The organism is Rossellomorea oryzaecorticis, assembly GCF_045897515.1.
GTDB classification, from domain to species: Bacteria; Bacillota; Bacilli; order Bacillales; family Bacillaceae_B; genus Rossellomorea; species Rossellomorea enclensis.
The window spans coordinates 401634-447900 of sequence record NZ_JBJOSA010000001.1 but is presented as its reverse complement, the minus strand read 5'-3'; the positions used below and the strand labels follow the sequence as shown (position 1 = coordinate 447900).

At 48.0% G+C, this 46267-nt stretch carries 39 protein-coding genes, 1 rRNA gene and 1 riboswitch (1 of these 41 running past the window's edge); of the genes, 36 read left to right on the top strand and 4 right to left on the bottom strand.

Going from position 1 to position 46267, the window contains the following annotated elements:
* Positions 1–176 precede the first annotated feature (176 nt).
* Positions 177–293: ribosomal RNA gene (gene rrf, locus ACKA06_RS02170) — 5S ribosomal RNA — on the top strand.
* Positions 294–885: 592 nt separating this feature from the next.
* Here the strand turns inward: rrf and ACKA06_RS02165 are convergent.
* Positions 886–1758: a TetR/AcrR family transcriptional regulator gene (locus ACKA06_RS02165; RefSeq protein WP_411158946.1), complete on the bottom strand. Its 873-nt coding sequence runs from the start codon at positions 1756–1758 to the stop codon at positions 886–888.
* Positions 1759–1918: 160 nt separating this feature from the next.
* On the opposite strand from ACKA06_RS02165, the gene ACKA06_RS02160 reads away from it, so the two are divergent.
* From ACKA06_RS02160 to purD, 15 genes are all read left to right on the top strand, one after another.
* Positions 1919–3424: a DHA2 family efflux MFS transporter permease subunit gene (locus ACKA06_RS02160; protein ID WP_058299127.1), complete on the top strand. Its 1506-nt coding sequence runs from the start codon at positions 1919–1921 to the stop codon at positions 3422–3424.
* An 875-nt stretch (positions 3425–4299) separates the two neighbouring features.
* Positions 4300–4830: a DUF2179 domain-containing protein gene (locus ACKA06_RS02155; RefSeq protein ID WP_162266036.1), complete on the top strand. Its 531-nt coding sequence runs from the start codon at positions 4300–4302 to the stop codon at positions 4828–4830.
* Positions 4827–5027 (top strand): NETI motif-containing protein, encoded by a 201-nt coding sequence (locus tag ACKA06_RS02150; protein ID WP_032085438.1) that lies wholly within the window; start codon positions 4827–4829, stop codon positions 5025–5027. The genes ACKA06_RS02155 and ACKA06_RS02150 overlap by 4 nt, the downstream gene beginning before the upstream one ends.
* Before the next feature lie 87 nt (positions 5028–5114).
* Positions 5115–5216: riboswitch (purine riboswitch) on the top strand.
* 147 nt (positions 5217–5363) lie between these two features.
* Positions 5364–5843 carry a 5-(carboxyamino)imidazole ribonucleotide mutase gene (gene purE / locus ACKA06_RS02145; RefSeq protein ID WP_032085439.1) on the top strand — a complete coding sequence of 160 codons (480 nt, stop codon included), beginning with the start codon at positions 5364–5366 and terminating at the stop codon, positions 5841–5843.
* On the top strand, positions 5830–6990 hold the full coding sequence (gene purK / locus ACKA06_RS02140; RefSeq protein WP_032085440.1) for a 5-(carboxyamino)imidazole ribonucleotide synthase: 1161 nt from the start codon (positions 5830–5832) through the stop codon (positions 6988–6990). The genes purE and purK overlap by 14 nt, the downstream gene beginning before the upstream one ends.
* Entirely contained in the window at positions 6987–8285 is a 1299-nt protein-coding gene (gene purB, locus ACKA06_RS02135; RefSeq protein ID WP_411158945.1) for an adenylosuccinate lyase, read from the top strand. Before purK ends, purB begins: the two co-directional genes overlap by 4 nt.
* Positions 8286–8391: 106 nt before the next feature.
* Positions 8392–9117, top strand: coding sequence for a phosphoribosylaminoimidazolesuccinocarboxamide synthase (gene purC, locus ACKA06_RS02130; RefSeq protein ID WP_411158944.1), 726 nt, complete (start codon positions 8392–8394; stop codon positions 9115–9117).
* Entirely contained in the window at positions 9105–9359 is a 255-nt protein-coding gene (purS, locus tag ACKA06_RS02125) for a phosphoribosylformylglycinamidine synthase subunit PurS (protein WP_032085443.1), read from the top strand. The genes purC and purS overlap by 13 nt, the downstream gene beginning before the upstream one ends.
* Positions 9356–10042, top strand: a complete 687-nt coding sequence (gene purQ, locus ACKA06_RS02120; RefSeq protein ID WP_032085444.1) for a phosphoribosylformylglycinamidine synthase subunit PurQ — start codon at positions 9356–9358, stop codon at positions 10040–10042. The genes purS and purQ overlap by 4 nt, the downstream gene beginning before the upstream one ends.
* A complete protein-coding gene (purL, locus tag ACKA06_RS02115; protein ID WP_411158943.1) occupies positions 10026–12260 on the top strand; it encodes a phosphoribosylformylglycinamidine synthase subunit PurL in 2235 nt (744 codons plus the stop codon). The genes purQ and purL overlap by 17 nt, the downstream gene beginning before the upstream one ends.
* Entirely contained in the window at positions 12236–13657 is a 1422-nt protein-coding gene (gene purF / locus ACKA06_RS02110; RefSeq protein WP_032085813.1) for an amidophosphoribosyltransferase, read from the top strand. Before purL ends, purF begins: the two co-directional genes overlap by 25 nt.
* Before the next feature lie 12 nt (positions 13658–13669).
* Positions 13670–14716, top strand: a complete 1047-nt coding sequence (purM, locus tag ACKA06_RS02105; RefSeq protein ID WP_198259338.1) for a phosphoribosylformylglycinamidine cyclo-ligase — start codon at positions 13670–13672, stop codon at positions 14714–14716.
* Between the two features lie 13 nt (positions 14717–14729).
* Positions 14730–15305 (top strand): phosphoribosylglycinamide formyltransferase, encoded by a 576-nt coding sequence (purN, locus tag ACKA06_RS02100; protein ID WP_198259339.1) that lies wholly within the window; start codon positions 14730–14732, stop codon positions 15303–15305.
* Positions 15306–15411: 106 nt separating this feature from the next.
* The gene (gene purH / locus ACKA06_RS02095; protein ID WP_214872758.1) at positions 15412–16947 is read left to right on the top strand and encodes a bifunctional phosphoribosylaminoimidazolecarboxamide formyltransferase/IMP cyclohydrolase; all 1536 of its coding nucleotides are present in this window, start codon (positions 15412–15414) and stop codon (positions 16945–16947) included.
* 497 nt (positions 16948–17444) lie between these two features.
* Positions 17445–18716 (top strand): phosphoribosylamine--glycine ligase, encoded by a 1272-nt coding sequence (purD, locus tag ACKA06_RS02090; RefSeq protein ID WP_411158942.1) that lies wholly within the window; start codon positions 17445–17447, stop codon positions 18714–18716.
* Here the strand turns inward: purD and ACKA06_RS02085 are convergent.
* Together ACKA06_RS02085 and ACKA06_RS02080 are read right to left on the bottom strand one after the other, a co-directional pair.
* The gene (locus ACKA06_RS02085) at positions 18694–18783 is read right to left on the bottom strand and encodes an EYxxD motif small membrane protein (protein WP_336433374.1); all 90 of its coding nucleotides are present in this window, start codon (positions 18781–18783) and stop codon (positions 18694–18696) included. The two genes, purD and ACKA06_RS02085, sit on opposite strands and share 23 nt — an antisense overlap.
* A gap of 110 nt (positions 18784–18893) precedes the next feature.
* On the bottom strand, positions 18894–19382 hold the full coding sequence (locus ACKA06_RS02080; protein WP_214872767.1) for a YgaP family membrane protein: 489 nt from the start codon (positions 19380–19382) through the stop codon (positions 18894–18896).
* 214 nt (positions 19383–19596) lie between these two features.
* On the opposite strand from ACKA06_RS02080, the gene ACKA06_RS02075 reads away from it, so the two are divergent.
* From ACKA06_RS02075 to ACKA06_RS01990, 18 genes are all read left to right on the top strand, one after another.
* Positions 19597–21336 (top strand): adenine deaminase C-terminal domain-containing protein, encoded by a 1740-nt coding sequence (locus ACKA06_RS02075; RefSeq protein WP_411158941.1) that lies wholly within the window; start codon positions 19597–19599, stop codon positions 21334–21336.
* Positions 21337–21378: 42 nt separating this feature from the next.
* Positions 21379–22413 (top strand): DUF3048 domain-containing protein, encoded by a 1035-nt coding sequence (locus ACKA06_RS02070; RefSeq protein WP_411158940.1) that lies wholly within the window; start codon positions 21379–21381, stop codon positions 22411–22413.
* Between the two features lie 21 nt (positions 22414–22434).
* Positions 22435–22737, top strand: a complete 303-nt coding sequence (locus tag ACKA06_RS02065) for a YerC/YecD family TrpR-related protein (protein WP_032085452.1) — start codon at positions 22435–22437, stop codon at positions 22735–22737.
* Positions 22738–23332: 595 nt separating this feature from the next.
* Positions 23333–24019 (top strand): heptaprenylglyceryl phosphate synthase, encoded by a 687-nt coding sequence (gene pcrB, locus ACKA06_RS02060; protein WP_058299112.1) that lies wholly within the window; start codon positions 23333–23335, stop codon positions 24017–24019.
* An 83-nt stretch (positions 24020–24102) separates the two neighbouring features.
* A complete protein-coding gene (pcrA, locus tag ACKA06_RS02055) occupies positions 24103–26340 on the top strand; it encodes a DNA helicase PcrA (protein ID WP_198259346.1) in 2238 nt (745 codons plus the stop codon).
* A gap of 358 nt (positions 26341–26698) precedes the next feature.
* Positions 26699–28705, top strand: coding sequence for an NAD-dependent DNA ligase LigA (ligA, locus tag ACKA06_RS02050; RefSeq protein WP_197669970.1), 2007 nt, complete (start codon positions 26699–26701; stop codon positions 28703–28705).
* 15 nt (positions 28706–28720) lie between these two features.
* A complete protein-coding gene (locus ACKA06_RS02045) occupies positions 28721–29875 on the top strand; it encodes a CamS family sex pheromone protein (protein ID WP_032085456.1) in 1155 nt (384 codons plus the stop codon).
* Between the two features lie 298 nt (positions 29876–30173).
* A complete protein-coding gene (locus ACKA06_RS02040; RefSeq protein ID WP_052011227.1) occupies positions 30174–30440 on the top strand; it encodes a DUF3949 domain-containing protein in 267 nt (88 codons plus the stop codon).
* 309 nt (positions 30441–30749) lie between these two features.
* Positions 30750–32033 (top strand): isocitrate lyase, encoded by a 1284-nt coding sequence (gene aceA, locus ACKA06_RS02035; protein WP_411158939.1) that lies wholly within the window; start codon positions 30750–30752, stop codon positions 32031–32033.
* A 351-nt stretch (positions 32034–32384) separates the two neighbouring features.
* Positions 32385–33419, top strand: coding sequence for an N-acetyl-gamma-glutamyl-phosphate reductase (gene argC, locus ACKA06_RS02030; protein ID WP_411158938.1), 1035 nt, complete (start codon positions 32385–32387; stop codon positions 33417–33419).
* 186 nt (positions 33420–33605) lie between these two features.
* Positions 33606–34838 (top strand): bifunctional ornithine acetyltransferase/N-acetylglutamate synthase, encoded by a 1233-nt coding sequence (argJ, locus tag ACKA06_RS02025; RefSeq protein WP_411158937.1) that lies wholly within the window; start codon positions 33606–33608, stop codon positions 34836–34838.
* Positions 34801–35607 carry an acetylglutamate kinase gene (gene argB, locus ACKA06_RS02020; protein ID WP_411158936.1) on the top strand — a complete coding sequence of 269 codons (807 nt, stop codon included), beginning with the start codon at positions 34801–34803 and terminating at the stop codon, positions 35605–35607. The genes argJ and argB overlap by 38 nt, the downstream gene beginning before the upstream one ends.
* Entirely contained in the window at positions 35604–36764 is a 1161-nt protein-coding gene (locus tag ACKA06_RS02015) for an acetylornithine transaminase (RefSeq protein WP_411158935.1), read from the top strand. Before argB ends, ACKA06_RS02015 begins: the two co-directional genes overlap by 4 nt.
* A 70-nt stretch (positions 36765–36834) precedes the next feature.
* Positions 36835–37899 (top strand): carbamoyl phosphate synthase small subunit, encoded by a 1065-nt coding sequence (locus ACKA06_RS02010; protein WP_411158934.1) that lies wholly within the window; start codon positions 36835–36837, stop codon positions 37897–37899.
* Positions 37892–40975 carry a carbamoyl phosphate synthase large subunit gene (locus ACKA06_RS02005; protein ID WP_411158933.1) on the top strand — a complete coding sequence of 1028 codons (3084 nt, stop codon included), beginning with the start codon at positions 37892–37894 and terminating at the stop codon, positions 40973–40975. Before ACKA06_RS02010 ends, ACKA06_RS02005 begins: the two co-directional genes overlap by 8 nt.
* A 2-nt stretch (positions 40976–40977) precedes the next feature.
* On the top strand, positions 40978–41934 hold the full coding sequence (gene argF, locus ACKA06_RS02000; RefSeq protein WP_411158932.1) for an ornithine carbamoyltransferase: 957 nt from the start codon (positions 40978–40980) through the stop codon (positions 41932–41934).
* Between the two features lie 101 nt (positions 41935–42035).
* Complete coding sequence (locus ACKA06_RS01995) at positions 42036–43280, top strand: hypothetical protein (RefSeq protein WP_411158931.1); 1245 nt, start codon at positions 42036–42038, stop codon at positions 43278–43280.
* A gap of 555 nt (positions 43281–43835) precedes the next feature.
* Positions 43836–44279: a YueI family protein gene (locus tag ACKA06_RS01990; RefSeq protein ID WP_411158930.1), complete on the top strand. Its 444-nt coding sequence runs from the start codon at positions 43836–43838 to the stop codon at positions 44277–44279.
* Here the strand turns inward: ACKA06_RS01990 and ACKA06_RS01985 are convergent.
* Complete coding sequence (locus ACKA06_RS01985; protein WP_032085465.1) at positions 44276–45334, bottom strand: AbrB family transcriptional regulator; 1059 nt, start codon at positions 45332–45334, stop codon at positions 44276–44278. The genes ACKA06_RS01990 and ACKA06_RS01985 overlap by 4 nt on opposite strands.
* 252 nt (positions 45335–45586) lie before the next feature.
* Between ACKA06_RS01985 and gatC the strand changes: the two genes are divergently transcribed.
* Entirely contained in the window at positions 45587–45877 is a 291-nt protein-coding gene (gatC, locus tag ACKA06_RS01980; RefSeq protein ID WP_032085466.1) for an Asp-tRNA(Asn)/Glu-tRNA(Gln) amidotransferase subunit GatC, read from the top strand.
* 12 nt (positions 45878–45889) lie between these two features.
* A protein-coding gene (gene gatA / locus ACKA06_RS01975) for an Asp-tRNA(Asn)/Glu-tRNA(Gln) amidotransferase subunit GatA (RefSeq protein ID WP_032085467.1) crosses the window boundary here: on the top strand, positions 45890–46267 show its beginning. The gene runs 1083 nt beyond the window's last position; the window shows 378 of its 1461 coding nt (coding positions 1–378); it begins with the start codon at positions 45890–45892; its stop codon lies beyond the right edge, outside the window.

The window sequence follows — 46267 nt, the reverse complement described above, 5'->3', positions numbered from 1 at the left end:
ACCAGGTAGATAGGTCAGAGGTGGAAGCATGGCGACATGTGGAGCTGACTGATACTAATCGATCGAGGACTTAACCACAAAGAGTCATTTTTAAATGAACAACACGGCAATACCGGTATTCTTGACATCAATCCTTTATCTAGTTTTGAAGGAACAAACCTTCAATTGAATATTCGTCTGGTGATTATGGCGAAGAGGTCACACCCGTTCCCATGCCGAACACGGAAGTTAAGCTCTTCAGCGCCGATGGTAGTTGGGGGATCTCCCCCTGTGAGAGTAGGACATCGCCAGGCAAATAGAAAAAAGGGCAGCTCTTAGGAGTTGTTCTTTTTTTGTGTGGGGTGAAACGATGATGGTATAGCAGTGGATTGGATAATGGTTAACCAAAAACGTCTTCACATCTTTTTATTAAAACTATCAAATTTCCTTCTTTAAAGCCCGTTATTTGTCTATTTTAATAAAAAACCTTGTCTTGGGTTAAAAAAGCAAGTCATGTTTTCTGAAAAAACGTGTCTATTTTATATAAATATCACGAAATTGAGTATTGGGTTGATGGCTGAATCCTAGATATTATCGAAAATCGACTTTTTATTATCGGAATCAACGAATGTATTATCGGAAATCGAACTTTTATTAGCGAAACAGAAACTCCTTTTTTCAAATGCATTGAGATATAATCGAATCCGTCTTCTTATTAACGCAAACCTGCATTTATTATCAAATTGAAGCCTTTATCATTCACATCACTATCAACAATCCCTATATCAACTGAATGTATCTTTCCCTAAACAAGTCTTGTAATAAAAAAATCCCACGTCCAATCTCTTTAAATAAAAATGCCCCCAAAAAGTAACCTTTTCGGAGGCATCCATCAATATAAAGTCATCAAACCGACTTCAAATAATACCAAATCATATTCGTAAACTTATGCACATGGGACTCTTCATCCGTGTCATTGAATAATTGCTGGAATGGTTTCAGCAGGGGCTTAAGGACGACTTTACGGATCCGGTCCTGCTGCACTTCATTTATGATAGCGTCGAATAAGTCCTGCTGCTCATCGTTAAAACGACAATGTTTCTGAAGGCGTTCACCATGCTCCACTATATCCGATTTCGTAACAGTTCGTTTATCAATATTGGATTGCAAAAGATCGATTGCTGAGTGATCCAACATGGCTGTATCATGTTTCAACATATATGGAATGATCAATTCAATATATGACAGCACTACATCCACCAGCTTCTCAACTGACGAAGAGCTGTTTGTCACCCGCATCGTAAACAATTCATATTGAAGCATTCCATAAAACAGGACCGTCCCCTCAAAGGCAACTTCCCTTATTTCATCACCCATGACTTCGATGAAACGGTTGGACAGCCATTCCATCTCGATCATCCTGTGCTGCATGACCAGTTTTTTAAGATCAGCTTCGTTGGATGAAAGGATTGCTTCGAAAAGTACATTTAAATTGCGTTCTTTATTTAATCTGATCAGGATGGTGATCTGCTCTGCCAGGACGTTCCGGTCCTTTGCATCTTTTCCAATCTGCATGGCGACCCTTTGCTGACTGGCGTCATAGCGCAGGTACTCCAAAATATCAGCGATACAATCGTTTTTGGACGTGAAGTAATTATAGAACGTCCCTTTTGAAATATTGGCTTTATCTATGATTTCCTGGATTGAAGTCTGTTGGAAACCTTTCTCTATAAATAATGATAATGCGATATCTGCGACTTTTCTTTTTCGATTATTCATACGTGCCTCCAGTCTTCCCTCTATAGATTAGTATAGTTTTCTTAGACTGGAAAGACAATATTTTTATACTAACGGTATAAAAGTGTTGATTTATTTGAACTATGGGTATAAAATAGTTCGAGTAGCAAAATAAAATACTAAAAGAAAAAGGGATGAGGGTATGGACTCAGCAATTCAAAATAAAAAACCGCCTTATTTAATGTTGGCGATACTTTTCATTGGAGCTTTCGTCGCATTTTTAAATAACTCATTATTAAATGTAGCACTGCCATCCATCATGGTTGACTTGGAAATAGCAGATTATTCAACTGTTCAGTGGCTTGCTACGGGGTATATGCTTGTGAGCGGGGTGTTGATACCGGCTTCAGCGTTTTTAATCACTCGTTTCTCGAACCGTAACCTGGTCATTACTTCTCTGGCCATCTTCACTCTGGGTACTGCACTGGCAGCTTTTGCACCAAACTTTGGTTTGCTTCTTACAGGCCGTATGGTTCAGGCTGCAGGTTCCTCTGTAATGGGGCCACTATTGATGAACGTTATGCTCGTCAGCTTTCCCCGTGAAAAGCGCGGGGCGGCGATGGGAGTCTTCGGACTGGTCATGATCACAGCCCCTGCAATCGGACCGACATTGTCCGGTTACATCGTGGAACATCACGACTGGCGTCTGCTGTTTGAAATGATCCTGCCATTGGCTGTCATGAGCTTGTTACTGGCCGTATGGAAATTCAGAAATATCATGGATCAAAATAAAGAAGCTTCACTTGATATGATGTCGCTCATTCTTTCTGTCATCGGATTTGGAGGATTGTTATACGGGTGCTCCACTGCAAGTTCAGACGGATGGACGGATGGCATTGTGTTAACGACTCTTATTGTCGGTGGCATCGCCTTGGCTGCTTTCATTATCCGTCAGTTCAAGATTGATGAGCCGTTATTGGATCTTCATGTTTATAAGTATCCGATGTTCGCACTTGCATCCGTGATCGCGATCGTCAATGCGGTTGCCATGTTCTCAGGAATGATTTTGACACCTGCATATGTTCAGAGTGTCCGCGGTATTTCCCCGCTGGATTCAGGTCTGATGATGCTTCCGGGTGCGATCATCATGGGAATCATGTCTCCGATCACTGGTAAGTTGTTTGATAAATTCGGTCCTCGTGTGCTTTCGCTTACCGGACTTACGATCACTGCAGTATCCACGTATATGCTGGCACACTTGCAGATCGATACGACTTATACTCATATCATCATGATTTACACACTGCGTCTGTTTGGGATGTCCATGGTGATGATGCCGATCATGACGAATGGTTTGAATCAGCTTCCTAACCGTTTGAATCCGCACGGAACAGCGGTGAATAATACGGCACAGCAAGTATCCGGTTCAATCGGTACGGCGATCCTGATCACCATCATGAATACAGTTGCCAAGACTGAGGCAGAGAGCTTGATGAGCGGTGTAGATCCGGCGACTGTGACAGAACAGTCGACTGCCCTGTTGACACAGCAATCCCTGCTAGCAGGGATTCAATATTCCTTCTACGTTGCCCTTGGAATCAACCTTGTAGCCCTCGTATTGGCCCTGTTCGTCAGACGCGTCGATACAAGCGAAGAAGCAGTAAGCAAAATCGAAGGCAAAAAAGTAACAAAACCGGCAGCAATCTAAAACGGTCAAAAGGTTCAATGACGTGCACTTCCGCACAGTCATTGAACCTTTTTTGTTGAAAAATATTATTTGAAATGCTTTTCGTCCTGAATTGAGGGATTAAGAAGGTCTAATAATAAGCTTCAATCCCTTTATCCAGAATTGAAAGTGTGTAAATTTATCTATATTCAAAACCGGTTCCAGCGATTGATTGGAGTGCAAAACGTAGACTCCTGCGGGAAAAGCGTGTTAGGTGAGACCTGTCTAGCTCCAAGGCTTAGAGGCACATGTCATAAGTCAACTCGCCCAAGAAGACAAAGAACGCCTTCGTGGACGATTCGCCTTATGCCACCCGCCTCTGACCAAAGCCTTTCCGCTTTTCTAACCCGCAGGCTTGCCGAGGAGGCTCACCAACCGCCCGCGGAAAGCGAAGTTTTGCATGGAAATCATTAGCGGTAATGTAAGGAATCAAATAAATTGAAACAAAATTGCTTCTCGTATTAGGGTTGCCATTCGGGCACCGGGATATAGCCAAAAAAAAGACAAAAGCCTCAGCATGGCTTTTGTCAACAAATGAAGAAATTTAGAATGAATCTTATAAAATAAGATTACACAAGAAGGAAGTGATTAGCTATGTTAAGCACTAATATTCTTAAGCAATTCCTATACTAACGCGGCTAAAGGTGAAAGCAATTAAAAAAAGATTAGAATTTGATGAGAAATCCCTTTCCGCTGATTTATATTCGAAAAAATTCGCTTTTGCTAAATATTGTCATACGGAACTTCGCGTTTATTTTCCTTCCAGCGGTTCATATTCCGCGTTATTTCTAGTAAAATAGGAAAATGATTTGAGCATCCTATGGGAGGGACGAAAGTTGTTAGAGAATAGTGTGATGATGGTGCTGATCATCTTAGTGATAAATATTGTGTACGTGTCGTTTTTTACGATACGGATGATCCTGACGCTGAAGGGGTACCGTTATTTTGCGGCATTTGTGAGTACGTTCGAGGTCGTCATTTATGTAGTCGGTCTCGGCCTGGTATTGGACAACCTGAATGAAATCCAGAACTTGATTGCCTATGCGGTCGGTTACGGAATCGGGGTTGTGGTCGGTATGAAGATTGAAGAGAAGCTCGCTTTGGGGTATATTACGGTTAACGTGATCACCAAGGAATATGATAAAGCTCTTCCGGATCAACTCCGTTCGAAAGGCTACGGGGTGACCAACTGGGAAGCGAACGGCCTGGAAGGAAATCGGATGGCCCTGCAGATCCTGACGCCGCGCAAGTATGAAATGAAGCTGTACGCAACGATCAAGGAGCTGGATCCTAAAGCGTTCATCATCGCATACGAGCCGAAGACGATCCACGGCGGGTTCTGGGTGAAGACCGTCCGAAATATACGCAAAGGAAAAATCAAAGTATGAGTAAAAAGAAGCTTTTATTTGAAGTGCAGGAACATGAAACGATCGGCGATTGCCTCGACCGTATGAAGGAAATGGGTTATATGCCGGTCAGAAGGATGGAGAAGCCTGTTTTTGAAGAGATGAAAGACGGTGGGAAAACAGATGTTGTCCCTGTAAGGCAGACAATTGTGTTCGAAGGAAAGAAAATGGAAGAGTGATTCCGCTTAAAACCGAACATTAATTTTCAGACATTTAAAATCGTTCGATTATTCGTTGACAGTGCCGGTGAATAACGGTATGATGAAGACAAATAAATCGAATACCCTCATATAATAACGGGGATAGGGCCTGTAAGTTTCTACCCGGCTGCCGTAAACGGCCGGACTATGAGGGGAAGTGACTGTCTGGATGCAGAAGTGTCTTTGCTGTCCCTTTTTGGAAGGGCTCTTTCTGTACGGTGAAAATACCCAGATCAATTGCTTTCTCTCATATTGGAGAGATCAATTGATCTGGGTATTTTTTGTGAAGAATTCGAGTGGAGGTGCCGTCACGATATGATAGGGATCATTATGGGAAGTACATCAGACTGGGAAACGATGAAGCATGCGTGTGACATTCTGGAGGAGCTCGGGGTTCCTTTTGAGAAAAGGGTCGTCTCGGCCCATCGTACACCTGATTATATGTTCGAATATGCCGAAACTGTGAGGGACAGAGGCATAAAGGTAATCATCGCCGGTGCAGGGGGTGCAGCTCATCTTCCTGGCATGGTGGCTGCCAAAACGACTCTTCCTGTCATCGGGGTGCCGGTGCAGTCGAAGGCGCTGAACGGGATGGACTCCCTTCTGTCCATAGTACAGATGCCCGGCGGGGTGCCGGTTGCGACCGTTGCCATCGGTAAGGCGGGAGCGGTCAATGCGGGACTGCTTGCCGCGCAGATCCTCTCGATCGATGATGGTGCCCTGGCAGACAAGTTGGAAACCAGACGTGAGGAATTACGCGAAAAAGTGATGGAAAGCAGTGATGACCTTGTTTAAAAAGACAATTTTACCTGGACAGACAATCGGGATCATCGGCGGAGGGCAGCTTGGAAGGATGATGGCCCTTGCTGCGAAGCACAACGGATTCAAGATAGCGGTATTGGATCCATCACCTGCATCGCCTTGTGCACAGGTTGCGGACCTGGTGATCACCGCTCCATTTGACCAATATGAAGCACTCGACCGCCTGGCAGAAGCATCTGATGTGATTACGTATGAGTTTGAGAACATTGACTATGACGCGTTGAAATGGCTCTCGGGCAGGGCGTACGTGCCGCAGGGTGCGGAACTGATCCGCATCACTCAGGACCGCATCCAGGAGAAGGCAGCATTGACCCTGGCGGGGGTTGAAGTGGCTCCTTATGCTGTGATTCTACAGGAAGAGGACATCTATGATAATATAGAAAAGCTTGGCTATCCAGCTGTTCTGAAGACTTCAAGGGGCGGATATGACGGCAAAGGGCAATTTGTGATCCGCAAAGTGGAAGAAGTGGCAGAAGCGGCGGCGCTTTTGGAAAACGGACCGTGTGTACTTGAAAAATGGATTCCGTTTGAGCGGGAACTATCGGTGATCGTCACGAGGAATCCCGACGGACAGCAGACTCATTTTCCGGTGGTGGAAAATGTTCATGTTGACAATATCCTTCATGAAACGATTGCCCCGGCGCGAGTCTCTGAAGATATTTCAGGCAAGGCGATTGAAATGGCCGAAAAAATCAGCGAGACACTCGACCTGGTCGGGACGCTTGCGATTGAGATGTTCCTGACGGAAGACGGCTGCATATTCATCAATGAACTGGCGCCGAGGCCGCATAATTCTGGTCATTATTCAATCGAAGCATGCGACTCTTCCCAGTTCGCCCAGCATATCAAAGCGGTTTGCAACTGGCCGCTAAGAAAGCCTTCCTTATTAAAGAACGCTGTGATGGTTAACCTATTAGGTGAGCATATAGAGCCTGTAATGAAAGCTATTCCAAATCAGCCTTCCTGGTTTGTGCATCTGTATGGAAAAGATGTGCCGAAGCAGAAACGGAAGATGGGGCATGTCACGATTCTGACCGATGACATTGAGCAGACGCTTGAGTCCGTGAATGATGCCGGGGTTTGGAAGGTGCAGGAAAAGATCGGAGGACGAATGAAATGATTGAACGTTATACACGCCCTGAAATGGGAGCGATTTGGACAGAGGAAAACAGATTTCAGGCATGGCTTGAAGTAGAGATCCTTGCTTGTGAAGCCTGGTCTGAACTTGGCGATATCCCGAAAGAAGATGTGGCGAAGATCCAGGAAAACGCGGGCTTCAATGTGGAACGCATCAAAGAAATCGAAGCAGAAACACGCCATGATGTCGTGGCTTTCACGCGTGCCGTTTCTGAAACACTTGGGGAAGAAAGAAAATGGGTTCATTATGGATTAACTTCAACGGACGTAGTCGATACCGCTCTTTCTTATCAACTGAAGCAGGCGAATGAAATCATCCTGAAGGATCTTGAGCGATTCGTAGAGATTTTGAAAAATAAAGCAATCGAGCATAAACATACGGTCATGATGGGACGGACGCATGGTGTTCACGCCGAACCGACGACTTTCGGACTGAAGCTTGCCCTTTGGTACGAAGAGATGAAACGAAACGTCGAGCGCTTTAAAGCTGCTGCTGACGGTGTGGAATTCGGTAAGATTTCCGGTGCTGTCGGAACGTATGCGAATATCGATCCATTCGTTGAATCATATGTGTGTGAAAAATTAGGCATCAAGCCTGCACCGGTTTCCACTCAAACGCTGCAGCGTGACCGCCATGCTCACTACATGGGTACACTTGCTTTGATTGCGACATCGATTGAGAAATTTGCTGTTGAAGTGCGCGGCCTTCAGAAGAGTGAAACCCGTGAAGTGGAAGAGTTTTTCGCAAAAGGTCAAAAGGGTTCATCAGCCATGCCTCATAAGCGCAACCCGATCGGTTCAGAGAATATGACGGGGATGGCGCGTGTGATCAGAGGTTATATGATGACTGCCTATGAGAATGTGCCGTTATGGCATGAGCGTGATATCTCTCATTCATCTGCTGAACGGGTGATTTTACCCGATGCGACGATCGCTCTCAATTACATGTTGAACCGCTTCGCAAATATCGTGAAGAACTTGACGGTATTCCCTGAAAATATGAAGCGCAACATGGATCGTACACTCGGGCTGATCTACTCACAGCGTGTCCTGCTTGCCCTGATTGATAAAGGGATGGCGCGCGAGGAAGCATATGATACGGTGCAGCCGAAGGCGATGGAAGCATGGGAGAAGCAGGTTCCGTTCCGGTCGCTGATCGAGGAAGACGGCACGATTACATCCAAGCTTTCTCCGGCGGAAATCGATGACTGCTTCGATTATAACTACCATCTGAAGCATGTCGATACGATTTTTGAACGCTGCGGACTGGTTGAGTAATATTTCGACAAGTACATAGGGCAGGGGTTTTTAAAAGGATCCCTCCCTTTTTTTATCCAAATATAGACTGAAGATTGCCAATATTGAAATTACAGGGGGATTTTAGATGGAAAAAAGGACGCTTTTATATGAAGGAAAAGCAAAACAAATTTTTTCCACGAACGATGAAGAGGTCGTCTGGATCCGATACAAGGATTCAGCCACTGCTTTTAACGGGGAGAAGAAAGCGGACATCGACGGCAAAGGGGTTTTAAATAATAAGATTTCGAGTCTGCTATTTTCAAAGCTTGCCGAACAAGGGGTCGAGAGTCATTTCATCAAGCAGTTGTCAGATCATGAGCAGCTCGTGAAACGGGTCGACATCATTCCGCTGGAAGTGGTCGTGCGGAATGTGATCGCCGGTAGTCTATCCAAGCGCCTTGGCATTGAAGAGGGGACTGAAATGCCGAAGCCGATCATCGAATTTTATTATAAAAATGATGACCTCGGCGACCCGCTGATCACGGATGATCACATTGACTACCTGGAAATCGCAACAAAAGAAGAACGGCTGCAGTTAAGGGAAATGGCCCTAAATGTCAATGAAGTCCTTCAAGGGGTTTTTAAAGAAGCGGGAGTGCTGCTGGTGGATTTCAAGCTTGAGTTCGGGAAAGACAGCAGCGGGAAGATTCTGCTCGGGGATGAAATCTCGCCGGATACGTGCCGTCTGTGGGATCGGGAGACGAAGCAAAAGCTTGATAAAGATGTGTTCAGAAGAGAGTTAGGCAGTTTAACAGAAGTCTATTCAATCATACTAGAACGTTTAGGGGGAAAAGGTCTATGTACAAAGTAAAAGTTTACATCACGTTAAGAGAAAGCGTATTGGATCCTCAGGGGAGCGCGGTTAAACAGGCGCTTCATTCAATGGAGTTCAAGGCAGTTGAAGATGTACGCGTCGGAAAGTATATGGAGCTTACCCTTCCGTCGACGGTGGAAAATGTCGAAGCGGCTGTTGAAGAGATGTGCCACCGTCTGCTGGCAAACCCTGTAATCGAGGATTATCGATACGAAATCGAGGAGAGTGTGGCTCAATGAAATTTGCGGTGATTGTATTTCCGGGATCCAACTGTGACATTGATATGTACCATGCAATCAAGGATGAGATCGGGGAAGAAGTCGATTACGTCTGGCATGATGATCTTTCTCTGGAAAACTATGATGCTATTCTTTTGCCGGGAGGATTCTCATACGGGGATTACCTGCGCTCAGGGGCGATCGCGCGCTTTTCAAATGTGATGAAGGAAGTAGTGAAGGCTGCCCAGCAGGGGAAACCGGTACTGGGTGTGTGCAACGGATTCCAGATCCTCTTGGAAACGGGCCTTCTTCCGGGGGCGATGCGCCGGAATGACAGCCTGAAGTTCATCTGCAAGACGGTTCCGTTAACGGTTGAGAACAATGAAACGATGTTTACGAACAGCTATGAAAAAGGGACGGAGATTCACATCCCGATCGCTCACGGAGAAGGCAATTACTTTTGTGACGAAGAGACGCTCCAAAGACTGCAGGAGAACAACCAGATTGTGTTCACCTACAGCGGCGGGAATCCGAACGGGAGTGTGGCGGATATCGCGGGGGTCACGAATGAGAACGGGAATGTCCTTGGCATGATGCCTCACCCTGAACGGGCGATGGACACTTTATTAGGTAGTGAAGACGGGAAGAAACTCTTTCAATCGATTGTCAAACACTGGAGGGAAAAACATGTCGTTAATGCTTGAACCAACCCCATCAAAGGTGAAAGAAGAACAGCTTTATCGTGAAATGGGCTTAACGGACGAAGAATTTTCAATGGTGGAAAACATCCTGGGAAGAACACCGAACTACACGGAGACCGGTCTATTCTCGGTCATGTGGTCGGAACACTGCAGCTATAAAAATTCAAAGCCAGTCCTGAAGAAGTTCCCGGTGACTGGCGAGCGAGTTCTGCAGGGACCCGGGGAAGGAGCTGGGATTGTTGATATCGGCGATGATCAGGCAGTGGTGTTCAAAATCGAAAGTCACAACCACCCTTCAGCGATTGAACCTTATCAAGGGGCGGCGACGGGTGTCGGCGGCATTATACGGGATGTATTCTCAATGGGAGCGAGACCCATTGCCCTCCTCAACTCTTTACGCTTTGGAGAGCTGGATTCTCCTCGTGTTCAGTATCTATTTAAAGAAGTAGTCGCAGGGATCGCAGGCTACGGCAACTGCATCGGCATACCGACGGTCGGAGGGGAAGTCCAATTCGACTCATCGTATGAAGGCAACCCGCTCGTCAACGCGATGTGTGTCGGATTGATAGATCATAAGGATATCAAAAAAGGCCAGGCGCACGGTGTTGGTAACACGGTCATGTATGTCGGGGCGAAAACAGGCCGTGACGGGATCCATGGCGCGACATTTGCTTCAGAAGAATTGAACGAAGGCTCTGAAGAGAAACGACCTGCCGTCCAGGTTGGAGATCCTTTTATGGAGAAACTACTGTTGGAGGCGTGTCTTGAATTGGTTCAAAATGATGCACTCGTCGGGATCCAGGATATGGGTGCGGCCGGATTGACCAGCTCATCTGCGGAGATGGCGTCAAAAGCCGGATCGGGGATTGAAATGAATCTTGATCTTGTCCCTCAACGTGAAAGAGGGATGACGGCTTACGAAATGATGCTCTCGGAATCCCAGGAACGTATGCTGATCGTCGTTGAAAAAGGCCGCGAACAGGAGATTGTCGATCTGTTTTCAAAATATGACCTCGAAGCTGTTTCAATAGGGAAAGTGACGGATGACAAGCGTCTCCGACTCCTTCATAAAGGAGAAGTGGCAGCGGATGTTCCGGTCGATGCCCTTGCGGAAGAAGCGCCTGTTTACCATAAGCCTTCCGAGGAAGCGGCTTACTATAAAGAATTCCAGGCAATGGAAACACCGGTACCTCAGGTGGATGATTATAAAGAAACGCTGATCTCATTATTGAAACAGCCGACGATCGCGAGTAAGGAATGGGTCTATGATCAATACGATCATCAGGTCAGAACAAGCACGGTCGTCACCCCTGGATCGGATGCAGCGGTGGTCCGGGTGCGAGGGACGAGAAAAGCGCTGGCGATGACGACAGATTGTAATTCACGTTATCTGTACCTTGATCCTGAAGTAGGCGGGAAAATCGCAGTAGCGGAAGCGGCCCGCAATATCGTGTGCTCGGGCGGAATCCCGCTTGCAATCACCGACTGCCTGAATTTCGGAAATCCTGAGAAGCCTGAAATCTTCTGGCAGATCGAGAAATCCGTGGACGGGATGAGCGAAGCATGCCGTGAGCTGTCCACACCGGTCATCGGCGGGAATGTGTCCCTCTATAACGAATCAATGGGCACAGCCGTTTATCCGACGCCTGTTGTCGGGATGGTCGGACTGGTTGAAGATCTTGATCATGTTACGACCCAAAGCTTCAAGGAAGCAGGGGATCTCATTTATATCATCGGGGAAACACAAGCCGAATTCGGCGGAAGCGAACTGCAGAAGGTGACGGAAGGAAAGATTTTCGGACAGGCGCCAGCCATTGATTTGAAAGTTGAACTCCGCCGACAGATGCAGCTGCTCGAAGCCATCCAAAAAGGATTGGCCGCATCGGCCCATGATCTCGCGGAAGGCGGACTTGCAGTGGCGCTTGCAGAATCGACGTTCGGCACAGAAGGACTTGGAGCAGAAATCTTTGTTGACGGGGAATGTCATGTGACGGATTTATTCAGCGAAACACAATCTCGCTTCCTGGTGACGGTGAAGCCGGAGAATCGCGATGAGTTTGAAAAACTCGTAGGGGAAGCGAAAGCAGTCGGAGCCGTCAAGAAAGACGGGGAAGTCACGATTGCATCACGTAAAGGAGAAATCCTTGTACAAGCGGCTGTCGGGGAACTTGAATCAGCCTGGAGAGGAGCGATTCCATGCCTGCTGAAATCAAAGGTTTAAACGAAGAGTGCGGGGTATTCGGGATATGGGGACACCCGAATGCCGCCCAAATTACGTACTACGGCCTTCACAGCCTGCAGCACCGCGGACAGGAAGGAACCGGGATCATCGTATCGGACGGAGAGACGCTTCGCGGTCATAAAGGGGAAGGACTTGTAACCGAAGTGTTCCAGGAAGGTTCAATCGAGAAACTAACGGGTGACGGAGCGATCGGGCACGTCCGCTATGCGACCGCAGGGGGCGGAGGCTATGAAAATGTCCAGCCGCTCCTTTTTAACTCGCAGAGCGGCGGGCTTGCGCTTGCCCATAACGGGAACCTGGTCAATGCAAATGCCCTGAAGCATCAGCTTGAGGGGCAGGGCAGTATTTTTCAAACCACTTCGGATACAGAAGTACTTGCCCATCTGATCAAAAGAAGCGGATATGCACAGTTGAAGGACCGGGTGAAGAATGCACTGACGATGCTGAAGGGTGCCTATGCGTTTGTGGTCATGACAGAGACCGAGATGATGGTGGCGCTTGATCCTCATGGGCTCCGCCCGCTCTCACTTGCAAAAATTGGCGACGCTTACTGCGTGGCTTCTGAAACCTGTGCCTTCGATATCGTCGGAGCTGAATTCGTACGGGACATCGAGCCTGGTGAACTCCTGATCATCAATGATGATGGGATCACTTCTGAACGCTTCAGTTTTTCGAATGGAAATGCGATGTGCACGATGGAATATGTGTATTTTTCAAGACCGGACAGCAATATCCAGGGCATCAATGTCCATTCAGCCCGCAAACGGATGGGAATGGAGCTTGCATATGAATCACCGATCGAAGCGGATGTCGTGACCGGGGTGCCTGACTCAAGTATTTCAAGTGCGATCGGCTACGCGGAAGCATCTGGGATCCCGTATGAAATGGGGCTCATCAAGAATCGCTATGTCGGGCGTACATTCATCCAGCCGTCCCAGTCCCTCCGTGAACAGGGTGTGAAGATGAAGCTTTCACCGGTAAGAGGGGTCGTGGAAGGAAAGCGCGTCGTCATGGTGGATGATTCCATCGTACGCGGGACGACCAGCAGGCGGATCGTCAGTATGCTGAAGGAAGCGGGAGCGAAGGAAGTGCATGTCTGCATCAGTTCCCCTCCTATTAAAAATCCGTGTTACTACGGAATTGATACATCGACTCATGAAGAACTGATAGCGTCTTCTAATTCAGTGGAAGAAATGCGTCAGATCATCGGGGCGGATTCGCTGACATTCCTCAGTACGGACGGTGTATTGAAAGCGATCGGGCGCGATGATTCTTCCCCTAACTGCGGGCAGTGCCTTGCCTGCTTCACCGGGAAGTATCCGACGGAAATCTACCCGGATACGCTTCATCCGCATGAAAAAGAGCTAGTGAAATAGGGGGAAATCGAGATGGCAAATGCGTACCGCCAGGCAGGCGTAGATATAGAAGCAGGATATGAATCGGTCGAACGGATCAAGAAGCATGTGAAACGTACCGCACGCGAAGGAGTACTCGGTCAGCTGGGGAGCTTCGGCGGTATGTTTGACCTGTCACAGCTTGGTTTAAAGGAACCGGTCCTCGTGTCCGGGACGGACGGCGTCGGGACGAAGCTCAAGCTTGCGTTCATGGCTGACAAGCACGATACGATCGGCATCGACTGTGTCGCGATGTGCGTGAATGATATTGTCGTACAAGGAGCGGAGCCGCTTTATTTCTTAGATTATATAGCGACCGGAAAGGCTCATCCGGCAAAGATAGAAGGTATTGTAAAAGGAATTGCGGACGGATGTGAAATGGCGGGCTGTGCGCTGATCGGCGGCGAAACAGCCGAAATGCCTGGGATGTATACAGACGAAGAATATGATATCGCCGGTTTTGCCGTTGGTGCTTGTGAAAAGAAAGAAATTGTAACAGGAGAGAACATTTCTGAAGGAAATGTGTTAATCGGACTGGGTTCAAGTGGTATACACAGTAATGGATACTCTTTAGTGCGAAAGGTCTTCTTTGAAGATCATCCTTTCTCTTTGGAAGAATCATTGCCGGGATTAAACACCACAACCACACTAAGGGAAGCATTGCTTGCACCGACGAGGATTTATGTAAAACCGGTGCTGGCCGCTTTGAAACGATACCGCATCAATGGGATGTCCCATATCACCGGGGGCGGATTCATCGAGAACATCCCGCGGATGATGCCTGAAGGACTCGGAGCTGAGATCACGGAAGGAAGCTGGGAAGTGCCTGATATCTTCACGGCGCTTAAACAGTACGGAGGTATCCCTCATGAAGAGATGTACAACATCTTCAATATGGGGATCGGATTTGTGCTTTCAGTCGAAGAGGATGACGCCGCAGAGATCGTCGATTTCCTGAACGGACAGGGAGAGGCAGCCTGCATCATCGGTAAGGTTTCAACCAAAGAAGGAGTACAATTCGTACAAAAACCGAGTCAGTAATGGAGGCTTAGTCATGAGACAGATTGCCATTTTTGCTTCAGGAAGCGGGAGTAATTTTCAAGCCATCGTGGATGCCGTTCAAGCCGGTACGCTGAAGGCGAACATCGGTCTGCTGGTATGTGACCAGCCGGGTGCCTTTGTCATCCACAGGGCACAGTCGGCCGGAATCCCTGCTTTCGTATTCCGTGCAAAAGACTATGAAAACAAGCAAGCATTCGAAAGGGAAATCCAGCGGCACCTCGAAGCTGCCGGAGTGGATTTCATTGTGCTGGCAGGCTATATGAGGCTGATCGGCCCAACCCTGCTTGAAAGCTACGGAGGCAGGATCGTCAATATCCATCCGTCGCTTCTGCCTGCGTTTCCGGGGAAAGACGCCGTCGGCCAGGCACTCGAAGCCGGAGTGAAAATCACCGGGGTAACGGTACATTATGTGGATGCCGGGATGGATACAGGTGAAATCATCGAACAGGAAATCGTCCGCATTTCCACAGGGGAAACACGGGATTCCCTTCAGGAAAAAATCCAGCATGTCGAACACCACTTATACCCGGTGACCCTCAACCACCTCTTCCTTACAACAGGGTACTGAAATTGCATGAAGAGCATATTGCTTTATTATGGTAGTGTGGTAAAGTGATGAGGGACGGGCCTTTTAACAAGGCAATTAAATAGTGATCAGTCAGAGGAGGAGCCATATGAAAAAAAGAGCGTTGATCAGTGTTTCAGATAAAAGCGGAATCGTGGAATTCACTCAGGAACTAATCCAGTTGGGATATGAAATCCTTTCAACAGGCGGGACGAAGAAACTGCTTTCCGAAAACGGCCTGGAAGTGAAAGGCGTCGAGGAAGTCACAGGCTTCCCGGAAATCCTTGAAGGCCGCGTAAAAACTCTTCACCCTTCCATCCACGGAGGACTTCTTGCAAAACGCGGCGAAGAATCGCACCGCCTGCAGCTCGAGGAGCAGGGAATCGAAGGCATCGACCTTGTCTGTGTAAATCTCTACCCATTTCAGCAGACAATCGCCAAGCCGAATGTAAGTGTTGACGACGCGATTGAAAATATCGATATAGGCGGACCGACGATGCTTCGTGCAGCAGCCAAGAACCATGCATATGTGACCGTAGTCGTGGACGCACTCGACTATGATCAGGTGATTGCAGAGCTGAAGCTGAACGGAGAGGTTTCCCATGAGAACCGCCGCAAGCTTGCTGCCAAAGTATTCCGCCACACGGCAGCATATGATGCGCATATCGCGGGTTATATGACAGAAGTATCCGGAGAGGAAAATCCGGAACGCCTGACCATGACCTATGAACTTAAACAAAACTTGCGCTACGGTGAAAACCCTCATCAGAAGGCATCCTTCTACCGCGCACCGCTTGGTTCTGAATTTTCCGTAGCAATGGCGAGGCAGCTGCATGGGAAAGAACTTTCCTACAATAATATCAATGATGCCAATGCAGCCCTGCAGATTGTCAAGGAATTCACTGAGCCGGCGGCAGTCGCAGTCAAGCACATGAACCCGTGCGGAGTCGGAGTGGGTGAAACAATCAGCGAAGCGTTCACAAAGGCTTATGAAGCCGATTCAACTTCCATCTTCGGCGGCATCGTCGCATTGAACCGCGTGGTTGACGAAGATACGGCAAAACAGCTTCATGAAATCTTCCTGGAGATCGTCATTGCTCCATCATTCACCGATGAAGCATTCGAGATCCTTTCCGGTAAAAAGAATATCCGTCTGTTGACGGTGCCATTTGAATCACTGAACAAATTAGAAGAAAAGATCACCACAGTCGAAGGAGGCCTTCTCGTCCAATCGGATGATACCTTCACCCTGGATGATGCCGATGTAAGAGTCGTCACCAAGCGTGAGCCGACGGAAGAAGAATGGGCAGCCATGAAACTCGGCTGGAAGGTTGTCAAACACGTGAAATCAAACGCCATCGTCCTGACTGATTCGCAGATGACCATCGGTGTCGGAGCAGGACAGATGAACCGCGTCGGAGCAGCCAAGATCGCGATCGAGCAGGCAGGCGGACGCGCAGCAGGTTCAAGCATGGCATCAGACGCCTTCTTCCCGATGGACGACACCGTCGAAGCTGCGGCAAAAGCCGGCGTCACAGCCATCATCCAGCCGGGGGGATCGATCCGTGATGAGGATTCGATCAGAAAAGCGGATGAATACGGGATTACAATGGTGTTTACCGGGGTTCGTCATTTTAAACATTAGGGTTTAGGGGTTTGGTTGGTTAGTTTGTTCCAAGCGGGATTAGGTTGATTGGTGCCAGGAACGGATAAGTTTATTGTGCCAGGAACAAAATGGGGTTTTTGTGCCAGGCACAATTCGGCTGTTTGGTGCCAGGCACAAAAGGTGTAGTCTGAGCCAGGCTCAGATGGAGGGTGTTGAGCCTGGCTCAATTTGCACGATTTGAGCCAGGCACCTAAATGGCATCCCAAAGAGGCACACAGCTGATCTGGAGTGTACCTGGTACACAGCTCGTAGTTTGTACCTGGTACAAAACCTGCAATTTGTACCAGGTACGACACCCGTGAATTGTACCTGGTACAACAACCTCAAGTTGTACCAGGTACCCAGACCACATTCTGTACCAGGTACAAAACCCAACACCCCAACAGCATCACCCCACCATAATAAAGACTAACATTCCACCCCCCTCCCTCAATTTTAAAAAAGGAGGGGGTCACTCATTATAAGGAGGCTTTTCTATGAGGATACTTGTGATTGGACGAGGCGGCCGGGAGCATGCGATCGCCCGGAAACTGGCTGAGAGCGAAAGTGTTTCACAAGTTTTTTGTGCACCGGGTAATCCGGGCATGGCGGAGGTTGCTGAATGCATCCCTGTCCAGGAAACCGATTTTGCAGCACTTATTTCGTTTGCGAAAGAGAAGGATATAGATTTCACGTTCGTCGGGCCTGAGAATCCTTTGCTGGATGGGATCGTCGATGAGTTCCAGGCCGAGGGGCTCAAGATATTCGGTCCTTCTAAAAGCGCGGCAATCATAGAGGGCAGCAAGTCCTTCTCGAAGGAACTGATGAAGAAGTACAATATACCGACTGCCTCATATGAAGTATTCACAGACATTCAAGCGGCGTCGGCCTATATCAAAAAAGCCGGGGCACCGATTGTGATCAAGGCAGACGGGCTTGCAGCCGGTAAAGGTGTGGTTGTGGCACAGACGGAGGAAGAGGCACTTCTGGCACTGGAGGAAATGCTCCTCGATAAAAAATTCGGGGATGCTTCGGTGAAAGTGGTGATTGAAGAATGTCTTGTAGGGGAAGAGTTTTCCTTGATGGCATTTGTACAGGGCAAGAATGTGTATCCGATGGTGATCGCGCAGGATCATAAGCGTGCGTTTGACAGCGATCTGGGTCCGAACACCGGCGGGATGGGTGCATACTCACCTGTGCCGCATATTCCTGAAGAGATGGTGAAAGAAGCCGTGTCGACGGTCCTGTTACCGACAGCGGAAGCGATGGTGAAGGAAGGCCGGCCGTTTACGGGTATTCTATATGCAGGGCTCATGCTGACAGCAGAAGGTCCGAAAGTGATTGAATTCAATGCGCGCTTTGGGGATCCGGAAACACAGGTCGTCCTGCCGCGAATGAAATCAGATTTTGGGCTGGTCATCAGAGATCTGCTTGATGGAAAAGAAATCAGCCTCGAGTGGAAGGAAGAAGCGGTGCTTGGTGTGGTGCTGGCTTCAGACGGTTATCCGGAGGGATATCAAAAAGGCGTCAGCCTGCCTGAGCTGCAGGGTCTTAAAGAAGATGCACTCGTCTTCCATGCAGGGACAGCCCGCAATGAAGAAGGGGAACTGGTGACGGACGGAGGCCGGGTACTGTTGATCGCTGCTGAAGCCGGAAGTGTCGAAGCGGCTTATGATTCTGTGTATGAAAAATTGCACACAATCCGGTGGAGAGGTCTATTTTACAGAAAAGACATTGGGAAGAAGGCTATCGGACACGTCTCTTCCTAGTTCTGCGGATATACACGTAAGCAATTGCGATGATTCCGCCGATCAGTGAAAAAAGCACATAAGACATATCGGTCAAATACTCCCAGAACATAACAAGCATCTCCTTTAATGAAAATTTAATACGTTAATGTGACGAGGGACGGGCCTTTACCGGGATAAAGGCCCGTCCCTCTTTGATTAGATTTGAGTGAAGCCGTGGTTATCGAAGTTGTCCTTTTTGTCGGATGAGTCACCGAGTCCGCCGTTCAATGCGTCCTGGACTTCTTTATTGGTCAGGTCCTCGGGATTAAAATCGGCATCTTTCTTTGACATGTTCGGCTCGTGTTGATTATTATGATCCCCACTTCCGCCGAAATTCTGGTTCCCAGTATTCTTTTTGTCAGATTTCAGCATATCTTTAACATTGAACATGTCCATCGCTTTACTTCCCATTCCTTTGGACTTGTTCTCACTGCCGCTTTCGCCCCTCTTTTCAAAAAGGTCGGTGACAGGGCAGTAACGCAGGATTCCTTCGCCCACTTTCATGGCTCCGACCATGGCCAGAACGAGATAGGAATCTCTCCAGGGGCGCTTGACGAGCTTGGCCGTTGTCCATGTCAGAATCGTTAACCCAATCGTGATGCGGATCAATGCATTGATGATCCCAATGTTTGATGATACTTTCATTTGTAAACTCCTCCTTGATTTGAAAATTCACATAATTGTTGTAAACCTTTAATGCGTTAAAATACAAAATATGTTAACATAAATGAAAGCCCTTTCTTTTTAGGCGAAAGGAGCTATGTGAAGGTTTTATCAACCTTTCAGCCAGCATACATGTTAAAGAAATGAGATAAATAAAACAGACATTCAATACCATTCCACCAGAGGAGTGTTCGCCTTGGAACAGCGCTACAGATGGAAGAATAAACAACTGCGGGAACACGTACAGGTTCTCGACGGGGAGCGATCTCCGACTATCCTTTTAAAAAATGCAACTTACCTGCACTCCACATTGAAGAAATGGGTGCAGGGACATATATGGGTGTACGAAGACCGCATCGTCTATACCGGTGACAGGCTCCCGGAACAGCTGGGAGAATGTGAAGTCGTGGATTGTGCTTCACAATACCTTGTGCCCGGATATATAGAACCGCATGTACATCCGTTTCAGCTTTATAATCCCCAATCTTTTTCCAAATATGCATCCCAAACAGGTACAACTGCATTTGTAAATGATAACCTCATGATGTTTTTACAGTTGGAAAAAAAGAAAGCGTTTTCTTTATTGAAGGAATTCAATAAGCTGCCGTACTCGATGTACTGGTGGACACGCTTTGATTCCCAGACCGAAATGGCCGGTGAAGCCACAACCTTTTCAAATGGAGAGGTAAAATCATGGCTTGAGCATGATTCGGTCGTCCAGGGCGGGGAGCTGACTGCGTGGCCGCGCCTTTTGGAAGGGGACGATCTGCTTCTTCACTGGATGCAGGAAGCCAAGAGGATGGGGAAAATCGTCGAGGGACATCTTCCCGGTTCTTCTGACAAAACGATCGCCAAGCTCAAGCTTCTCGGAATCGACGGCGACCACGAAGCGATGACAGGGGAAGACGTCTACAAAAGACTGATCCAGGGTTTGACGGTGACGCTCCGTCACTCATCGATACGCCCGGATCTCCCGGTTCTGCTCGACGGCCTCAAGGAAAAGGGAATCGAAAATTTCGATTCCATCCTTCTTACAACAGACGGGTCGACACCGGCTTTTCATGAAGAGGGAGTCTTGAACGTATTGCTTAAAATGATCATCGATAAGGGGATTTCCCCGATCGAAGCTTACAACATGGCAAGTTATAATGCGGCCAACTACTATAATCTGACACACCTGCATGGAATGATTGCGACAGGCAGGGTTGCCAATATCAACTTCCTCAGCAGAAAAGAGGATCCTACACCTGTTTCTGTCCTGTCAAAAGGGAAATGGGTGCTGAAAGATACGATGACGGTCGAACATGATCAGGAGATTCCATGGGAGGAACATGGCTTCACCCCTCTCTCACTGGACTGGGATGTAACTTATGATGATCTTCAGTTCTCCATGCCATTTGGCATTGAAATGGTAAACGATGTGATCACCAAGCCGTATTCGATCAATATCAATCCGTCGACAGATGAACTGGCTCCGGATCATGACCAGTCTTTCCTGATGCTCCTAGACCGAAAAGGGAAGTGGAGGATCAGCACCATGCTGAAAGGATTCTCCAACGGGGTGAAGGGATTTGCGTCTTCCTACTCCAATACGGGGGATATCATCCTGATCGGGAAAAGCAAACCGGATATGATCGCTGCTTTCAATCGGATGAAAGAAATAGGAGGAGGCATCGTCCTGACGGAAAACGGAGAAGTGCTTCACGAGATCCCGCTTCCGCTCAGCGGCCTTCTTTCGAAAAAAGAGATGCCGGAGTTGATCGAAGAAGAGAAAATCATGAAGGCACTGCTGTCAGAACGGGGCTATAAATTTGCCGATCCGATTTACACGCTGCTCTTTTTGCAGTCGACCCATTTGCCTTATATTCGGGTGACGCAAAAAGGAATCTATGATGTAATGAAGAAAACGGTACTCTTTCCAACGATAATGCGTTAAAATATGAAAGTATAGAGACAACATTAGGGGTGTTACAATTTTATGCTGAAAAAGCCACTTATTATCTTGTTAAGTGCTCTGACCCTTGCAGCATGCAGTTCAGATAAAGAAGCAGGAAAGAAACCTGCAAAAGAAGAAGCTGCGCCCGTGGCGAATGAAGATGTCGAGAACGTGATGAAATTTCAGTCACCGCTTACCGGTGAAGAAATGAAGGAAGAATCGACCGATCGCGCGGTCGCTGTTATGGTGAATAATCATCCGAAAGCAAGGCCGCAATCCGGCCTTTCCAAAGCGGATATTGTGTATGAAGTATTGGCAGAAGGGGATGTGACTAGATTCCTTGCCATCTTTCAAAGCAGGCAGCCCGATAAGGTCGGGCCGGTGCGGAGCGCAAGGGACTATTATATCGACCTTGCAAAGGGCTACGATAGTGTATATATTGCCCATGGCTACAGTCCTGACGCAAAAGCGATGCTTGAAAGCGGTGAAATCGATCACTTGAACGGCATCAGGTACGATGGGACGCTATTCAAGCGGGCAGATTTCCGGAAGGCGCCTCATAATTCGTATATTTCTTTTGAAAATATTCAAAAAGGGGCAAATGAAAACGGCTTTTCAATGGAGAATCCCCCTGAGCCGCTGCGTTTTGCTTCAAAAGATGCAGCAGTGGATGGAAAGGAAGCCGAATCGGTCATGATTTCCTATTTTAATAATCCGCTGTTTGATGTCGTCTATGAATACAATAGGGACGAAGGCAAATATGAACGATATTCCAACGGGGAACAGACGGTTGACTACGAAACCGAAGATCCTGTCCTGCTTGAGAATATCCTGATTGCCGAAGCACCGCATAAGATCATTGACAGTGCAGGCAGAAGGGATATCGACCTGGAATCCGGCGGAAACGCCTACCTCTTGCAGGATGGAAAACTTCGTGAGGTCAAATGGGAAAACAAGGACGGCAGGATTCTCCCATATGAAGACGGAAAGCAGGTTCCGCTCAGAAAAGGTGCAACCTGGATCAATATCATCCCGGACTCTCCAGGCTTGTCAGGATCTGTATCGTATCAACAATAGAGAAGGAAAAGGAGATTATATATGCAAATAAACAAACTTAGAGGGAAAGAACTGGACCAGCTTTTTAACGCGATTCTTTCCCTGCAGGATATGGAAGAATGCTATCGATTCTTTGATGATTTGTGCACGATCAATGAAATTCAATCCCTTGCGCAAAGACTTGAAGTGGCCCGCATGCTTCAAGAAGGCAAGACGTATCATAAGATTGAAACCGAGACGGGAGCAAGCACAGCCACCATCTCCCGGGTGAAGCGCTGCCTGAACTACGGCAACGACGCGTATCAGCTTGTGCTCGACCGCGTGCATGAAAAAGCGGAAGAATAGTAGAGGAACCGTTATCTTAACTGGATAGCGGTTTTTTTGTTTTTTGGTTGGCAGAGGGGCTGTATTTGGTGATGCTTGTGCGATTGGAGAGGGAGGCGGCTTTGGGGCTGTCCTTTGGTTGAGGAGGGGGTTTTTTGAGTATATGGCTCATTCTTTGCTAAGTTTGAAGGTGGGGATGGGCTGTTTTAATGAATTTTATGTAATTTGGTGAGGAAGTGGTTCGGATTTACATAAACAGTCCGTCAACTAGGTAATCATTGCCTGCCTGAGTGTATTTATGATCCATTTTCAGGATTTATGATCCATTCCGGAAACTTATGTTCCATTCTGGGAAAATATGATCCATTTTCCAAACTTATGATCTTACAAGAATCATTCTAATTAAGCAGCACACCCTGCGTATGCCGCACACCATTCGTAAGCCGCTCCACCCCCACGCCTGCACCACTTGCCCCGTTACAACCCAGCAAACACAAAAATGCCTCCAGCGGTGAACACGTCCCAATTTCATTTTTTAACAAAAGACGAGGTAATGCGACTCCCTTCTGCACATGATATAATACGTTAGATGGATGTATGAATGGAGGAACAATCGATGTATGATGTTCAAAAGTGGAGACATGCGTTTAAGCTGGATCCCGATAAACATATAGATGATGATGAGCTGGAGGCTGTATGCGAGTCAGGAACGGATGCCATCATTGTAGGGGGAACGGACGGTGTAACTCTCGAGAATGTCCTCGATTTGATGGCGCGGGTGCGCCGCTATACAGTGCCGTGTATCCTGGAGGTTTCCAATTTGGAGTCGATCACCCCGGGATTTGATTTGTATTTTATCCCGATGGTGATGAACAGCCCGAATGTTGACTGGGTCACCGGCCTTCATCATCAGGCGGTGAAGGAATACGGGGAGATCATGAACTGGGATGAAATCCTTGTTGAAGGGTATTGTATCTTGAACAGTGACTGCAAAGCAGCAAAGGTGACGGAAGCCAATACGGAACTCTCAGGCGAGGATGCCGCTGCGTATGCGATGATGGCGGAAAAGATGTTCAACCTGCCGATTTTCTATCTGGAGTACAGCGGTACATACGGTGATATTGATATTGTAAGAGAAGTAAAAGATTCACTTGAAAATACGACACTTTTCTATGGCGGCGGCATCAAGACCACTGAACAGGCCCGGGAAATGGCTGGGGTATCAGACGTGGTCGTCGTTGGAAATATTGTATATGAAGATTTAAAGGCGGCTTTAAAAACAGTTAAGGCTGTAAAAGGATAGATTCGTGCTGGAGGTTCAGCCCTCCTTAAGATATAATGGAAGACAAATACAGAACAAATGTTCGTTATGGTGGTGAGAATGTTATGCAATTTTTGACTGATCGGTTATTGAACGGAATGAATCCGCAGCAGGCGGAAGCGGTGAAGGCGACAGAGGGTCCCTTATTGATCATGGCAGGTGCGGGGTCAGGTAAGACAAGAGTGCTGACGCACAGGATTGCGTATCTAATGGTGGAAAAAGGAGTGAATCCTTACAACATACTGGCGATCACGTTTACGAATAAGGCAGCCAGGGAGATGAAGGATCGTATCAATAATATCCTGGGCGGAGCATCCGAGAACATCTGGATTTCAACATTCCACAGTATGTGTGTGCGGATTTTGCGCCGGGACATCGACCGCATCGGGATGAACAGGAATTTCACGATACTGGATTCGACGGATCAGCAGTCCGTGATCAAATCCATCCTGAAAGATAAAAATATCGATCCGAAGAAATTCGATGCCCGTTCCATCCTCGGGTCCATCAGTTCCGCGAAGAATGAACTGATCACTCCGGAAGAGTTCTCCAAAACAGCTGGTGGCTACTATGACCAGGTGGTATCGGATGTTTACACAGAATATCAGAAGCGTCTCCGCAAGAATCAGGCACTCGACTTCGATGACCTGATCATGACGACGATCCACTTGTTCCAAAGGGTTCCGGAAGTGCTGGAATTCTATCAGCGTAAATTCCAGTACATCCACGTGGACGAGTATCAGGATACGAACAAGGCGCAATATATGCTCGTGAAATTATTGGCTTCACGCTTTCAGAATCTGTGCGTCGTAGGGGATTCGGATCAATCGATCTACCGCTGGCGCGGAGCGGATATTGCCAATATACTTTCGTTTGAAAAGGATTATCCGCGCGCGAACGTCATTTTACTTGAACAGAATTACCGGTCGACCAAGCGTATCCTGCAGGCGGCAAATGAAGTAATCCAGAAGAATTCGAACCGTAAGCCGAAGAATCTCTGGACGGAGAATCACGACGGAGAAAAGATTTCTTATTACAGGGCGGATTCCGAGCAGACAGAAGCGCAGTTCGTTACAGGAAAGATCAAGGAGATGGTGGATAGCGGAAAACGTAAATACTCTGACTTTGCCATCCTGTATCGTACAAATGCCCAGTCGCGTGTTATGGAGGAAGTCCTGCTCAAATCGAATATTGAATACAGCATCGTCGGCGGCATCAAGTTCTACGACAGAAAAGAGATCAAGGATATCCTGGCTTATCTTCGTTTGATTGCCAATCCTGATGATGATATCAGCCTTCAGCGTGTAATCAATGTACCAAAACGCGGAGTCGGGGCGACCTCAGTCGATAAGATCGCACGTTACGCAGCGGATCATGACATTTCGATGTTTTCTGCGCTTGAGGAAGCTGATTTTATCGGGTTGAGCCCGAAGATCACAAAAGCTGTGATTGAATTTAAAGAAATGGTCAAAGGCTATACTGGAATGCAGGAGTACTTATCGGTAACAGAGCTTGTAGAAGAAATCCTTGAGAAATCAGGCTACACCGATATGCTGAAAGCGGAAAAATCGATTGAATCCCAGAGCAGACTGGAAAACCTGGACGAGTTCCTGTCCGTTACAAAAAGCTTCGAACAGTCTAACGACGATAAGAGCCTTGTGGCGTTCTTGACAGACCTTGCCCTCGTTGCCGACATCGATAAGCTGGATGAAGATGATCAGCCGAAGGATTCAGTCATCCTGATGACCCTTCATGCTGCGAAAGGGCTTGAATTCCCGGTCGTATTCCTCATGGGGATGGAGGAAGGTGTATTCCCTCACAGCCGTTCCCTCATGGAAGAAGACGAAATGGAGGAAGAGCGGAGGCTTGCCTATGTTGGGATCACTCGTGCAGAAGAAGAGCTTTATATGACAAATGCACAGATGAGGACCCTGTTCGGGCAGACGAAAATGAATCCTGTATCGAGGTTCATCAGTGAAATCCCGGCAGACCTGCTGGATGATGTCATGGCCGAAAGCAAGAGTAAAGGCCCGTTCTCGTCACCGTTTGGCAGAACGGCAGGAGGATCTCCGTCCCGTCCTGCACCAAGGAAGCCAGTCACACGACCGGTTGTACAGAAGACAACCGGCGGAGAAGCAGTCTCCTGGCAGGTAGGCGACAAGGCGTCCCACAAAAAATGGGGCACAGGCACCGTCGTAAGCGTAAAAGGCTCAGGCGACAGCGTCGAACTCGACATCGCTTTCCCAAGCCCGACAGGCATCAAACGCCTTCTGGCCAAATTTGCCCCTATCCAAAAAGCATGATCGGCGGGTTTAGTTTTTGTGGTAATGAGGTTGAGGAAATTACGAGCTTTCGATAATAGGTGAAGATGAAGATTTGAGGAAAATCCAGCTGTTGATTGGAGGGGCAAGACGAAGACTCCTGCGGGAAAAGCGAGACAGGTGAGACCCCGCAGGAGCGCAGCGACGAGGAGGCTCACCGGCCGCCCGCGGAAAGCGAAGTCTTGCACCGGAAATCAACAGCGGCATTTAGTTGCAGTAAAGTAGTTTAGAGAATTAAACAAACGTTTGATCATTATCCAAAAACATTGTTAAATCAACGTTCATAAAGTTAAACACTTGTTCAATAAGCGTGAAAGATTAGCATGAAAGGGTTGTTAGAATGGACCGACAATCGGCTGAAAAACGCGTGCACGAACTGCACGAACTTTTAAATCAATACAATTACGAATACCATGTCCTCGATAAACCATCGGTGCCCGATTCCGAATATGACCAGCTGCTGAGGGAACTGATCGAACTCGAGGATCAGCATCCTGAACTGAGAACAGCGGACTCCCCATCCCAAAGGGTCGGGGGGACGATTCTCGATGCATTTGAGAAAGTGGAACACCGCAGTCAGATGCTCAGTCTGGGGAATGCCTTCAATGAACAGGATCTCCGTGATTTCGACCGCCGCGTACGCCAGGCTGTCGGGGATGATTTCTCGTATGTATGTGAACTCAAGATCGACGGCCTGGCCGTGTCCCTCCGTTATGAAAACGGGATATTCGTGCAAGGAGCGACACGCGGGGACGGATCGATAGGGGAGGATATCACAGCCAACCTGAAGACGATCCGTTCAATACCATTGAAAATCAAGGAACCCCTTTCGTTTGAAGTACGCGGTGAAGCTTTCATGCCGAAGCGGTCTTTCGAAGCGTTGAATAAAGTGAAAGAGGAAAAGGGAGAAGAACCCTTTGCGAATCCGCGGAATGCAGCGGCGGGATCACTGCGTCAGCTAGACCCCAAAATTGCTGCATCCCGAAATCTGGATATTTTCCTGTATGCCCTGGCAGACATCGGGGATACAGGTATAGACTCTCACAGCGAAGGTCTCAACCGGCTGGACCACCTCGGGTTCAAAACGAATCCGGAACGAAAGCGCTGTGCAGATATAGAGGAAGTCCTTCAGTATGTGGAGAGCTGGACGGAAAGACGTCCGGATCTTTCATATGACATCGACGGCATCGTCATTAAGGTTGATTCATTGGACCAGCAGAAAGCCCTCGGCACGACGGCGAAAAGTCCGCGCTGGGCAATCGCGTTCAAATTCCCGGCTGAAGAAGTGGTCACGATTTTAAAAGACATCGAACTGAGTGTCGGACGGACCGGCGTGGTTACACCGACCGCCATCCTCGATCCGGTGAGGGTTGCAGGTACAACCGTTCAGCGGGCGTCCCTGCATAACGAAGATCTCATCAGGGAAAAGGATATCAAAATCGGGGATCATGTTGTCATTAAGAAAGCAGGGGACATCATCCCTGAGGTCGTGAACGTGCTGGAGGACCAGAGAACAGGTGAAGAGAAGGAATTCAGCATGCCGACGCATTGTCCGGAATGTGAAAGCGAGCTTGTCAGGCTGGAAGGGGAAGTGGCGCTTCGCTGCATCAATCCGAAGTGTCCTGCCCAGATTCGTGAAGGGTTGATCCATTTTGTCTCCAGAAATGCGATGAATATCGACGGACTTGGTGAGAAAGTCATCAGTCAGCTGTTCCGTGAGCAGTTAATCGTGGATGTGGCTGATCTGTACAAATTGGAACGGGATCAGCTCCTTCAGCTTGAGAGGATGGGTGAGAAGTCCGTCGATAACCTCCTTCAGGCGATTGAAGCTTCAAAATCGAATTCCCTCGAGAAACTGCTTTTCGGACTCGGGATCCGACATGTAGGGGCCAAAGCGGCCAAGACCCTTGCCCAAGAGTTCGATTCAATGGACAAGCTGATGTCAGTTTCTAAGGAAGAGCTGACGAATATCAACGAAATCGGTGAGAAAATGGGCGATGCGATCGTCGCGTATTTTGAAAACGATGAAGTGAAAGAGCTGGTCGAAGAGCTGAAGGAAGCCGGGGTCAACATGGTATATAAAGGTCCAAAGCCAGTTTCGGCAAGTGAAGCTGATTCTTACTTTGCGGGGAAAACCATTGTGTTGACAGGGAAAATAGAACAACTGAGCCGGAATGAAGCAAAAGAGAAAATCGAAATGCTCGGAGGTAAAGTGACAGGAAGCGTGAGCAAGAAGACGGACCTTGTCATTGCCGGTGAAGATGCAGGATCGAAACTTAAAAAGGCGAATGAGCTTGATATAGAAGTTTGGGATGAGGACAAGCTGATGGAAGAACTTAACCGATAAGAGGTGTAGGACGTAATGAAAAAAAGGCTATCGGCCGTATTAGCCGCCCTGTTGATACTCGGCGGCTGTGCGCCGACGTTTGAAAAACAGGATCAAGTCGTTCAGGAGAATCAGGACAGTGAATCGAAAAAGGCGATCATTCCTAACTTTCAAATTTCAAACGATTATTATAAGACGATGCTCCCCTACGACACAAGTAAGGCGCGCGGTGTAGTCGTCAATGATCTGGGTTCCCGATATGATATTAATGAGATTGAAAATGGATTGCTGCGCGTCGCCCAGAACCGTTTTTCAACCGATCAATACTTCTTCAAAGAGGGACAGTTCCTGACAAAGAAAATGGTCGACAGCTGGCTTCAGCGTAAGTTCACGAGTGAACAGCTTGCCGACAAAGGGCTGAAAGAAAGCGAGAACCTGGGATTGAATCCTGTGCAGGCCAAAGGGGAAGACGCGCCGATTTATCTCGCGCATATCGTGGAGCATAATTATTTGGTGAAAAAGAAAGATGACAACAAAGTCAGGCTCGGCGGTGTGGTCATCGCCCTTTCGTTGAATTCGGTCAATTATGAAACCAATCTCTCAAACGGAACGAGGATGGTCAAGAACATCAGCAATGACGTTCTGAAGGAACAAGGGGCGAAGATGGCCGGCGAGGTAATGAAAAGGATGAGGCAGAAAGATGAGCTTAAAAATGTGCCCATCATGATCGCTTTATATAAACAAGCTCCTAAGCAGCAGGTTGTTCCGGGTCAATTCTTTGCCTATGCAACTGTGGAGCCCGGGACCGATACCATTCAGAACTGGGAAGGGATCGATGAAGATTATTATATTTTCCCTTCACCGGTTGCAGCTGAAGATCACCCGGAAGATAATAAGATTTTTCAGGATTTGAAGAAGGAAATCGAAGGCTACTTCCCTGTGTTCACCGGCGTAACGGGAGAAGCGCTGTATCAAGGCGGGAAGCTCACAGACATGAATATGGAAGTGGCGCTGACCTATAATGGCAAAGCGGAAACAATCGGGTTTGCACGCCATCTGTCCAGTTTGATCGGCAAGAACACTCCAGAAAGCTGGAACGTGGAACTGCTTATCAACTCTTCATACGGCCCAGAGGCGCTCGTCGTGAAGAAAAAAGGGAGCAAGGAAACGTATCTTCATATTTACGAATAATCGAAATACCGGTCCTGTCATTGGCAAGGCCGGTTTTATTTATGTGCGCTTCCGTTTTTCAATAAGGCTCTTTTCGCATATTTTATTGCTTTGCACACCAGAAAATACCGGAACTTGGGTATTTTCGGCTTGTTAGTCAGTCTGTTGTTTAAACTTGAATTCGAAAAGAGCACGTCCACATGCACTATTCAGGCTGCAAGCCTATTTACGCAGAGCAACAATCTTTTAGAAAACAGCCTTCAATAAAAATGAAACCTGCTTATCAATCATACGTATGATAAATAAAGGAGGGATTTAATTGAATGACTTTTACTCCATCGGGTTATTGGTTGCATCTGCCCTGTTTGTCATTACGATTGTTATGATTCCCATTCAATACCGCTATATCAAGGCGATGGAAGAAGAGAAGGAAAAGCATAAACGCAAAGCGGGAGAGGTTTTTGATGAGATGCCTTTCGGAGAGGCATTTCTTCATCAGAATACACAAATCAATCCATTATTCCTGCCTGCAAACCTGATTGCCTATATTATTTACAGATTAAAACATAAGAAAAAGAGGGATTAGATGCTTCGTAATCCCGTTAAAATCAAGGCCGTTTCCATGGTCTTTTTTTTGTGCAAAATTTGTCGAACAAAAATACATAAAAAAAGGTTCCATCTGAAAACTAACTGTTATATAATACAAACATGTTAATTAATCTGTATTATAACAATAAGAATGCAGTTCCTACATCCATCATAGACATCACTCCAAGACATTCCCCACAACTCAGATGCGCCACACCTGCAGAATATCTGTATTCATCCGCTGACACTTACTTACGTTTTACCCATTATGTTTAAGATTCTAAAAAATGACAAGGGAGAGAGATCAATGACAAAGAACAGTATGAATGAACGAGCAATGACTTTACAGGAAAGCTGGGAAATGGATGAAAGATGGCGCGGTGTTTCCAGACCGTTTTCAGCGGAGGACGTCATCCGTTTAAGGGGATCCATCGATATTGAGCATACATTGGCAAAGCGGGGATCGGAGAAACTTTGGGATTTGCTTCATGAAGAAGACTATATCAATGCGCTCGGTGCCTTAACCGGAAATCAGGCCGTCCAGCAGGTAAGGGCAGGGCTGAAGGCAATCTACCTAAGCGGCTGGCAGGTAGCGGCGGACGCTAATCTGTCAGGGCATATGTACCCTGATCAAAGCTTATATCCAGCGAACTCTGTACCATCAGTCGTGAAGCGCATCAACCAGGCCCTTCAGCGTGCGGACCAGGTGCATTATGTGGAAGGCGATGAATCGATTGACTGGTTTGTCCCGATTGTTGCGGACGCAGAAGCAGGATTCGGCGGACAGCTGAATGTATTTGAATTGATGAAAGGCATGATCGAGTCCGGTGCATCGGCTGTTCACTTTGAAGATCAGCTTTCCTCGGAGAAGAAATGCGGACATCTTGGCGGGAAAGTGCTTCTTCCTACTCAAACGGCTGTTAAGAACTTGATCTCAGCCCGTCTGGCGGCTGATGTAATGGGAACGCCGACCCTGATCGTTGCCCGTACGGATGCCAACGCAGCGGACTTGATCACAAGTGACGTCGATTCATATGATGCGCCTTTTATCACCGGCGAACGTACAACGGAAGGGTTCTTCCGCACGAAGGCAGGTATCGATCAGGCAATCGCAAGGGGTCTTGCCTATGCACCTTACGCTGACCTTGTATGGTGTGAAACATCCGAACCGAACCTTGAGGAAGCCCGTCAATTCGCGGAAGCGATCCATAAAGAGCATCCTGGAAAGCTGCTTGCTTATAACTGCTCGCCATCTTTTAACTGGAAGAAGAAGCTTGATGATGAAACGATAGCGAAATTCCAGGTTGAGCTGGGCAAGATGGGTTATAAGTTCCAATTTGTCACGCTTGCAGGCTTCCATGCATTGAATCACAGTATGTTCGAACTGGCCAGAGGATATAGGGATCGTGGAATGGCCGCATACTCCGAACTGCAGCAAGCGGAATTCGCCAGTGAGGTTCACGGCTATTCTGCAACAAGGCATCAGCGTGAAGTGGGAACCGGCTACTTTGATGAGGTATCCATGGTAATCTCAGGGGGGACTTCCTCCACGACGGCCCTGAAAGGATCGACCGAAACAGAACAATTTTAATTGCTGAAGGCTGTTTTCTGAAAGATTGTTGCTTTTCGTAAATTGACTAGCAGCCTGAATGTTGCTTGAGGACGTGCTCTTTTCGAATTCAAGTTTAAACCACAGGTGGCCAGACATCAGAAAATACCCAATTTCCGGTATTTTCTTGTGTGTAAAGCAACAAAGTATGCGAAAAGAGCTTTGCTGAAAAAAGAACGCCCGTCCCTCGGTGATTTAAAGCGCTGAGGGACGGGCTTTTTATTTAGGGAGAAAGAATGATGTTTAAATTTTAATAAATATACTATTGATTTTATTTTTATGCAGTCATATAATTAGACCTAATTTAAATCTACTGAGTGTGGTGATTGATTGATGAATGTTGGAGTTGTCGGATCTACCGGATACGGAGGGGTGGAGCTGCACCGCCTGCTGTCGAATCATCCTGCGATTGATGAGTGTATTTTATATTCATCAAGCTTAAAGGGAGAATCCTATGCCGGGCAGTATCCCCATCTGACCGGATTGACAAAGGATCTGGTCCGGGAGATTCAGATTGATGAAATGAAAGAGCTCGATGCAGTTTTCCTGGCGGTGCCCGCGGGGATTTCAAAAAAGATGACCCCTCAGCTTCTGGACGGGAAAGCCAAAGTCATTGACCTTTCCGGCGACCTGAGGCTGCAGGATCCAAAGGAATATGAGGACTGGTACAAAGACGGGGCTGCAGATTCAGCGGTCTTGAAAGAAGCGGTATACGGATTGACGGAATGCAATCAAGGGGCGATTAAAGAAGCTGAACTGATTGCAAATCCGGGCTGTTTCCCGACAGCTTCCCTTTTGGCTCTTGCTCCGCTGATACAGAACAAGCTGATAAAGCCTGATTCTATCATCATCGACGCCAAAACCGGTCTTTCAGGGGCAGGAAGGAAACCTTCGTTATCCGGCCACTTTTCAGAAACTCAGGAAAATTTGCGGATATATAAGGTGCATGAACACCAGCACACCCCGGAAATCGAACAACAGTTGAAGAGGTGGGACGCCGATACAGGACCGATCACCTTTTCGACGCACCTCATTCCAATGACCAGGGGAATCATGGCGACAGTCTATTGCGATCTTCAAAAGGAAAAAACAACCGGTGAACTACATGAAAAATACCGCCGTTTTTACAGCGGCAGCCCGTTTGTACGCATACGGCCGACCGGCCAATACCCCGGCACGAAAGAAGTATTCGGGACCAATTTCTGCGATATTGCAATAAAAGCAGATTCAAGGACTGGGAGAGTCACAATCGTTTCCGTGATCGACAATCTGATAAAAGGCGCAGCAGGGCAGGCCGTGCAGAATATGAATCTCCTATTTGGTCTCGAAGAAACGGCAGGCCTTCTCTATTATCCTATTTATCCTTAGGCTCTTTTCGCATACTTCGCCTGAGCCGCGCACAAGAAAATACCGGAACATGGGTATTTTCCGCTTGTCCGTCCACCTGTTGTGTAAGCTTGAGATCAAAAAGAGCACGTCCACAAGCTATAAGTCTATTTACGAAAGGCAACGACCTTATAGAGAACAGCCTATCCATAAAAGGAGGAGAGAGTTGTGAGTGTCATTGAGAAAAAAGCAGTGCAGAAGGTTGAAGGGGGAGGCATACTATCCCCCGCGGGCTTTAAGGCAGGAGGCATCCATATCGGACTTCGTTATGAGAAAAAGGATTTTGGCGTTATTTACAGTGAGAGACCTGCACAGAGCGCAGCCGTTTATACCCAAAGTCATTTCCAGGCGGCCCCGTTAAAAGTGACGCAGGAGAGCATCGCCTCCGCAGGCCTTCTTCAGGCAATTGTGTGTAACAGTGCGATCGCCAATGCGTGCACGGGTGAACAGGGACTAAAGGATGCCTATAAAACGAGGGAATTGATCGCAAAACGGTTCAGGCTTCCCGAGGAGTATGTTGCCGTTGCCTCAACCGGGGTGATCGGTGAGTGCCTCCCGATGGAAAAAATCGAACAAGGGTGCAGTCATATTGCGGTCCATAAAGATTACAACAGTGCCAAATCATTTCAGCAGGCGATCCTGACGACAGATCTCGTTGAAAAAGCGGCTTGTGTTGAAGTGACGGTAGACGGAAAAACCATCACGATCGGGGGTGCTGCCAAGGGTTCCGGCATGATCCATCCCAACATGGGGACGATGCTCGGATTCATCACGACGGATGCGAATATCTCAGCACCGGTCCTTCAAAGCGCCTTGAAGAAAGCGGTCAATACCACGTTCAATCAGATCACCGTCGACGGTGAGACGTCAACCAATGATATGGTCATCGTGATGGCGAATGGAACGGCAGATCATAAGCCGTTAAATGAAAATCATCCTGATTGGGAGAACTTCCAGGAAGGACTGACGCTTTTATGCGAAGACCTGGCAAAACAGATTGCCCGTGACGGGGAAGGTGCGACCAAACTAGTGGAAGTGTCGGTGAAAGGGGCACACTCGGACGGGGATGCCAAGGTCATTGCCAAGAAAATAGTCGGCTCGAATCTCGTCAAGACAGCCATTTACGGAGCAGACCCAAACTGGGGAAGGATTGTCGGGGCAATGGGACACAGCCCTGCCGTCCTCCAGCCTGATACATGTGATATTTACATTGGAGGGGAGCTTGTTTTCTCGGAAGGCACCCCGCAGGTCTTCAATGAACAGAGTGTCAGTGACTATATGAAAAATGAAGAACATGTAGAGATCAGCGTCTTTTTAAAGGACGGTGCCGGAGAAGGAAAAGCGTGGGGGTGTGATTTAACGTATGACTATGTCAAAATCAATGCCAGCTACCGGACGTGAGACACTTGTCATCAAACTTGGAGGGAGCATCCTTTACAGACTCTCCCCGCAATTTTTCATGAGCCTTGCTGACTTGATGAAAGAGTACAGCGCGGTGATTGTCCACGGCGGCGGCCCGGAAATCACAAATACGCTCAACAGGCTCAATATCGAAACGACCTTCATAAACGGACAGCGCAAAACGACGGAAAAGGTTCTCGAGGTCGCTGAAATGATGCTGAAAGGAAAAGTGAACGGCCATCTAACCGGTACATTGAACGAACACGGATTGAACGCGGTCGGGCTCTGCGGCTATGACGCCGGTTTATTGACTGCTTCCCTGATTGACAGGGAGTCACTTGGATTGGTCGGTGACATTGAAGAAGTGAACACCGCGTTATTGACCGTATTGATTTCAGAAGGATATCTCCCTGTGATTGCGCCTCTTGCCCTTACGAAAGACGGAACGAAGGTAAATGTCAATGCCGACCTCGCTGCTGCTGCGATTGCGAAAGCGGCTGGAGCTGAGAAGCTTCTGTACGTTACCGATGTACCCGGTATCCTTCATGAAGGAAAATTGATTCCGGACACAACCGCTGAAGAAATCAAGCAGCTGATTACGGATGGTGTGATTTCGGGAGGGATGATCCCGAAGGTGAACTCGGCGCTTACCGCATTGTCGCCACATCTGAAAGAAGTGATGATCACAGGCGGACAGCAGGCCATTTTTAAAGACGGCTGCATACTGGGTACAAAAATCAAAGATAAAGGAGGGGTCGCGGCTTCATGAGTCATTTATTCCCTGTATATAACCGATTGGATGTTGAACTGGTTTCTGGTGAAGGAACAAGGGTGAAAGATGCTGACGGAAAGACATATCTGGACTTTATAGCGGGCATAGCGGTCTGCAATCTCGGCCACACCCCTGAAGCGGTAAAGAAGGCAGTAAAAGATCAGCTGGATAAACTGTGGCATGTGTCGAATCTGTTTCAGCTATCCGTTCAGGAGCAGGCTGCCGGTCTTCTGGCGAAAGCAAGCGGGCTCGATGCAGTATTCTTCTGCAACAGCGGAGCGGAAGCGAATGAAGCGGCAATCAAACTGGCAAAAAAGCATACTGGTAAAACAAAGATCCTCACCTTCAAACAATCCTTCCATGGCCGCACATTCGCGACGATGAGCGCAACAGGCCAGGAGAAGATCCACAGCGGATTCGGTCCGCTGCTGCCGGCTTTTGAGTACCTGCCTTATAACGACGTGGAAGCGCTCAGAGACGTTGGTGGTGACGATATTGCGGGGATCATGGTCGAAGTGATCCAGGGGGAAGGCGGAGTCCATCCGGGAACGGAAAAATTTCTGAAAGAAGTGGAGAATAAGTGCAGGGAGCTCGGTGCTCTTCTGATCATAGACGAAGTGCAGACAGGGATCGGGCGCACCGGAACGCCATTTGCTTTTCAGCATTACCGTCTGCAACCTGATATTGTAACAGCAGCGAAGGGTCTCGGAAGCGGATTCCCGGTCGGGGCGATGATCGGAAGGGAAGAGCTCGTTTCAACTTTTTCACCTGGCACCCATGGATCCACCTTTGGAGGGAATCCCCTGGCGATGGCCGCAGTGAAAGCGACTTTGGAGACCATCATCGACGAGTCATTTTTAAAAGAAGTGAAAGAAAAGTCTGAAGCATTTATCCAGTCCCTTAAACATAAACTTGAGTCATTGGATCTGGTGAAAGAGGTGAGGGGGGAAGGGTTCATGATCGGCATCCAATTGGCGGAAGAAGCGAAGGTTCCGATCGGGCACCTGCGGGAAAACGGGCTGCTGACACTTCCTGCAGGGCCGGATGTCATCCGTCTGCTCCCGCCTTTGAACGTCACCGAAGAGGAACTTCAGGAAGCACTCGCGATACTGGAACACTGCCTCAGTCAACAAACAGCGGAAGCGGCCAGGTAAAATTTTTTAATCACAAATGCATAAAAATACTTAATTTATAATAAAAATTCATTTATTGGAGGGATACATCATGACCGGCTGCTTAAGTTTGGAAAACGGGACCGTCTTCAAGGGCGAATTGTCCCCCGGCTGCAAGGGGAACGTTGTCGGCGAGATCGTGTTTTTTACTGGTATGACGGGTTATCAGGAGGTGCTCACGGATCCTTCCTATAAAGATCAAATCGTGGTCTTCACCTATCCGCTGATCGGCCAGTATGGAATCAATGAGAGTGATTCCGAAAGTGCCGGACCTCAGGTTAAAGGGGTCGTCATGCTTCATTGTCCGGACGTTTATTCGCATTATCAGGCGACGTCTTCCCTTAAAGAGTATCTTCAAAAATGGAAGATACCTTATATGACGGGAGTGGACACACGCCAGGTGGTGAAAACGATCAGGGAGCTCGGGAGCCAGAATGCATGTATGAGTGCATCAGCACAAATTCCCCCTTCCCATACGCTGAAGGGCCAGATTGAACAAGTGGCATCGGCAGAAGTAAGCAGGTATGGAAGCGGGAGTATACAGGTTGCCCTGATTGATTTCGGGGTGAAGAAGTCAATCATCACGAGCCTTGTGGATATGGACTGTTCGGTCACCGTCGTGCCATATGATCGTCTGGAATTACTTCAGGAGCTTGAGCCGGATGCGATCGTCATATCCAACGGACCCGGCGACCCAAAAGAAATGGGGGGCATCCTGCCGCAGTTGAAAGAATATATCCTGACACTTCCGACGCTCGGGATATGCCTGGGGCACCAACTGATCGCCCTGGCACTCGCGGGCAACACCCGAAAACTGCTGTTCGGCCATAGGGGAGCAAATCATCCGGTCATCGATCACGGAACAGGCCGGGTTTACCTGACCTCACAGAATCACAACTATGTCGTCGAGGATGAGAGTTTAAAAGGGACGAATCTCAAGCCCCGTTTTTTCAATGTGAACGACGGTTCTGTAGAAGGACTGCAGCATGAGTCGAAACCGATCCTATCCGTGCAATTCCATCCGGAGGCGCGTCCGGGTCCCGAAGATGCATCTTACATCTTTGAAGAATTCTATCAATCCATCAAACAACCAGGGAGAGAGAAGATTTATGCCTAAAGATTCAAGTATTCAGAAGATCCTCGTCATCGGATCCGGACCGATCATCATCGGTCAGGCAGCAGAATTCGATTATTCAGGCACCCAGGGCTGCCTTGCCCTGAAGGAAGAAGGATATGAAGTCGTACTTGTGAACCATAATCCTGCGACGATCATGACCGATACCGAAAACGCTGACACAGTCTACTGTGAGCCTCTTACGGTTAAAACGGTCACAGGCATCATTGAAAAGGAGAAGCCCGACGGCCTGGTGGCGAATCTCGGCGGGCAGACGGCGCTCAATCTTGCAGTGCAGCTCCATGAAAAAGCGGTCCTCGATAAATACGGCGTGAAACTGCTCGGTACTTCGGTGGAGTCGATCCAGAAGGGGGAGGACCGTGAAAAATTCCGTACCCTCATGAACGAGCTCGATCATCCGGTTGCTGAAAGTGAAATCGTCGAGGACGTCAAATCTGCACTTGCTTTTGCAGAAAGGATTTCGCTTCCGATCATTGTCCGCCCGGCTTATACACTGGGAGGAAGAGGAGGCGGGATCGCATCCACGGAAGAAGAGTACGTCAAGCTTGTCCAAACCGGGTTGAAAGCAAGCCCGATCAATCAGATCCTTGTGGAAAAGAGCATTGCCGGCTTCAAGGAAATCGAGTATGAAGTGATGAGAGATTCGAAAGGAAATTGTATATCGGTATGCAACATGGAAAATTTCGATCCGGTAGGGGTCCACACCGGTGATTCAATCGTCGTTGCCCCTTCGCAGACGTTGAGGGATCAGGAGTTTCATATGCTCCGTACGGCGGCTTTTGATATCATCAATTCCCTCGAAGTCGTGGGAGGCTGCAATATACAGTTTGCTTTAGACCCTGACAGCAATCAATACTACGTCATTGAAGTCAACCCGCGGGTCAGCCGTTCTTCGGCACTGGCCTCGAAGGCGACCGGCTACCCGATTGCGAAAATCGCCGTCAAGCTGGCCGTCGGCTATTCATTGGATGAAATCATCAATCCGCTGACAAGGACGACATATGCGAGCTTTGAACCTGCACTAGACTATGTGGTCGTCAAATTCCCCCGCTGGCCGTTCGATAAGTTCCCTGAAGGAAACCGCCGTCTCGGAACGAAAATGAAAGCGACCGGGGAAGTGATGGCGATTGAACGGACGATGGAAGCAGCCTTTCAAAAGGCGGTCCAATCCCTGGACATCGATGCGGTGGGTCTCTCCCTTAAGGAAGGACTTGTGTCATTGCCGGACGGGGTGCTCCTCGAAGCAATCGAATTTCCGACGGACATCCGCTTCTTTCAACTGGTGGAGCTGATGAGAAGAGGCGTGGGAATGGTTGAGCTTCATGACAAAACAGGAATCGATAAACTGTTTCTGTCCGTCCTTGAAAATCTGTTGAGTGTAGAGAGTAAGCTGCAGCGAGAACCTTTAAGTCCTGAACTCCTGGAGCTGGCAAAAAAATATAGATTCGAAGACCGTGATATTGCCAGACTTTCAGGCACAGGGGAAAGTGAGGTCACGGCTCTGCGCAAGGCCTTCGGGTTCAAACCGGGCTTCAAAATGGTCGACACATGTGCCGGCGAATTCGACGCAATCACCAACTATGCGTACTCCACCTACTGGGGAGAAAATGAAATAGAGCCGCTTTCCGGCGGAAAGAAGGCGCTCATCATCGGCTCCGGCCCTATCAGGATCGGCCAGGGAGTGGAGTTCGACTACAGTGCGGTCAAAGCGAATCAGCGCCTGCAGGAACACGGCTACAAAACGATCATCGTGAATAATAATCCGGAAACGGTCAGCACTGACTATGAGACGGCAGACCGCCTGTATTTCGAGCCGGTCACAGAAGAGAGCGTCATGGAGATCATTCAACATGAAGGGATCGATACCGTCCTCGTTCAATTCGGGGGACAGACGGCCTTGAATCTTGCACCTCTTTTAGAAGAAAGAGGGGTTCACTTGCTTGGAATCACTTCTGACACCATTGATGCCGTCGAAGACCGTGACCGATTCTATCAATTGCTTGACGGGCTCGAGATTCCCCGCGTCAAAGGGGACATCTGTCACAGCAGATCCCAGGCACTGAAGGCAGCGAAGGACCTGCAATTCCCGATTCTGTGCCGTCCGTCTTATGTCATCGGCGGCAAGGGAATGGTCAAACTGGAAACGAAGGAAGAACTCCATAAGTGGCTCGAGGAAGCAGACGAAGACTATTTTCCAGTCCTTGTCGATGAATTCAAAACGGGTGCGGAAGCTGAAATCGATTTGGTGGCAGACGGGGAGAATGCCTATATCCCGGGCATCATGGAGCATATCGAACGGGCCGGCGTTCATTCGGGGGACAGCATGGCCATTTTTCCTGCACAATCACTGTCCGCAAAAGTCAAAAGTGAAATCGCGGACTATGCCGGGAAAGTCGTCTCTGCCCTGAATTATAAAGGAATCATGAATATCCAGTTCCTCCTTCAGGGGGATGAGGTATTCATATTGGAAGTCAATCCTCGGGCAAGCCGGACAGTGCCGATCATCAGCAAGGTCATCGGCTTTTCATTGATTGAAATGGCAGCCGACCTTTTATGTGACGGGCAGCTGAAGATCGATTCGTTCCCTGCACCGTCTGCCGGTGAACTTGAAACCGTGGCGGTGAAATATCCGGTCTTTTCTTCGCACGCCCTTCCTGAACTTGACCATATTCTGGGAGCGAATATGAAGTCGACCGGAGAAGGGATGTGCCTTGGGCATACGGTGGAAGAAGCGATGTTCAAGGTGTTTGAACCGCTGCATGATCATGTGCAGAACGGAGGCACGATATTCGTCGATGGAGATTTCGACGATCTTCAAGTCCATCAAACTTCCGGAGAAGCCGGATTTGATGAGTGGGTGGACGCCCCGGAAGCAGCGGTCTATTTCAATAACCAGGATAACGGAGAGATGAAGAAGAAACGCATTCAGGCACTTGAAGGGGGAATTACCGTCATCACGGAAAAAGAAACCCTGCTTGCTTTTATAAAGAGTATGGAGACGGGCGAAGCTGCTCCGATTCCACTGGCAAAACCTAAAATGATGCAAGGAGTGAAGTGAACATGATGAAATCAAATGCAGTCCTGTCACCGTTTAAGACATTATCCCTTAAAGGGAGGGACCTGTTGACGTGGCTGGACTATACAACAGAAGAGGTGCATGAACTCCTGTCACTGGCGGAGCAGCTTAAGAAGGACCCGGTTTCAAAGAAACTGGAAGGGAAAACACTCGGGATGATCTTCGAGAAATCATCGACCAGGACCCGCGTATCCTTCGAAGCCGGCATGCTGCAGCTTGGCGGTCACGCGATCTACATGAATTCACGCGACATCCAGCTGGGAAGGGGCGAATCGATTGCAGACACCGCGAAAGTGCTTTCCTCTTACGTCGATGCCATCATGATCCGCACCTTTGAACATGAAAAGGTTGCAGCACTTGCAGAGCATGCGAGTGTTCCCGTCATCAACGGCTTATGCGATACGTATCACCCCTGTCAGGCACTTGCTGACGTCCTGACCATTTACGAGTTGAAAGGGCAGCTCGCCGGACAGAAGGTAGTCTATATAGGAGACGGAAATAATGTTGCCCACTCCTTCATGATCCTGTGTACGAAGCTTGGAATGGATGTAGTGGCGGCCTGTCCCGAAGGCTACGAGCCTGCTCAGGAAGTCATCGATGCCACGGTGGAGCTTGCCGGGCACAGCGGAGGAAGCTTTACGCTCACCCATGACCCAGTGGAAGCCGCTGCCGGCGCCGATATCGTCTACACAGACGTCTGGGCCAGCATGGGACAGGAAGAGGAGACTGCAGAGCGACTTCAGATTTTCGAGCCTTACCAGGTAAATGACGAACTACTTGCCCACTCCTCCTCAGGTGTGAAATTCCTGCACTGCCTCCCTGCCCACCGCGGCGAAGAAGTGACTGGTGAAGTCATCGACGGAGCGAAGTCGGCTGTATTTCAGCAGGCAGAGAACCGTTTGCATGTGCAGAAGGCGATTTTACTGTCTGTGATTGGTTGATAAAATAAATGGATGAACCCCGTTTCATTTTAGATGCAGCGGGGTTTTTTGTTGTGGATAATTGGATTAATTACCCAAAAATACCGCCGGATTCCTGTATAATGAATATATATGAAAGCGAAGAAGGTTTGGGGGCGTTAAAGATGCTTGAACTCATGCTGCTGGTATTATCAATTGCAGTCGTAATTGTTTTATACCGTAAATCAGACGAAGAAGAACCATACCTATTAGCGAAGTTGATCGGGTACACCATCCTCGGGACGGCGATGTTTAACCTGAACGGATTCCCTATTCCTGTGGGAATTATAATCTTTATACTATTTTTCCGTAACATCCGGGTCAATGTGTGGAGCAAGAATCGTGCAGCTTTTACCGGATTTACAGTCTTCCTTTTGTCAGTGATCCTGTCGTTTGCAGTTCAGGAATGGTATGAATGGCCAAGAAAGGTGACCCTTCAGGAGACGAATTTTTATGAGGGAAGCCTGTTGGAAGAATGGACCAATATTAAGAAGGAACTGGACGTGGAGAATGATTATGGCGTGAAGCTGACTAGATTTAGTGTGGTCATTGATAAAGAAGGAGAATACGAAAGTCTTGATATATCAATTGTCGATGAGGATTACCCCGAGACCGTTTTTTACCGGATAAGACTTTCCGAAGACGGGGATTCAGTAAACGTAAAAAGGACCAAGTCGGATGCCGAAGAATGGGGCCCGACTCCTTATACTGAGGCCGACTTTGTCTTCTCGCAACTGGACCTCATCACCAAACCGATGCTGAACGATGAAAGTATGAACTACTACGAACTGAATTCCGATGGCCAGCGGATGGGCTATGCCGTTAAAGGTGTAGAGAACTACCGAATCGACACCGCAGGTAAAAAAGAACTCAAAGACAGCGAACTTCCCGTCGACGGCATTGCAGTCGATGTATGCAGTACAGAAGGCGGGATCGACGAACACGGCATGATCTTCGAATGCGGCAAGGTGGAACACTATCTATTTGATGTGCTGAAAAACAAGCCTGAATTGAATACCGGAAGCGTTCTGGAAACAGCAGAAAACATATCCCCGCAGGTCGCCGGGTGGTTGACCGAACACTTAGGAGACAATATCGGAAGCGAAAGAAATGGAGAATTCATCTTAAAGATAGACGGCAAGGAAAAGAGGGTAACTGAACAAGAGTATATGAAGGCATTGAAACAAACCCCTTTTGTCGAAGTCATAGAAGAAGGTCAAGACAAATGGAAAGTAAAAGTCGAAAACCCCTATGGAAATGCACCTCACACAATGAAATTCGAATTAACCAGAGAAGGGCCGGAAGTTTTTAACCTTCATTTCAAATAAAAACTCATTTGTTATACCTGTAGGAAAGTTCTAACCGGGGAATTTTTTTATGCATTGATAAGGTTTATAACGGTGGTTAGCCGGTTCCAGCGATTGATTGGAGTGCAGGACAAAGAGTCCTATCAGAAAAGCGGAAGGGCTTTGTTTAGAGGCGGGTGGCATAAGACGAATCGATCTGGATCTTAGCTTCTGTTCCATCAAAGAAAATGGAGGGTCAAGACGAACTAAAATTAGTTACCTCCCTTTATTCAGGATGGAGTTGTGTAAACTTATCTATATAAAAAACGGTTCCAGCGATTGATTGGAGTGCAAAACGTAGACTCCTGCGGGAAAAGCGTGTTAGGTGAGACCCAGAAGGCGAAGCCGAGGAGGCTCACCAACCGCCCGCGGAAAGCGGAGTTTTGCACGGAAATCAATAGCGGCATTAGAGGCACCATAACCCTTACCCCTTGTCTGAAAGTGTTTGCATAAGAGAAAATGGGAGAGAATAAGCAAATGAACAGCTTCAGTCATATAGTGTAATGAAAATCACCAATATCCGCGGAGGTGCCGGAAGTGAGTAAGCCAACAATCGATGACTATCTTGAAAACGGGATGTACGGGCAAAAACAGACGAAGCCTGACGAAAGGCGGAAATTCCTCGGAAGCTTGCGGGAACGGATCGTCATTGCCCTGACACAAAGCCAGGTAAGGGAAAAGAAAGTCTATCAGGAAGTCGCAGAATGCCTGAAGGAACACCGGGGGGCAAAACTCCTGCTGAATGGAAACATGAACTATAACTACCTTACAAAATATATAAAACTCGCCAATCAGTATGGTGTGAAATTTTCAATGGTCACGAACAAGGACTCCCAAACCGATATCGGTCTGCTGCTTGCCTATGATCACGCCATCAACAAGGAAGAGATTTATGTGACAAAGCAGGCAGACAAACCTGCTGTGACCACCAAGCAAAAAAAGAAAAGCGTGTTCTCCAAAATAAAGAACAAGCTTTTCTAATGCTGCTTTGCCTCAAACAACTGTGACTTGAACAGCCATTTGAGGAAGAACGGGATGATGAATAAGATAAAAAGGATCCGGAACAGGTGGTAGCCGGTGATGATTGAAAGATCTGCATTCACCGACTGGCCGACGATCGCCATTTCAGCCATGCCGCCCGGTGCCAGGCTGATGAAGGCTGTCAGGAACGAAATATCATGCCATTTGCTTAGAATAAAGCTCAAGCCGACACAGCTCACCAAGAGGCAAAGGGAAGTGATGACGGACAACGGAACGAATTTCGATAATCCTTCAGCCGACGAAAAATCGAGCATGAAGCTGAAATAAATCCCGAGGCATAACTGAGCCAGGATGATGAGCACCCCAGGCATGGCCGGAACATCAAGGCCTGCAATCACCAACCCGCCGACTGCCATGATCGGTCCGAGCATGGAAGCGGTAGGGAGGTGTATTTTTTTTGCAGCAAATGCCGATAAGACGGCAATCCCCAAGAATAGGATAAAACCCCAGTCAAAAGATGACATAGTGCCAGGACCCGAACTGGCAGAAGCCGGCGCATGACCTGCGAGAAGGGGACTGAATACCAAAAACGGCACGACAAATATGACGGACAGCAGCCGGACGACCTGCAGGATGGTCACGACGGTGAGGTCGATATTCTTTAATTCTTCACCAAGCACCACCATTTGGGACAGCCCTCCCGGAATGCTGCCGGTAATGGTCGATGGCAGGTTGATTCCGGTTATTTTGGTTGTGAAATAGGCAAGGATCATTGAAATCAGGATGACAGCCAGAGTCATAGTGAGCATGGAAGGCAGCTGTGTTCCGATTTCAATCAGTGTTTTCATGCTGAAAGACTGGCCGATCGCATAGCCGACAATCACCAGGCCGAAATCCCTTAACACTGGCGGCCACTTTAGAGTGATAGGTGTCCATTTTTGAAAAGCAAAGACGGCCACCATCGAACCGAGCATCCAGGACAATGGGACGTGGAGCAGGGTGAAGAGACCGCCGCCTGCGAGTCCGATCAGGAACGTTGTGAGAATCGCACGCATATGGAAAATCCTTTCTTTTATTATCTAATTTAAAGGTATAGAAAAGAGGGGGAGGTGGCAACTTCTTTGTTTCGTAACCCGAAAAATAAAAAATCGTATGGCGTGACAAGGACTCACCTTCCATCAGACTGGCATACGGATTTGACCATTTGGAAGTCATTTCATACAGACCTGGCCTATTGCTTTAACACCGCGATTTTTGGTATTATCAATAGTATTGCAAGTGTTCGAAACTTTATGGAGGTGAAGAGGATGTCTAGAATTTCAGAAGATCAGGTGAAGCACGTTGCACACCTTGCACGACTAGCCATCACGGAAGACGAAGCAAAGAAGTTTACCAATCAATTAGATGCGATCATCGGGTTTGCCGAGCAGCTCAATGAATTAGATACAGAGAATGTCGAAGCGACAAGCCATGTGCTTGATATGAAGAATGTTATGCGTAAAGATGAGCCGACAGAAGGGCTTCCGCGTGAAGAAGTGTTAAAGAACGCACCGGATAAGAAGGATGGACAAGTACGCGTGCCATCGATTTTGGACTAAGGAGGGAAACTCATGTCATTATTTGATCATAAATTATCAGAGCTTCATGAGCTTTTACATAAAAAAGAAGTTTCTGTTACAGACCTGGTCGACGAATCATACAAACGTATCGATGCCGTCGAAGATAAAGTGAAAGCATTCCTAACACTGGACGAAGAGAATGCCCGTGCGAAAGCGAAGGAAATGGATGCAAAGCTCGGGACGGATGAATCGAAAGGCCTTCTATTCGGGATGCCGATCGGGATCAAGGATAATATCGTCACAAAAGGCCTTCGTACGACGTGTGCAAGTAAGATCCTTGAGAACTTCAATCCAATCTATGATGCGACGGTCATTAATAAATTACATAATGCCGATACAATCACAATCGGGAAACTGAATATGGATGAG

What these genes read in the sequence shown, in the direction of transcription:
- ACKA06_RS02010 (WP_411158934.1), top strand. Translation starts at nt 36,835, where the DNA reads ATGACCGGCTGCTTAAGTTTGGAAAACGGGACCGTCTTCAAGGGCGAA.
- ACKA06_RS02070 (WP_411158940.1), top strand. Translation starts at nt 21,379, where the DNA reads ATGCTGAAAAAGCCACTTATTATCTTGTTAAGTGCTCTGACCCTTGCA.
- argF (WP_411158932.1), top strand. Translation starts at nt 40,978, where the DNA reads ATGATGAAATCAAATGCAGTCCTGTCACCGTTTAAGACATTATCCCTT.
- purN (WP_198259339.1), top strand. Translation starts at nt 14,730, where the DNA reads ATGAGACAGATTGCCATTTTTGCTTCAGGAAGCGGGAGTAATTTTCAA.
- ACKA06_RS01985 (WP_032085465.1), bottom strand. Translation starts at nt 45,334, where the DNA reads ATGCGTGCGATTCTCACAACGTTCCTGATCGGACTCGCAGGCGGCGGT.
- purL (WP_411158943.1), top strand. Translation starts at nt 10,026, where the DNA reads ATGTCGTTAATGCTTGAACCAACCCCATCAAAGGTGAAAGAAGAACAG.
- ACKA06_RS02150 (WP_032085438.1), top strand. Translation starts at nt 4,827, where the DNA reads ATGAGTAAAAAGAAGCTTTTATTTGAAGTGCAGGAACATGAAACGATC.
- purQ (WP_032085444.1), top strand. Translation starts at nt 9,356, where the DNA reads ATGAAATTTGCGGTGATTGTATTTCCGGGATCCAACTGTGACATTGAT.
- purH (WP_214872758.1), top strand. Translation starts at nt 15,412, where the DNA reads ATGAAAAAAAGAGCGTTGATCAGTGTTTCAGATAAAAGCGGAATCGTG.
- gatC (WP_032085466.1), top strand. Translation starts at nt 45,587, where the DNA reads ATGTCTAGAATTTCAGAAGATCAGGTGAAGCACGTTGCACACCTTGCA.
- argC (WP_411158938.1), top strand. Translation starts at nt 32,385, where the DNA reads ATGAATGTTGGAGTTGTCGGATCTACCGGATACGGAGGGGTGGAGCTG.
- ACKA06_RS02155 (WP_162266036.1), top strand. Translation starts at nt 4,300, where the DNA reads ATGGTGCTGATCATCTTAGTGATAAATATTGTGTACGTGTCGTTTTTT.
- purS (WP_032085443.1), top strand. Translation starts at nt 9,105, where the DNA reads ATGTACAAAGTAAAAGTTTACATCACGTTAAGAGAAAGCGTATTGGAT.
- pcrA (WP_198259346.1), top strand. Translation starts at nt 24,103, where the DNA reads ATGCAATTTTTGACTGATCGGTTATTGAACGGAATGAATCCGCAGCAG.
- ACKA06_RS02005 (WP_411158933.1), top strand. Translation starts at nt 37,892, where the DNA reads ATGCCTAAAGATTCAAGTATTCAGAAGATCCTCGTCATCGGATCCGGA.
- ACKA06_RS02065 (WP_032085452.1), top strand. Translation starts at nt 22,435, where the DNA reads ATGCAAATAAACAAACTTAGAGGGAAAGAACTGGACCAGCTTTTTAAC.
- purE (WP_032085439.1), top strand. Translation starts at nt 5,364, where the DNA reads ATGATAGGGATCATTATGGGAAGTACATCAGACTGGGAAACGATGAAG.
- ACKA06_RS02015 (WP_411158935.1), top strand. Translation starts at nt 35,604, where the DNA reads ATGAGTCATTTATTCCCTGTATATAACCGATTGGATGTTGAACTGGTT.
- ligA (WP_197669970.1), top strand. Translation starts at nt 26,699, where the DNA reads ATGGACCGACAATCGGCTGAAAAACGCGTGCACGAACTGCACGAACTT.
- ACKA06_RS02160 (WP_058299127.1), top strand. Translation starts at nt 1,919, where the DNA reads ATGGACTCAGCAATTCAAAATAAAAAACCGCCTTATTTAATGTTGGCG.
- argB (WP_411158936.1), top strand. Translation starts at nt 34,801, where the DNA reads ATGACTATGTCAAAATCAATGCCAGCTACCGGACGTGAGACACTTGTC.
- purB (WP_411158945.1), top strand. Translation starts at nt 6,987, where the DNA reads ATGATTGAACGTTATACACGCCCTGAAATGGGAGCGATTTGGACAGAG.
- aceA (WP_411158939.1), top strand. Translation starts at nt 30,750, where the DNA reads ATGACAAAGAACAGTATGAATGAACGAGCAATGACTTTACAGGAAAGC.
- ACKA06_RS02080 (WP_214872767.1), bottom strand. Translation starts at nt 19,382, where the DNA reads ATGAAAGTATCATCAAACATTGGGATCATCAATGCATTGATCCGCATC.
- purK (WP_032085440.1), top strand. Translation starts at nt 5,830, where the DNA reads ATGACCTTGTTTAAAAAGACAATTTTACCTGGACAGACAATCGGGATC.
- pcrB (WP_058299112.1), top strand. Translation starts at nt 23,333, where the DNA reads ATGTATGATGTTCAAAAGTGGAGACATGCGTTTAAGCTGGATCCCGAT.
- purF (WP_032085813.1), top strand. Translation starts at nt 12,236, where the DNA reads ATGCCTGCTGAAATCAAAGGTTTAAACGAAGAGTGCGGGGTATTCGGG.
- purM (WP_198259338.1), top strand. Translation starts at nt 13,670, where the DNA reads ATGGCAAATGCGTACCGCCAGGCAGGCGTAGATATAGAAGCAGGATAT.
- ACKA06_RS02045 (WP_032085456.1), top strand. Translation starts at nt 28,721, where the DNA reads ATGAAAAAAAGGCTATCGGCCGTATTAGCCGCCCTGTTGATACTCGGC.
- purD (WP_411158942.1), top strand. Translation starts at nt 17,445, where the DNA reads ATGAGGATACTTGTGATTGGACGAGGCGGCCGGGAGCATGCGATCGCC.
- ACKA06_RS01995 (WP_411158931.1), top strand. Translation starts at nt 42,036, where the DNA reads ATGAATATATATGAAAGCGAAGAAGGTTTGGGGGCGTTAAAGATGCTT.
- ACKA06_RS02085 (WP_336433374.1), bottom strand. Translation starts at nt 18,783, where the DNA reads ATGTCTTATGTGCTTTTTTCACTGATCGGCGGAATCATCGCAATTGCT.
- purC (WP_411158944.1), top strand. Translation starts at nt 8,392, where the DNA reads ATGGAAAAAAGGACGCTTTTATATGAAGGAAAAGCAAAACAAATTTTT.
- ACKA06_RS02165 (WP_411158946.1), bottom strand. Translation starts at nt 1,758, where the DNA reads ATGAATAATCGAAAAAGAAAAGTCGCAGATATCGCATTATCATTATTT.